The sequence below is a fragment of the Citricoccus sp. NPDC079358 genome (assembly GCF_040702545.1).
GTDB lineage: Bacteria > Actinomycetota > Actinomycetes > Actinomycetales > Micrococcaceae > Citricoccus.
Genome location: NZ_JBFBLI010000001.1, coordinates 1 through 57,671 on the forward strand (window position 1 = coordinate 1; position 57,671 = coordinate 57,671).

49 protein-coding genes and 1 tRNA gene (1 of these 50 running past the window's edge) are annotated in these 57,671 nt (G+C 70.6%); 26 read left to right on the forward strand and 24 right to left on the reverse strand.

All coding sequences use genetic code 11. From position 1 onward, the window contains the following. A partial coding sequence (gene ccsB / locus AB0333_RS00005; RefSeq protein ID WP_366216736.1) for a c-type cytochrome biogenesis protein CcsB occupies window positions 1-534 on the forward strand: 534 nt, incomplete at its 5' end. Window positions 535-706: 172 nt separating this feature from the next. Here the strand turns inward: ccsB and AB0333_RS00010 are convergent. Then, window positions 707-1,138, reverse strand: coding sequence for a PLD nuclease N-terminal domain-containing protein (locus AB0333_RS00010; RefSeq protein WP_366216737.1), 432 nt, complete (start codon window positions 1,136-1,138; stop codon window positions 707-709). Between the two features lie 88 nt (window positions 1,139-1,226). Between AB0333_RS00010 and AB0333_RS00015 the strand changes: the two genes are divergently transcribed. Further along, complete coding sequence (locus tag AB0333_RS00015; protein WP_366216738.1) at window positions 1,227-1,523, forward strand: DUF4229 domain-containing protein; 297 nt, start codon at window positions 1,227-1,229, stop codon at window positions 1,521-1,523. On the opposite strand, the gene AB0333_RS00020 is transcribed toward AB0333_RS00015, so the two are convergent. From AB0333_RS00020 to AB0333_RS00035, 4 genes are all read right to left on the reverse strand, one after another. Beyond that, the gene (locus tag AB0333_RS00020; protein ID WP_366216739.1) at window positions 1,520-2,389 is read right to left on the reverse strand and encodes a 1,4-dihydroxy-2-naphthoate polyprenyltransferase; all 870 of its coding nucleotides are present in this window, start codon (window positions 2,387-2,389) and stop codon (window positions 1,520-1,522) included. The genes AB0333_RS00015 and AB0333_RS00020 overlap by 4 nt on opposite strands. Before the next feature lie 83 nt (window positions 2,390-2,472). Continuing rightward, entirely contained in the window at window positions 2,473-3,804 is a 1,332-nt protein-coding gene (locus AB0333_RS00025; protein ID WP_366216740.1) for an AMP-binding protein, read from the reverse strand. Window positions 3,805-3,853: 49 nt separating this feature from the next. Continuing rightward, window positions 3,854-4,846 (reverse strand): 1,4-dihydroxy-2-naphthoyl-CoA synthase, encoded by a 993-nt coding sequence (locus AB0333_RS00030; protein ID WP_366216741.1) that lies wholly within the window; start codon window positions 4,844-4,846, stop codon window positions 3,854-3,856. 126 nt (window positions 4,847-4,972) lie between these two features. Then, window positions 4,973-6,691, reverse strand: a complete 1,719-nt coding sequence (locus AB0333_RS00035) for an MFS transporter (RefSeq protein WP_366216742.1) — start codon at window positions 6,689-6,691, stop codon at window positions 4,973-4,975. A 263-nt stretch (window positions 6,692-6,954) separates the two neighbouring features. Here AB0333_RS00035 and AB0333_RS00040 point away from each other — a divergent pair, with 263 nt between their 5' ends. After that, window positions 6,955-7,725, forward strand: a complete 771-nt coding sequence (locus AB0333_RS00040) for a tyrosine-protein phosphatase (protein ID WP_366216744.1) — start codon at window positions 6,955-6,957, stop codon at window positions 7,723-7,725. Window positions 7,726-7,828: 103 nt separating this feature from the next. On the opposite strand, the gene AB0333_RS00045 is transcribed toward AB0333_RS00040, so the two are convergent. The 3 genes from AB0333_RS00045 to AB0333_RS00055 form a co-directional block, all read right to left on the reverse strand. Then, window positions 7,829-10,153 carry a S9 family peptidase gene (locus tag AB0333_RS00045; protein WP_366216745.1) on the reverse strand — a complete coding sequence of 775 codons (2,325 nt, stop codon included), beginning with the start codon at window positions 10,151-10,153 and terminating at the stop codon, window positions 7,829-7,831. Between the two features lie 101 nt (window positions 10,154-10,254). Further along, window positions 10,255-10,998 carry a 3-hydroxyacyl-CoA dehydrogenase gene (locus tag AB0333_RS00050; protein ID WP_366216746.1) on the reverse strand — a complete coding sequence of 248 codons (744 nt, stop codon included), beginning with the start codon at window positions 10,996-10,998 and terminating at the stop codon, window positions 10,255-10,257. A 69-nt stretch (window positions 10,999-11,067) separates the two neighbouring features. Further along, window positions 11,068-12,570, reverse strand: coding sequence for an NCS2 family permease (locus tag AB0333_RS00055; protein ID WP_366216747.1), 1,503 nt, complete (start codon window positions 12,568-12,570; stop codon window positions 11,068-11,070). 285 nt (window positions 12,571-12,855) lie between these two features. Here AB0333_RS00055 and AB0333_RS00060 point away from each other — a divergent pair, with 285 nt between their 5' ends. The 6 genes from AB0333_RS00060 (at window position 12,856) to AB0333_RS00085 (ending at window position 19,179) form a co-directional block, all read left to right on the forward strand. After that, entirely contained in the window at window positions 12,856-13,668 is an 813-nt protein-coding gene (locus AB0333_RS00060) for an ABC transporter ATP-binding protein (protein WP_366216748.1), read from the forward strand. Further along, window positions 13,661-14,368, forward strand: coding sequence for an ABC transporter ATP-binding protein (locus tag AB0333_RS00065; protein WP_366217173.1), 708 nt, complete (start codon window positions 13,661-13,663; stop codon window positions 14,366-14,368). The genes AB0333_RS00060 and AB0333_RS00065 overlap by 8 nt, the downstream gene beginning before the upstream one ends. Then, complete coding sequence (locus tag AB0333_RS00070; protein ID WP_115931990.1) at window positions 14,368-15,249, forward strand: branched-chain amino acid ABC transporter permease; 882 nt, start codon at window positions 14,368-14,370, stop codon at window positions 15,247-15,249. Before AB0333_RS00065 ends, AB0333_RS00070 begins: the two co-directional genes overlap by 1 nt. Then, complete coding sequence (locus AB0333_RS00075) at window positions 15,249-16,451, forward strand: branched-chain amino acid ABC transporter permease (RefSeq protein WP_366216749.1); 1,203 nt, start codon at window positions 15,249-15,251, stop codon at window positions 16,449-16,451. The genes AB0333_RS00070 and AB0333_RS00075 overlap by 1 nt, the downstream gene beginning before the upstream one ends. Continuing rightward, window positions 16,448-17,713: an ABC transporter substrate-binding protein gene (locus AB0333_RS00080; RefSeq protein ID WP_366216750.1), complete on the forward strand. Its 1,266-nt coding sequence runs from the start codon at window positions 16,448-16,450 to the stop codon at window positions 17,711-17,713. Before AB0333_RS00075 ends, AB0333_RS00080 begins: the two co-directional genes overlap by 4 nt. Window positions 17,714-17,838: 125 nt before the next feature. Further along, entirely contained in the window at window positions 17,839-19,179 is a 1,341-nt protein-coding gene (locus AB0333_RS00085; protein ID WP_366216751.1) for an MFS transporter, read from the forward strand. Between the two features lie 13 nt (window positions 19,180-19,192). Here the strand turns inward: AB0333_RS00085 and AB0333_RS00090 are convergent, their stop codons facing one another. After that, complete coding sequence (locus tag AB0333_RS00090; protein WP_366216752.1) at window positions 19,193-20,185, reverse strand: phosphatase PAP2 family protein; 993 nt, start codon at window positions 20,183-20,185, stop codon at window positions 19,193-19,195. A gap of 163 nt (window positions 20,186-20,348) precedes the next feature. Between AB0333_RS00090 and AB0333_RS00095 the strand changes: the two genes are divergently transcribed. The 5 genes from AB0333_RS00095 (at window position 20,349) to AB0333_RS00115 (ending at window position 27,915) form a co-directional block, all read left to right on the forward strand. Continuing rightward, a complete protein-coding gene (locus AB0333_RS00095) occupies window positions 20,349-20,951 on the forward strand; it encodes a hypothetical protein (RefSeq protein ID WP_366216753.1) in 603 nt (200 codons plus the stop codon). Window positions 20,952-21,030: 79 nt separating this feature from the next. Beyond that, the gene (locus tag AB0333_RS00100) at window positions 21,031-22,074 is read left to right on the forward strand and encodes an o-succinylbenzoate synthase (protein WP_366217174.1); all 1,044 of its coding nucleotides are present in this window, start codon (window positions 21,031-21,033) and stop codon (window positions 22,072-22,074) included. 149 nt (window positions 22,075-22,223) lie between these two features. Beyond that, the gene (locus tag AB0333_RS00105; protein WP_366216754.1) at window positions 22,224-24,290 is read left to right on the forward strand and encodes a PhoX family phosphatase; all 2,067 of its coding nucleotides are present in this window, start codon (window positions 22,224-22,226) and stop codon (window positions 24,288-24,290) included. Window positions 24,291-24,490: 200 nt separating this feature from the next. After that, the gene (locus AB0333_RS00110) at window positions 24,491-26,446 is read left to right on the forward strand and encodes a thiamine pyrophosphate-binding protein (RefSeq protein WP_366216755.1); all 1,956 of its coding nucleotides are present in this window, start codon (window positions 24,491-24,493) and stop codon (window positions 26,444-26,446) included. Then, window positions 26,443-27,915 carry a deoxyribodipyrimidine photo-lyase gene (locus AB0333_RS00115; RefSeq protein WP_366216756.1) on the forward strand — a complete coding sequence of 491 codons (1,473 nt, stop codon included), beginning with the start codon at window positions 26,443-26,445 and terminating at the stop codon, window positions 27,913-27,915. The genes AB0333_RS00110 and AB0333_RS00115 overlap by 4 nt, the downstream gene beginning before the upstream one ends. Here the strand turns inward: AB0333_RS00115 and AB0333_RS00120 are convergent. After that, on the reverse strand, window positions 27,801-28,745 hold the full coding sequence (locus AB0333_RS00120) for an endonuclease/exonuclease/phosphatase family protein (protein ID WP_366216757.1): 945 nt from the start codon (window positions 28,743-28,745) through the stop codon (window positions 27,801-27,803). The genes AB0333_RS00115 and AB0333_RS00120 overlap by 115 nt on opposite strands. Window positions 28,746-28,760: 15 nt before the next feature. Then, window positions 28,761-30,197, reverse strand: coding sequence for an isochorismate synthase (locus AB0333_RS00125; protein ID WP_366216758.1), 1,437 nt, complete (start codon window positions 30,195-30,197; stop codon window positions 28,761-28,763). 75 nt (window positions 30,198-30,272) lie between these two features. Here AB0333_RS00125 and AB0333_RS00130 point away from each other — a divergent pair, with 75 nt between their 5' ends. After that, on the forward strand, window positions 30,273-31,667 hold the full coding sequence (locus AB0333_RS00130; protein WP_366216759.1) for a geranylgeranyl reductase family protein: 1,395 nt from the start codon (window positions 30,273-30,275) through the stop codon (window positions 31,665-31,667). Window positions 31,668-31,733: 66 nt separating this feature from the next. Beyond that, window positions 31,734-32,789 (forward strand): polyprenyl synthetase family protein, encoded by a 1,056-nt coding sequence (locus AB0333_RS00135; protein WP_366217175.1) that lies wholly within the window; start codon window positions 31,734-31,736, stop codon window positions 32,787-32,789. A gap of 85 nt (window positions 32,790-32,874) precedes the next feature. On the opposite strand, the gene AB0333_RS00140 is transcribed toward AB0333_RS00135, so the two are convergent. Genes AB0333_RS00140 through AB0333_RS00170 form a run of 7 tightly spaced genes read right to left on the reverse strand, consistent with a single transcriptional unit; the run spans window position 32,875 to window position 41,906 of the window. Next, window positions 32,875-33,360, reverse strand: coding sequence for an HIT domain-containing protein (locus AB0333_RS00140; protein WP_366216760.1), 486 nt, complete (start codon window positions 33,358-33,360; stop codon window positions 32,875-32,877). Continuing rightward, a complete protein-coding gene (locus tag AB0333_RS00145; protein WP_366216761.1) occupies window positions 33,357-33,899 on the reverse strand; it encodes a hypothetical protein in 543 nt (180 codons plus the stop codon). The genes AB0333_RS00140 and AB0333_RS00145 overlap by 4 nt, the downstream gene beginning before the upstream one ends. A gap of 23 nt (window positions 33,900-33,922) precedes the next feature. Then, window positions 33,923-34,864 carry an EamA family transporter RarD gene (gene rarD / locus AB0333_RS00150; protein ID WP_366216762.1) on the reverse strand — a complete coding sequence of 314 codons (942 nt, stop codon included), beginning with the start codon at window positions 34,862-34,864 and terminating at the stop codon, window positions 33,923-33,925. Further along, a complete protein-coding gene (eccCa, locus tag AB0333_RS00155; protein ID WP_366216763.1) occupies window positions 34,861-39,045 on the reverse strand; it encodes a type VII secretion protein EccCa in 4,185 nt (1,394 codons plus the stop codon). Before eccCa ends, rarD begins: the two co-directional genes overlap by 4 nt. After that, window positions 39,042-40,163, reverse strand: a complete 1,122-nt coding sequence (locus tag AB0333_RS00160) for a hypothetical protein (RefSeq protein WP_366216764.1) — start codon at window positions 40,161-40,163, stop codon at window positions 39,042-39,044. The genes eccCa and AB0333_RS00160 overlap by 4 nt, the downstream gene beginning before the upstream one ends. Further along, complete coding sequence (eccD, locus tag AB0333_RS00165; RefSeq protein ID WP_366216765.1) at window positions 40,163-41,515, reverse strand: type VII secretion integral membrane protein EccD; 1,353 nt, start codon at window positions 41,513-41,515, stop codon at window positions 40,163-40,165. The genes AB0333_RS00160 and eccD overlap by 1 nt, the downstream gene beginning before the upstream one ends. Before the next feature lies 1 nt (window position 41,516). After that, on the reverse strand, window positions 41,517-41,906 hold the full coding sequence (locus tag AB0333_RS00170) for a hypothetical protein (protein ID WP_366216766.1): 390 nt from the start codon (window positions 41,904-41,906) through the stop codon (window positions 41,517-41,519). A 281-nt stretch (window positions 41,907-42,187) separates the two neighbouring features. Here AB0333_RS00170 and AB0333_RS00175 point away from each other — a divergent pair, with 281 nt between their 5' ends. The 5 genes from AB0333_RS00175 to htpX all read left to right on the forward strand — a co-directional run bounded on the left by AB0333_RS00175 (window position 42,188) and on the right by htpX (window position 46,935). Beyond that, window positions 42,188-42,523: a hypothetical protein gene (locus AB0333_RS00175; protein WP_366216767.1), complete on the forward strand. Its 336-nt coding sequence runs from the start codon at window positions 42,188-42,190 to the stop codon at window positions 42,521-42,523. A 104-nt stretch (window positions 42,524-42,627) separates the two neighbouring features. After that, the gene (locus AB0333_RS00180; RefSeq protein WP_366216768.1) at window positions 42,628-42,933 is read left to right on the forward strand and encodes a hypothetical protein; all 306 of its coding nucleotides are present in this window, start codon (window positions 42,628-42,630) and stop codon (window positions 42,931-42,933) included. Window positions 42,934-43,230: 297 nt separating this feature from the next. Then, on the forward strand, window positions 43,231-44,622 hold the full coding sequence (locus AB0333_RS00185; RefSeq protein WP_366216769.1) for an FAD-dependent oxidoreductase: 1,392 nt from the start codon (window positions 43,231-43,233) through the stop codon (window positions 44,620-44,622). Then, complete coding sequence (locus AB0333_RS00190; RefSeq protein ID WP_366216770.1) at window positions 44,622-45,932, forward strand: MFS transporter; 1,311 nt, start codon at window positions 44,622-44,624, stop codon at window positions 45,930-45,932. Before AB0333_RS00185 ends, AB0333_RS00190 begins: the two co-directional genes overlap by 1 nt. 133 nt (window positions 45,933-46,065) lie before the next feature. Next, entirely contained in the window at window positions 46,066-46,935 is an 870-nt protein-coding gene (htpX, locus tag AB0333_RS00195) for a zinc metalloprotease HtpX (RefSeq protein ID WP_366216772.1), read from the forward strand. 59 nt (window positions 46,936-46,994) lie between these two features. Here htpX and AB0333_RS00200 read toward each other — a convergent pair whose 3' ends face one another. Both AB0333_RS00200 and AB0333_RS00205 read right to left on the reverse strand, forming a co-directional pair. Next, window positions 46,995-47,483 (reverse strand): hypothetical protein, encoded by a 489-nt coding sequence (locus AB0333_RS00200; protein ID WP_366216774.1) that lies wholly within the window; start codon window positions 47,481-47,483, stop codon window positions 46,995-46,997. A gap of 28 nt (window positions 47,484-47,511) precedes the next feature. Continuing rightward, window positions 47,512-48,000, reverse strand: a complete 489-nt coding sequence (locus AB0333_RS00205; RefSeq protein ID WP_366216775.1) for a YajQ family cyclic di-GMP-binding protein — start codon at window positions 47,998-48,000, stop codon at window positions 47,512-47,514. Window positions 48,001-48,240: 240 nt separating this feature from the next. Between AB0333_RS00205 and AB0333_RS00210 the strand changes: the two genes are divergently transcribed. Beyond that, window positions 48,241-48,322, forward strand: a tRNA-Tyr gene (locus AB0333_RS00210). Window positions 48,323-48,380: 58 nt separating this feature from the next. Here AB0333_RS00210 and AB0333_RS00215 read toward each other — a convergent pair. Next, window positions 48,381-49,256 (reverse strand): NADP-dependent oxidoreductase, encoded by an 876-nt coding sequence (locus AB0333_RS00215; protein ID WP_366216776.1) that lies wholly within the window; start codon window positions 49,254-49,256, stop codon window positions 48,381-48,383. 338 nt (window positions 49,257-49,594) lie between these two features. On the opposite strand from AB0333_RS00215, the gene AB0333_RS00220 reads away from it, so the two are divergent. Continuing rightward, entirely contained in the window at window positions 49,595-51,847 is a 2,253-nt protein-coding gene (locus AB0333_RS00220; RefSeq protein WP_366216777.1) for a tannase/feruloyl esterase family alpha/beta hydrolase, read from the forward strand. 53 nt (window positions 51,848-51,900) lie between these two features. On the opposite strand, the gene AB0333_RS00225 is transcribed toward AB0333_RS00220, so the two are convergent. After that, entirely contained in the window at window positions 51,901-52,290 is a 390-nt protein-coding gene (locus AB0333_RS00225) for a hypothetical protein (protein WP_366216778.1), read from the reverse strand. Between the two features lie 330 nt (window positions 52,291-52,620). Here AB0333_RS00225 and AB0333_RS00230 point away from each other — a divergent pair, with 330 nt between their 5' ends. Beyond that, on the forward strand, window positions 52,621-53,007 hold the full coding sequence (locus tag AB0333_RS00230) for a thioredoxin family protein (protein ID WP_366216779.1): 387 nt from the start codon (window positions 52,621-52,623) through the stop codon (window positions 53,005-53,007). Here the strand turns inward: AB0333_RS00230 and AB0333_RS00235 are convergent, their stop codons facing one another. Further along, window positions 53,008-54,057, reverse strand: a complete 1,050-nt coding sequence (locus AB0333_RS00235; RefSeq protein WP_366216780.1) for a 3-methyladenine DNA glycosylase — start codon at window positions 54,055-54,057, stop codon at window positions 53,008-53,010. A gap of 234 nt (window positions 54,058-54,291) precedes the next feature. Here AB0333_RS00235 and AB0333_RS00240 point away from each other — a divergent pair, with 234 nt between their 5' ends. Then, on the forward strand, window positions 54,292-55,785 hold the full coding sequence (locus tag AB0333_RS00240) for a cystathionine beta-synthase (protein WP_366217176.1): 1,494 nt from the start codon (window positions 54,292-54,294) through the stop codon (window positions 55,783-55,785). A gap of 11 nt (window positions 55,786-55,796) precedes the next feature. After that, entirely contained in the window at window positions 55,797-56,984 is a 1,188-nt protein-coding gene (locus AB0333_RS00245; protein ID WP_366216781.1) for a cystathionine gamma-synthase, read from the forward strand. A 33-nt stretch (window positions 56,985-57,017) separates the two neighbouring features. On the opposite strand, the gene AB0333_RS00250 is transcribed toward AB0333_RS00245, so the two are convergent. Next, window positions 57,018-57,671 carry the 3' portion of a sulfite exporter TauE/SafE family protein gene (locus AB0333_RS00250; protein WP_366216782.1) on the reverse strand. 129 nt of this gene lie beyond the right edge of the window, so only the last 654 of its 783 coding nucleotides appear in the window; the start codon falls outside the window, past its right edge; it ends in the stop codon at window positions 57,018-57,020.

Here is a 57,671-nt window from a genome sequence, read left to right on the forward strand (position 1 = left end):
TGCGCCGCGACCATCGGCTTCCCGACCCCGATCGCGCACCTGCAGCCGGCCCTGCAGTCCCCGTGGATCGTCATCCACGTCTCCATCGCCGTGCTGGCCTCCTCACTGTTCGGCCTGACGTGCGCGATGAGCGTGCTGCAGCTGCTCCAGCACCGCCGTGAGGCCCGTCTGAGGGCCGGGGGCGAGGGCAAGCCCGCCTTCTTGCGGCTGGTCCCGTCCGCCTTCAGCCTCGAGAACTGGTCCTACCGCATCAACGCGGTGGGCTTCGTGATGTGGACCTTTACCCTGATCGCCGGTGCCATCTGGGCCGAGCAGTCCTGGGGCCGGTACTGGGGCTGGGACACCAAGGAAGTGTGGACCTTCGTCATCTGGGTGGTCTACGCCGGCTACCTGCACGCCCGCGCCACCCGCGGCTGGACCGGCGAACGCGCCGCCTGGCTGTCCATCATCGGCTACGCCTGCATCGTCTTCAACTTCACCATCGTCAACACGTACTTCCCCGGCCTGCACTCCTACGCCGGCCTCCCGGAGTAAAGCGTCCCGGAGGCGCAGGGGTTAGTGGCGCGGAGAGGCTGAACCGTCGGAAGGCTCCGGCAGAGGTTGGCACTCGCCGTTGGTGAACGTCAAGCGGTCGCCGTTGGGGTCGAGCGAGTCCGGCGAATCGTCCCCGGTTCATTCCACGGTGCCGGGCACCCGAGGCAGGGCGTCAGGACGGGTCGGTGCTGTCGTCGGGCTTCGGGGTGTTGGAGCCGCCGGACTTGGGGGTGCCGTTGTCCTTCGGGTCCCGCTTCTCCCGGGCCTTCAGTTCGGCATCGCGGCGGTCCAGTTCGGCCTGGCGTGCGGCCTGCTTGCGCTGGATGTCGAGCTGACGCAGGAAGGCCGCGTCGTCGTCGGGGGACTGCGGGCGCTGGGGGCGCGCCGGGCCGCCGGTGGTGCCACCGCCGCTCGAGGTCCCACGACGCCGGCCCAGGAAGAGCCACAGCAGCGCACCCACCAGCGGGACCAGCACGATGATCAGGATCCACACGGCCTTCGGCATGGCCCGCACCTGGTGGCGCGGGGTCATCAGACACTCGATCAGCGAATAGATGATGAGGCCGGCGGCGACGATGCCGAGGGGGATGAGGAAGCGGGGCATGACTCCAGTCTACGGACCGGTGCCAGCACGGCTAAACCGGCGAACTGCGCGCCGAACACGCGCCGGCCGATCCCGGTAGACTGCCGTGGTGCGAGTTTTCAAGTATGCCGTGATCCGCCTGGCCGTCTTCTTCGTGGTCTGGGGCGCCTGCATGCTGCTCGGCCTCGGATGGATCTTCTCCACCATCGCGGCGGCCGTCATCGCGCTGGCCGCGGGCTACCTGTTCTTCAACGACCTGCGCACCGGCGCCGGCAGTGACGTGGCCAGTGCCTGGGAAGGCCGCGGGAAGCGGGAGCAGTTCAAGTCCGAGCAGGCCGACGCGGAGGCCGAGGACTCCTACACCGAAGGCCGGTACTTCGATCCGGGCAGTGACGAGAAGCCCTAGAGCACCAGCCCCACGGCGAACAGCACCGCGTAGACCAGGCCCAGGATGCCGGTCAGCTTGAGCACCGGGATGAGGTCCCGGCGCTCGGTGGAGCGGATCATGGTGATCGAGGGCCGCACGGCCACGGCGGCCGTGAGCGCCACGAGCCACAGCCACGGGTATTGGCCGGTGAAGAACAACGGCAACACGATCGCCACGGCCACCATCCCCACATAGGACCAGCGGGCGGGGGTGTCCCCGAGCCGGGCGGCCAGGGTCATCTTGCCGGTCTCGCGGTCGGTCGGGATGTCCCGGACGTTGTTGGCCATGAGCAGCGCGGTCGAGACCAGCCCGCAGCCCACGGCCCCGGCCCACGCCGGACCGGACACCGCCAGGGCCTGGGTGTAGGTGGTGCCGAGGACGGCCACGAGGCCGAAGAAGATGAAGACGAAGACCTCGCCGAGGCCCCGGTATCCGTAGGGCTTCTGGCCCCCCGTGTAGTACCAGGCGGCCACGATGGCCAGGACCCCGACGACGGCCAGCCACCAGGTGCCCGACCAGGCGATCAGGACCAGGCCGGCCACGGCGGCGACCCCGAAGCAGGAAAACGCGGCCAGCTTGACCGCACGCGCCGGGGCGGCCCCGGAACCCGTCAGCCGCAGCGGACCCACGCGGTCATCGTCCGTGCCGCGGATCCCATCCGAGTAGTCGTTGGAGTAGTTCACGCCGACCTGCAGGGCCAGGGCCACGAACAGGGCCAGCATCGCGCGGCCCAGGTGGAATCCGTCCAGGGCATGGGCCGCGGCGGAGCCGATGAGTACCGGGGCGATCGCCATCGGCAGGGTGCGCAACCGCGCGCCCTCGATCCACTGGGCGGCTGTGGCCATGGGGTGTGTACCTTCCTGAGGTGCCGAAGCGTGCTGTCACGAGGTCTTGAGAGGTCTTGAACTTTCGGGGCAGAAATCAGTACTCATTTCTGCCCTGAAAACGGTGGGGGACAGGTGGAGAAGCGGGAGAGCAGGGCCTGGCGGTCGGTCTTGCCGTTCGGCAGCAGCGGCAGGGACTCGAGGACCAGCCACTGCTTGGGCACCGCGGCCGGTCCCAGCTCGGCGCGGATCGTCTGGCGGGCGGCGGCCTGGTCGAACGGCGGGTGACTCCGGCCCAGCGCCACGGCGGCGCACACGCGCTGGCCCCATGCGTCGTCGGACAGTCCGGCAACGAAGGCGGCCTGTAGACCAGGGATCGCTTCGAGGACCTGCTGGACCCGTGCCGCCGAGACCTTCACGCCGCCGGTGTTGATGACGTCGTCCACGCGGCCGGTCACGGTGAGGTGCTGCCGGCCCGGCGATCCCTCCACGGTGCCGGTGTCCTCGGTGAGGAACCAGCGGGTACTGCCGTCCTGCCCGCTGCCTCCGCTGGGTCCGGACCCGAACTGGGCGGCCGTGCGGTCGGCGTCGTCGAAGTAGCCGGCGGCGACCATAGGCCCGGCCAGCCGCAGGCGGGGGACGCCCGGGTGCCCTTCGCCGCCCACGACCGTATCCGGGTCGGTGACGAGGTCCGCGGTCACGCCGTCCAGGGGAACGCCGTCGTACACGGAGCCGCCGCAGGTCTCGCTCATGCCGTACGTCAGGTGGATCCGCAGGCCGGCCTCGGCGGCGGCCTCACGCACCCGGTCCGGCAGGCGGGCCCCGCCGATGAGGATCGCATCGAAGGTGCGCAGGGCATCCACGGCGGCCCCGGCAAAACCGGCACCAGCGAATCCTGCACCAGCGAATCCTGCACCCGCGGATTCATCACCGGCGCGGCCCGAGGCGTCCGGGCCGGCGGCGGGCACCAGGAGGCGGGAGAGCATGGTGGGCACCAGGGAGAGGGCGCGGAAGCCGGTGCCGCGCTCCATCCGGTCCACGGCCTCCACGAAGGACTGCGGCGTGAAGGGGCCGGGGGCCACCGGGACGGGGGTGGTGCCGGCCGCGATGGAGCGGGAGAGCACGGCCAGCCCGGCCACGTAGTGCAGGCCTACGGCCAGCAGCCACTGGCCCTCGCCGCCGATCCGGCTGGCGGTCGCCGCGGCCGAGGCGGCCAGGGCCTCGCCCGTCAGCAGGGTCTGCTTGGGGGCCCCGGTGGAGCCGGAGGTCCGCACGACGGCGACCACGCCGGCCGCGCCGCCGGCCGCCGGGTCCGCGGCCTCGGGGCGGGCGAGGACCCGGCCGTCCTCGGTGAACTCGACCGGCGGGCCGGAACCCTCCAGGGCAGCGGCCAGCGCACGCTGGGCGCGGTCGAGATCGGCAGGGGTCACAGGCACGGATCGAGTCTAGCCAGTGGTGGGACCGGCCTTGCGCCCGTGGGCCCCATCAGAAGTGGTGCGGGAACGCCGACCAGTCGGGATCGCGCTTCTGCAGGAACGCGTCCCGGCCTTCCACGGCCTCGTCCGTCATGTAGCCCATCCGGGTGGCCTCGCCGGCGAAGACCTGCTGGCCGGCCATGCCGTCGTCGGCCATGTTGAAGGCGAACTTGAGCATCCGGATGGCCTGCGGGGACTGGCGGTTGATGTCCGCGGCGTACTCGAGGGCCACCTCCTCGAGGCGCTCGTGGTCCACGGCCTCGTTCACCGCGCCCATCTGCACCATCTGCTCGGCGGAGTACTCGCGGCCGAGGAAGAAGATGGCCCGGGCGTTCTTCTGGCCGGCGTGGCGTGCCAGCAGCTCGGAGCCGTAGCCGGCGTCGAAGGAGCCCACCGTGGCGTCGGTCTGCTTGAACTTCCCGTGCTGCCTCGAGGCGATGGTCAGGTCCGCCACCACGTGCAGGGAGTGCCCGCCGCCGGCCGCCCAGCCGTTGACGACGGCGATGACCGGCTTGGGCGTGGTCCGCATGAGCCGCTGGACCTCGAGGATGTGCAGGCGGCCGGCGCGGGCCGGGTCCACGGTCTCGGCGGTGTCCCCCTCGGCGTAGCGGTAACCGTCCCGGCCGCGGATGCGCTGGTCGCCGCCGGAGCAGAACGAGTGGCCGCCGTCCTTCGGGGAGGGGCCGTTGCCGGTGAGCAGGATGCAGCCGACATCCGTCGTCATGCGGGCGTGGTCCAGGGCCCGGTAGAGCTCGTCCACGGTGCCGGGACGGAACGCGTTGCGGACCTCCGGGCGGTCGAAGGCGATGCGGACGGTTGGCAGGTCCCGCACGATCGCCCCGGAGGCGTCCCGCTCGACCTGGCGGTGGTAGGTGAGGTCCTCGAAATCGAATCCGTTCACCACCCGCCAGTGCTGCGGGTCGAAGAGGTCTGACACCTTCTCCGGCAGGGCAGCTGCGGAGGTGGGGTCGGTCGGGGTCTGGGGGGTCTGCTGTCCGTTCACCCGGCCGAGTCTAGCCAGATCGATCCGGTGGGGACCCCACATGAGTCTGGACCTATTCACGCCACCGGGCTCTGCGGCGTGAATAGGTCCAGACTCAGGGAGAGGGCGGCTGGCAGGGCCGCTGAATCAACCGGCGGGGGTGCTGATGCGACGATCCTCGTCCGGGTCTGTAGCCTCGGCGGCACGGTGCCCCTCGTGCCTGGCCACGCCACCGGCGCCGGTGGCGGCGGCCTGACGGGCCTCGGCGGCCAGGGTGAGCATCTGGGCCTCATCCATGGTCCGCTGCTCGGGCTGGCGCCCCTCCTCGAGGGCCGTCTCGGCGGGGGAGCCGGGGACCACGGCGGAGCCGATGGATCCGGGGACCTCGGAGCCGCGCAGGGAGGCGCCGGCGGTCTCCCGCATGAACCAGGCGCAGACCAGGCCCACGGTGCAGGCGGCCATCATGTAGTACGCCGGGAACTGCACATCGCCCGTGACGCCGATGCCCCATTCGTTCACCAGGGCGGCGGTGCCGCCGAAGATCGAGGTGGCGATGTTGTAGGTGATCGCGAAGCCGGAGAACCGGGCTTGGGTCGGGAACATGGCCGGGAACGTCGCGGTGATCGTGGACAGCTGCGGGATGTACAGCAGGCCCAGCACGGCGAAGCCCAGGATCGCCAGCCCGAAGTTCATGCCCATGAGCATGAACATCGGGATGGCCAGCAGGATCAGACCGCCCAGCGAGAAGAACCAGGACGGCTTGCGCCCATGCTTGTCCGAGAGACCGCCGGCCCACGGCATCAGCGCCATCATGGCGACCTCGCCGATGAGGATGACCATCAGCCCGGCCGCGGCCGGCAGGCCGATCTGCTGCTCCAGATAAGTCGGCATGTAGGACAACAGCGTGTAGTTGACCACGTTCACCGAGATCACCAGGCCGGTCATCACCAGCATCGGCTTCCAGTGTTCGCGGAACAGCGCCGGCAACGACGGCGGCGCCGGAGTCTCGCTCGCCGGGGCGCCGTCCGCGGTGGTGGAGCCGGCCGACGCGGCCGACGCGGCCGGTGCGGTGGGGGCGCCGGCCGAGGCGCCGACGTCGGGCGAGCCGTTCATCTCCTCATAGACCGGGGTGTCGTCCAACTTGGAGCGCAGGTAGAAGCCGATCAGGCCCATGGGAGCGGCCAGCAGGAAGGGCAGCCGCCAGCCCCAGGAGGACATCTGCTCGGGGGAGAGGATGAGCTCCAGCAGCAGCATGATCGCCGTGCCCAGGGCGAAGCCGCCCAGGGTGCCGAACTCCAGGAACGAGCCGAGGAAGCCGCGGCGGCGGTCCGGGGCGTACTCGGACATGTAGGTGGCCGCCCCGCCGTACTCGCCACCGGTGGAGAACCCCTGGACCATGCGCAGCACGATCAGCAGGACCGGGGCTAGAACGCCGACCTGTTCGAAGGTCGGCAGCACGCCGATGAGGAACGTGGCACCGGACATCATCAGGATGGTCAGGGCGAGGATGCCCTTGCGCCCGATCCGGTCGCCCAGCGGACCCCAGACGAGGCCGCCGATCGGGCGGACCAGGAAGGAGATCGCAAAGGTCGCCAGGGTCAGCAGCATGCCGCCCTCGCCCGGGAAGAAGTTCTGCGTGATGTAGGCGGTGGCCACCGCGTAGACGCCGTAGTCGTACCACTCGGTCGCGTTGCCGAGGGCGGAGGCGGCCGTGGCCTTGCGGATGGCGGCGGCCGGGGTCTTCTTCCGCGGTGGACGGGTCGGCCGGGAGAAGCGGTTGCGCCGCCGGGACTGCCCGGACTGCGCGGATGTCTGGGGTGAGCCAGAGGGGAGAACTACCGAGGGATGGGACTCTGTTTCAGACACAGGTGATCTTCCTGGTGCGGTTCACCCCGCCAGGGGTGTTCCAGGGCCGATCGGGCGTGAGGCCCGGTCCTCCCGGCAGAAAGCGGGTGGACCAGGGGCGCCGGCGTCGAGTCCGGTGAGGACGGCCCCGGAATGCTGGCTCGGGGACCCACCTGGGATTGCAGGCAATCGACCGTAGCCGAGGCGGTGGGGGACAGGTCAAATCCGGGAGAGGTGCATCACGGTGAGACCCCGACGATGGCGGGAGTGGCACAGTGGGATGCATGAGTGAGGAATCCGCGGGCGCTGTGACCTGGGAGGGGGCGGTCAACGCCCGCCGCGTCCTGGGTGGGATCTACCGGATGGGACGGCAGGAGTGGCTGACGGAGCAGGGCTGGCAGCAATTGCGCCGGGACGGCGTCAGCACGGTGATCGACCTCCGCGGCACGTCCGAGCGCCGGCGCCGCCCCACCGACCCGGAGGTGTCCCGGCAGGCCCATGCCGGGATCGAGATCCTGCACCGCCCCGTGGAGGATCCGGCGCATGACGGCTATGAGGACTATCTGGCCCCTGCGCTGGCCGACGGCGCACCGTATCCCAACCATCCGCGGTACTACCCGGCCACGCTCCAGTACTTCCCGGACCGCGTGGCCGCCGTATTCACGGCCATCGCCGCCGCGCCCGGCTCGGTGGTGCTGCACTGCTCGGCCGGGCGGGACCGGACCGGCCTGGTGGTCACCCTGCTGCTGTTGCTCGCCGGCCGCCGGGACCTGGTCGGACCCCAGTACGACGCCGGCGCTCGCGGCATCAATGACTGGCACCGCATCAGCCCCGTGCCCCACCCCCACGAGCGGCATCTGGACGGGCCGGAGCTGGACGCATTCCTCTCCGGCCGGATCGAGGCCCTGGAGGAGTTCGCCGCCTCGCTGCCGGATGCCCAGGCGGTGGCCGATCTCCTCACCGCTCACGGCATGACGCCCGCCGAGGTCGAGGCGGTGCGTACCAAGCTTCGCGGGGGTGGCACGCTCCCGGTCCGCCAGCGGGATCGCGACTGACCCGGCATGTTGAGATGTTGAGTCTGGAGGGATTCACGAATCTGGCCCCTATGGCGTGAATCCCTCCAGACCCAACCCGGCGCGTGGTGCGGGGCCCGACAGCTCAGCCGAGCTCGGTGGCGCCCAGGGCCGTCAGCAGGAAGGCGTAGTCCCAGGCGCGGTCCTCCCAGGCCCGGTACCGGCCGGAGGCGCCGCCATGGCCTCCGTCCATCTCGGTCTTGAGCACGATCGGGGCACCGCCCTCGGCCAGTGGCGTGGCCTGGTCCGAGGTGACGGTGCGGCGTAACTGCTGCACCCACTTGGCCGGCTCCACGTACAGCACGCGGGTGTCATTCAGGGAGGTCACCGCCGCGATCGCCGGGTAGTCCACGGCCCGCACGTTCTCGTAGGGGGTGTACTCCTGCATGTACCGGTAGACCTCGGGATCGGCGATGGGGTTGCCCCACTCCTCCCACTCCAGGGCGGACAGCGGCAGGTCCGGGTCCAGGATCGAGGTCAGCGCGTCCACGAACGGCACCTGGGCCACACAGGCCCGGTACAGCTCGGGGGCCAGGTTCAGCACGCCGCCCATCAGCAGTCCGCCGGCGGAGCCGCCCATCGCCGCGATCCGGTCCGGGTTCACCCAGCCGGACTGCGCCACGAAGCGGGTGGCGTCCACGAAGTCGGTGAACGAGTTCTTCTTGTGCAGTTTCTTGCCGTGGTCATACCAGCTGCGGCCCAGCTCGCCGCCGCCGCGCACATGCGCCACCACGTAGACCACGCCCCGGTCCAGCAGGGACAGCCGTGCTGCCGTGAAGCCCGGATCCATGGACATCTCGTAGCTGCCGTAGCCGTACACCACGCACGGGTTCGATCCGTCCCACTCGGTGTCCCGGCGGCGGATCACGGTCAGCGGCACTGCCACCGGCCGGCCGTCGTTGTCCCCGGACTCCGCCGGCGCCCACCAGCGCTCCACGAGGTACTGCTCCGGGTCATAGCCGGGGACCTCGACCTGCCGGCGCAGGTGCAACCGACCCGAGTTCTCCCCGCCGTCCACCTCGTAGTCCAGGACCTGGGTGGGGGTGACCCAGGAGGAATACCCGAGCCGCAGGAACGGCGAGTCGAAGGGGGCGCCCGCGAGTTCGCAGGAGTACAGCTCCTCGCCGAAGTCCGGCTCCACCGGTGCCGCCTGCTGCGCGGTCCCGAGGCCGGCCAGCGGCATCACCAGGGTGCGCGGGGTCGTCTCGCGGCGCACGCCCAGGACCAGTTGCGTGGCGGTGACCGCGGTGCCGTCCACCTTCGTGGTGTCCGAATGCCCGACGACGGTGCGCCAGAACCGCGGGTCCGTCACCGTCTCCCGGGCGGCCAGGGACACCATGTTGTTCGGGGCGGGGGTGGGACCGTGCTCCTCGTCCTCGCTGGAGAAGTCCTTGTTGTGCGTGATCACGTAGTACCGGCCCGGCTGGTGGTCCTGGCCGTCATAGCCGGCCTCGGCGTCCAGGGTGACGGGGTCCACGTCGTGCAGCAGGCCGAGGTCCCGGGAGACCAGCATCCGCAGCTCGCCCAGCGGCTCGTCGGGGGAGTCGGGCAGGTCCAGGGCGAGTGTCTCGGCGATCTCCGAGTTGCCCACGGAGACCAGCAACTCGGTGCGGTCTGCGGAGAGCCCGAAACCGGACCACATGCCAGGATCGTCCTCCTGGAACAGCAGCTGGTCCTGCTCTACGGGGGCGCCGAGGGTGTGGGCGAGGATTCGGTAGGGGCGCCAGGAGTCGTCCGGGACGGTGTAGAAGACCCGGGTGCCGGTGGCATCGAAGACCAGCCCGTAGGACACGTTGGGGATCTCGTCCGCCAGGTCCGTACCCGTGCGCAGGTCCCGGATGCGCAGGGTGAAGCGCTCGTCCCCGGCATGGTCCACGGCGTAGGCCATCAGGTGCCCGTCCCGGGAGACGGCGATCCCGCCCAGGGAGAAGAAGGGCTGGCCCTCGGCCTCGGCGTTGCCGTCCAGGATGACCTGCTCGCCGGCCACGGGCACGCCGGGCTCGATCACCGGCGGGGTCCAGTCGGCCAGCCGGTCACCGGTGTCGGTGGCCTGGACGCGGCAGTGGGTGGCGTACTGCTGGCCCTCCTCGGTGCGCACGAAGTACCACCAGCCGTCCTTGCGGGAGGGCACGGACAGGTCGGTCTCCACGGTGTGGGCCTTGATCTCCCCGAAGATCGCCGAGCGCAATGGCTCCTGGTCCGCCGTCACGGACGCCGTGTATGCGTTCTCGGCCTCGAGGTGTGCGATGACCTCGTCGGACTCCTTGTCTCGCAGCCAGTCGAAGTCGTCGGTGAACGTGTGCCCGTGGTGTGTGCGGGCCACGGGCCGCGCCTCGGCCACCGGGGGCTGGGTGCCGCCGGCCGGCATCGTGGTATCCGTGCTGGTCTGCTGGGCGCTCGCGGAAGTCATACAGGCCATTCAACAGCACGGACCGCCGGTCCCGGCTGTGGGGGCGGGCGGTCCGCTCTCGGCTGAGGCGCCGTCGCGCTGTGGCGATCTGGCAGTGGGGTTTACTTCGGGGCCATGCGGATGGCGCCGTCCAGCCGGATGGTCTCCCCGTTGAGCATCCGGTTCTGCATGATGTGCAGGGCCAACTCCGCGTACTCCTCCGGTTGGCCGAGGCGGGACGGGAACGGGACCTGCTGGCCCAGCGATTCCTGCGCGGCCTCGGGCAGCCCCGCCATCATGGGGGTCCAGAAGATGCCCGGGGCGATCGTCATGACGCGGATGCCGTGGCGGGCCAGCTCGCGGGCGATCGGCAGGGTCATGGCGGCCACCCCGCCCTTGGAGGCCGAGTAGGCGGCCTGGCCGATCTGGCCGTCGAAGGCCGCCACGGACGCGGTGTTGATGATGATCCCGCGTTCGCCGTCCTCCCCGGGCTCGTTCTGCGCCATCGCCTCGGAGGCCAGGCGGATCACGTTGAACGTGCCGACGAGGTTGATCTGCACGGTCCGCGCGAAGGACTCCAGCTCGTGTGGCCCGGTCTTGCCGAGCACCTTCTCCGCGGTGGCGATACCGGCACAATTCACGACGCCGGCCAGCGGCCCGCCCTGCTGGTCCGCCACCTCGACGGCGTGGGCCACCTGCGCCGGGTCCGTCACGTCGGTCTCGACGAGGACGGCCCCTGAAGGGGGCGTGCCCTTCAGGTCGGCGGCCACCACTCGGGCGCCACGGGCCAGCAGGGCCCGGGCGGTGGCGGCGCCGAGGCCCGAGGCCCCGCCGGTGACGAGGAACGTGCGGTCGGTGAACTCCATGGTGCTCCTGGGTTTCGGTTAACGGATCTTAACGATTCAGACCGTACCGCAGGGCAACCATGGTGTGCGTCACACGCCCAGCAGGCCGCGGAAGACGCCCATGCCGAAGTAAACGACGAAGGCGGCCGCCACCACCCACAGCAGCGGGTGGACGTCCTTGGCCCGGCCCTGGGCCGTGCGGATGATGGCGTAGGCGATCATGCCGGCGCCGATGCCGTTGGCGATCGAGTAGGTGAACGGCATCAGGATGAAGGTGAGGAAGGCCGGCAGGGCGGCGCCCCAGTCCGCCCAGTCGATCTGGACCACCTGGGTGGCCATCATGAAGCCGACCACCACGAGGGCCGGGGCCACGGCCTCGAAGGGCACCAGGTAGATCAGCGGTGTCAAGAACATCGCCAGCAGGAACAGTACGCCGGTGACCACGGAGGCGAAGCCGGTGCGGGCGCCCTCGCCGATGCCGGTGCCGGACTCCACGAAGATCTGGTTGGCGGAGCCGGAGGCACCGCCGCCGGCGGACACGGCCAGGGCGTCCACCATGAGGACCCGGTTCAGGTGCGGGATGTCCCCGTCCTTCGTGACGTTGCCGGCCTCCCGGGCCAGGCCCACGGAGGTGCCCATGGCGTCGAAGAACACGGACAGCAGGATGGCGAAGACCAGCAACAGGGCCATCAGCGGGCCGACCTGGGTGAAGGCACCGAGGAGGTCGGCCTGGCCGACGAGGGAGAGGTCCGGCGCGGTCCATTCGGGGAAGGAGGGTGCCACCAGGGACCAGCCGGTGGGGTTGGCGTTGCCCGCCTCGTCCACGGATGGACCGATGTGGAAGACGGCCTCCAGGATGTTGGCCAGCACCGTGGCCACCACGATCCCGATGAGGATGGCGCCGCGGGTCTTGCGGACTACGAGCACGGCGGTCACCAGCAGCCCGACGACGAAGACCAGCACCGGCCAGCCCTCCAGTTCCCCTCCAGTCCCCAGCCCGACCGGGACGGTGGTCCCGGCGGCATCGGGCACCCGGCGGATGAAGCCCGAGTTGACCAGGCCGATCAGGGCGATGAACAGGCCGATGCCCACCACGATCGCGGTCTTCAGGGCGTCCGGGACGGCATTGAACACGGCCTGCCGGAAGCCGGTGGCCACGAGGAGAACCATGACCAGTCCGGCGATCACGACCAGGCCCATGACAGCGGGCCAGGTGATCCCGGTGGTGGTGGCCACCGTGATGGCCACGAGTGCGTTGACGCCCAGGCCGGCTGCCAAGGCGAAGGGGTGGCGGGCCCACACGCCCATGGCGATGGTGGAGATGCCGGCCACCAGCGCCGTCACCGCGGCCACCCGGGCGATGCCGAGGGTGTCCCCGTTGGCGTCGGGGCCGGAGAGGACCAGTGGGTTGAGCACGATGATGTAGCTCATCGCCAGGAACGTGGCGAGGCCGCCCCGGATCTCCTGGGCCACCGTCGAGCCGCGTCGGGAGATCAGGAAGAACCGGTCCAGGGCGTTCTTCGGTTCCGCGCTGTCCACGGAGTTCACGGTGTCCAGGGTGGCGGGGGCGGAGGGCGACTCTGGCGAAGGCATGGAGGACATGTTAGCGGCGACGGGCTGGTGCCGAGGCGGGCGGGGAGGCCCCGGGGCCGGTCTTGTGCGGGAGATCACAAGCGACGGGGTCACCGGCCGGACGTCACGAAAAGGCCACGGTCCCACTGATTGCCACCAATATTGTTGGCAATCCTGCCCGGATGCGCCTACGATCCAAGCCAGACGCGGTTGTGATCTGGATCACCCCCCTCCGGCTTGACTCGTCTGCACCACTCCCACGGGAGTGGTGCCCCTTCACCTCGCACCGGAAGAGTCAGTGGGCACATGGCAGCACGTTTGACGTTGGCGGAGGTCAACCTCCACTTCGGCGGAGTGACCGTCCTGAAGGATGTCGGCTTTGCTGTGGAACCGGGAACGGTCCTCGGCCTGGTCGGCCCCAATGGAGCGGGCAAGACCTCCCTGTTCAATTGCATCTCCGGCCACTACCGGCCGAGCTCCGGCTCCATCCGGATCGACGATGCCGAGATCAGCCAGACCCGGCCGGCGGGCATGTCCCGCCACGGCCTCGCCCGGACCTTCCAGCATCCGGCCCTGCAACTGGAGTCCACCGTCCTGGACAACGTGCTGTTGGGGGGTCACGCCCGCCTGCCGGGCGGGCCGGCGTCGTGGGCCCTGCGCTTGCCGCCGATGGTCCGCAGCGAACGCGCGCTGAGGGCCGAGGCATGGGGCCGGTTGGAGGACCTCGGCCTCGGCTGGGCGGCGCACCGCAGCGCGGACGAACTCTCCCATGGCCTGCACAAGGGCGTTGAACTCTGCCGGGCCCTGATGGCGCGGCCGCAGGTGCTGCTGCTGGACGAGCCCGCCGCCGGGTTGTCCCATGGCGAGGTCGACTCGTTCATCCAGACCGTCCACGACCTCAAGGCCGCCGGCGAGATCACGCTCGTGATCGTGGAACACCACATGGGGGTGATCTCCGCCCTGGCGGACCGGGTGGTCGTGCTGGACCACGGCAGCAAGCTCATGGAGGGCACCGCGGCGGAGGCCCAGTCCGATCCCCGGGTGATTGAGGCGTATCTGGGCAAGGACAGCACGGACAGTGCGGACAGTGCGGAGGGCATCGGCGATGACGTTGCTTGAGATCACGGACCTGACGGCGCACTACGGCCCCGTCCAAGTGCTTCACGGGGTGTCCCTGAGCGTCCCCGAGCAGGGCGCCGTGGGGATCCTCGGTGCCAATGGAGCGGGGAAGACCACCACCCTGCGCGCGATCAGCGGTGCCGTCAGGGCCGGCGGACAGATCCGTTTCGAAGGCCAGGACATCCGCGGCCGGAAGCCGAACGAGGTCGCCGCCCTCGGGATCGCCCACGTGCCGGAGGGGCGCGGAACCCTGGGCAACCTCACGGTCAAGGAGAATCTCCAGGTGGGGGCCTACCTGCGCAAGGACCGCAAGCGGATCCAGCAGGACATCGACCACCTGCTGGAGCTGTTCCCCAACCTGCAGGAGCGCTACACCGCGAACGCCTCGGCGCTGTCCGGAGGTGAGCAGCAGATGCTGGCCGTGGGCCGCGCCTACATGGCCAGGCCCAAGCTCCTGCTGCTGGACGAGGCCTCCCTCGGGCTGGCCCCCAGCACCGCGAAGACCGTCTATGACGCGATCCAGGTGCTGCGCGAGGAGACCGGCGTGGCCATGCTGCTCGTGGAGCAGAACGCCAACCTCGCCTTCACGATCGTGGACACGGCGACCGTCCTGGAGACGGGGCGCAGCGTCCTGAGCGGAACCTCGGCGGAGCTCAAGGGCCGTGACGAGATCCGCAAGGCATACCTGGGAGGCTCATGATGGGAACCTTGATCCAATTGGTGGTCGACGGCCTGGCCATGGGCTCCGTCTACGGGGCGATCGCGCTGGCGATCGTCCTGGTCAACCAGTCCACCGGCATGATCAACTTCGCCCAGGGCGGCATGGCCGTGCTCTCGGCCTACCTCGCCTTCACCTTCCTCGGACTGGGGTTGCCCCTGATCGTGGCGATCCTGCTCTCCGTGGCGGCCTCGTTCCTCATCGGCGCGTTGATCGAACGCTTCCTGATGCGACGCTTCATGGGCGGGGCGGAGGATACCCAGGTGGTGGTCACGGTCGGCCTGCTGACCCTGCTCACCGGCATCTGCGGGTGGCTCTGGTCCTACAACAACCTGCAGTTCCCCTCCCTGTTCCCGTCCTCGGCCTTCACCTTCCTGGGCGCCGCGATCAGCTGGCGGTCCTTCGGCACCTTCCTGGTGATCGCCGGGATCATGGTCCTGCTGCAGCTCCTGTTCCGCCAGACCAAGCTGGGCCTCGCCTTGCGAGCGGTGGCGGACAATCGGCAGTCCGCGTCCTTCGCGGGATTGCCGGTCGGGCGGCTGCTCATGGTCGGCTGGGGGCTGGCCGCCGCACTCGGCGCGGTCGCCGGCGCCCTCGTGGCACCGCGGCTCTCGCTGACCCCGGGCATGCTGGACACCACCCTCGTCTACGCGCTGGCCGCCGTCATCCTCGGCGGGATCACCAGCCCCGTCGGGGTGGTCGTCGCTGCCTGGCTGATCGGCGTCCTGGAGAACCTGGCCGCCGTCTACGTGCCGATCATCGGCCATGACCTGAAGATCGCGGTGCCGTTCATCCTGCTCTTCGTGGTCCTCCTGCTGCGGCCCCAGGGCCTGTTCGGACGCAAGACCGTGGTGCGAGTCTGATGGGCACACAGAAGACCGGACTGCTCCGGACCCCGTGGTTCCAGCTCACCCTTGCCCTGGTGGTCGTAGCGCTGCTCGTGGTGGCACCGTTGCTACTGCCGATCCCCGTCAACCAGACGCTGGCGCGAATCGGTGTCTTCGCCGTCGCCGTGCTCGGCCTGAACGTCATCATGGGCTACACGGGCCAGGTCTCCCTGGGCCAGATCTTCTTCCTGGGCCTCGGCGCCTACGTCACCGCCTACGGGGTGGAGAACGGCTGGAGCATCGCCCTGGTGTTCCTCGCCGCCGTCGTCATCCCCGGCGTGGTCGGACTGATCGTGGCCCTGGCGGCCGCACGGCTCGGGGGACTGGCGATCGCCATGGTGACGATCGCCCTGCCGATCATCGGCGTCCCCCTGGCCAAGCGGCTCAGCGATGTCACCGGCGGCTCCCAGGGCATCTCCGCCCGGTTCTCCTCCGCGCCGGACTGGACCGGCCTGGCCAACGACCAGTGGCAGTACTACCTCGTGCTGGCCATCGGCGGAATCACCTTCCTGCTGGTCTTCAACCTGGTCCGCGGCAAGTACGGCCGGGCCTTCCGGATCGTCAAGGAGAACGAGGCCGTGGCCGGGGCCATGGGCATCTCGCCCTACCGGTACAAGGTCCTCGCCTTCACCATCGCCTCCATGGTCGGCGGTGTCAGCGGGTTCCTCTACATGGTGGTCATCCAGTACACGTCTCCCGAGACCTTGGCCTTCCACCACTCGATCAGCCTGCTGGCCGCCATGGTGGTCGGCGGCGCCGGCAGCATCATCGGCTCGCTGGTCGGCGGCATCTACTACGTGCTGGTCCCCAACTTCACCAACGAGGTGGCCCCCACGCTCACCTCGCTGATCCAGGGCGCGATCCTGCTGCTGGTGCTGTTCGTCCTGCCCGGCGGCATCGCCAGCCTGCCCCGGGTGGTGCGCCGCTGGACCGGCCGCTCCTCACGCTCGGCACCGCCACCGGCCTCACCCCCCGGCTCCCCACCCCCAGTTTCCTCACCCCCCGACGGGTCACCGTCGTCATCCGACCCGCCACCCGGCATCACTCCCAGCACCACCCCTCCCAGTACCACTCCCAGCACCACCCCTCCCAGTACCACTCCCAGCACCACCCATCCCAGCACCACCCCCAGCACCACCCCTCCCAGCACTGCCTCAGCAAAGGAAGACTCGCCATGATCCTGAAGAAGAAGGTCCTCAGTGCCGTTGCCATGGGCGCCGTCGCCGCCATGGCCCTGTCCGGATGCGGCCGTTCCGACGGCGGCGGATCGGAGGGCGGCGGAGACGGCGGCGGTGCGGCAGCCAGCCCCGGCATCACCGACGAGGCCATCACCCTGGGCGTCACCACGCCGCTCAGCGGTGGCACAGCCGGCCCGGGCACCTGCACGGTGGCCGGCCTGGCGGCGTACTTCGGCGCCGCCAATGCCGAGGGCGGCGTCGAATTCGGCGACGGCACCACCCGCGAGGTCGTGATCGAGGCGTTCGATGACACCTATGATCCGCAGAAGGCCCTGTCCAACTTCCAGCAGAACCAGGGCGACGTCTTCGCCTTCACCTCCGGCCTCGGCACGCCCACCAACAGGGCCTACCGCGAGGCCGCCATCGATTCCGAGGTCCCCCAGGTGCTCGTCCAGACCGGTGACCCGATCTTCAGCGACCAGACCGAGAGCCCCTGGCAGTTGGGCTTCGTGCCGGTCTACCAGAACGAGGGCGAAGCCTTCGGTGAACTTCTGGCCGGTTCCGACGAGGACCTCACCGTCGCCATCCTGTCCCAGAACGACGACTACGGCGAGGGCTACGTCGAGGGCTTCAAGGAGGCCATCTCCGGTTCTGACAACATCGAGATCGTCTCGGAACTGACCTACGAGGCCACGGACACCTCGGTCGACGCCCAGCTCACCGAACTCGCCGGCACGGACGCGGACGTGTTCTTCAACGCCATGTCCATCACCCCGCTCGTCATCTCCTCGATCGAGAAGAGCCGCGAGCTGGGCTGGTCCCCGAGCTGGTTCCTGCCGTCCAACACCTCCAGCCCGGTCGCCATCCTCGAGCCGGCGGCCGCTGACGCCGAGGACGGCTTCTACTCGGTGTCCTTCGCCAAGGCCCCGCAGAGCCCGGCCTTCGCGGAGGACGAGGACGTGGTGTCCTTCCTGGACAACCTGGAGCAGTACGCCGCCGAGTACACCACCACGCCCGACTTCCCGCACTGCATGTGGAGCTACATGGTCGGTGCCACCCTGGAGGAGGCCTTCAAGAACATGACCGAGCCGACCCGTGAGAACTTCATGGAGGCCCTGCGCAGCATCGAGGACCTGCAGGCCCCGCTGATGCTCGAGGGCACCTCGGTCAACACCACCGAGGACGGCCAGCCGGCCGTGTCCACCGTGGTGGTCCAGAAGTACAACGGGCAGGGCTACGAGACCGCGGAGTCCTTCGACTAGGCCCGTCCCGCTCACCACCCGTCCCGCACAGACGCCCATCCCGTGTTCGGCCCGGCCGGTCCTGGCGACCGGCCGGGCCGGCGCGCTCCGGTAGCGTGGTTCTCCAGTCCAGCGAAAGGCGAGCCATGTCCGCAGCCGAGGGCCGGCGTCGCCGGTTCGGAGGTTTCCGCGGCGGACCGCTGGAACAGGCCTTCCAGATCTACGCACCCTCCGCCGTCTACGCGGTGGGCCTCGGCGCCATCATGCCGGCCATGGCCCCGGCCGCCACGGCGTTCGGCGCCTCACTGGCGCTGGCGGCCGCCTCGGTCACCTTGGTCAGCATCGGCTCCCTCGTCGCCAACGCGCCGGCCGCCTGGCTGGCCTCCCGCGCCGGCGAGCGCACCACCATCATCGTCTCCGCCTGGGTGGGATCCCTCGGCGCCCTGGTAACCCTGGCCGCCGTGGCCGGGTGGTTGCCGGTGGCGGATCACACCGGGCTCGGCCTGCTACTCGCCGGCCTGGTGATCGTGGGTATGGCCGGCGCCGGCTTCAACCTCGCCCGGCAGTCCTATCTCGCGGTGGCCGTCCCGGGCAGCCACCGGGCCCGGGCGATGTCCACCCTCGGCGGCACCATCCGCATCGGCATGTTCGCCGGGCCCTTCCTCGGGGCCGGGCTGCAGACGGTCGTGGGCCTGCAGGGCGCCTTCGTGGTGGCCACGGCGGCCATGGTGCTCGCCGCCGGCATGAGCTTCACCATCAAGGACCTGCCCGTACCGGGGACGACGCCGGCCGGCAGCTCCCAGCCCGGCTCCTCCACCGCGGTGCCCCCTTCTGCAGCCCCTTCTGCAGCCACTCCGGCAGCCGACGCCGGGCCGGGCCCTCGGCCCACCATGCGCTGGCTGGCCCGGCGGCACCGCCGGGTGCTGCTGACCGCCGGCATCGGGGTGCTGTGCCTGGCCGCGGCACGGGCCAGCCGCTCCGCCGTGATCCCGCTGTGGGCCACCGAACTGGGACTGAGCCCCGCGGCGGCCTCCGCGGTCTACGGGCTCACGGGTCTGGCCGACCTGGTCATGTTCTACCCCTCCGGGTTCCTCATGGACCGCCGGGGTCGCCGCGTGGTGGCCGTGTTCTGCATGGCCGGACTGGCCCTGGGCACGGCACTGGTGCCGTTGACCGGATCCCCCTGGTGGTTCTCAGCGGTGGCCGTGGTGGTGGGCCTGGGCAACGGCTTCGGTTCCGGGATCGTCATGACGCTCGGTGCCGACTACTCGCCGCCCGAGGGCCGGCCACAGTTCCTGGCACTGTGGCGGCAGCTGTCCGATGTCGGCATGCTCACCGGGCCGGCGGTGCTCTCCGCCGTCACCGGGCTGGCCGGACTGGCCTTCGGCATCTGGGCCGTGGCGGTGATCGCGGCAGCCGGTGCCGTCATCTTCGCCCGCTCACTGCCCAAGGGGCCCGGCTCGGTGGCGGAGCTGGTGGCCCGCTAGCCGCCGGCCGGCGCTAACCGCGTGGAGCGGCCGGTCGGCGTCGCCCGGACTGCCAGCGGAAGAAGCCGGAGAGCGCCGCGAAGACCAGCAGCCCCGGACCGGTGGCGAGCAGTACGCCGTAGAGGAAGTGCCAGCCGGAATACCAGTCAGGTTCGGCGGTCAGGGCTGCGGTGCCCCCGGCCGATTCGAAGCCCCACCAGGCGCCCAGCAGCATCGCTGCGCCGGCGACCCAGAGGGCCACATCCCAGAGGGGGTGCCCGCCGGGATGGGGATGCCGGGCCGTCCGGGTGCCGCGGATGTTCCAGTCGGCGCCGGTCCGCAGGATCACGTAGCCGGCCACCAGCCCCCAGAAGGCGGCCACCAGGTAGGCCGCGACCATGTCGGCGGGGCGGTGCCAGGTCTCGATGAAGGTCCCCGCCCCCACCGCGGTGGCGAACACGGCTCCCACGGCGGCGGTCAGCGGACGCCAGCGCGGGGCGACCATGAGGAACACGGCCACCACGGCGGCCGCGGCGAACGTGGTGTGGCCGGACGGCAGGGAATTGCCGGTGTAGTACGGCACCCCGTTGTCCAGGTCCGGGCGCACCAGCACCCAGTTCTTCAGCAGTTGGGTGGTCAGGTTCGCCGCGCCGAACGCCAGCGCCGCCACCAGGGACGCGAACCAGCGCCGCCGGTAGACCGTCAACACCAGGAACACCCCGACGCCGGCCACCCCCACGATCTGCGGCAGCCGGTTGAGCACGGTGAGGGTGGACCCCCGCAGCCCCTCGAGCCGGTGTGTGGCCGCTTCCAGGGCCATGAACTCGGCCAGCTGGCCGGTCTGCGTGGTCACGAAGACGCGATACGCCAGCAGCAGCAGGGCCGCGCTCACCGCCGCGGCCAGCACCCAGGCCCAGGTGCTGCGGGCCGGTCGAAGCAGCGCGGTGTCCCGGGTGTCAGGGGCGGCACGGGCTCGCCGGCCGGGGCCGGTACCGGCGCCCGCGGGGTCGGAGGCAGCAGGGGACATGCGTGCCATTGTGGTCCACACGGCTGGGAGGACTCCGAACATCCGGCCGTGGCGGTCATCACTCGCCGGGCCACCTCAGCGTCGAGTGTTCGTCGCCGAATGGTCATCCCGGGGTCAGCGGAACCTGGACCGCCGGTGTGGGTTCCGGCTTACTGTAGGGGCCATGGCACACCTTGCGGGTCCCACTCCCGAGCTGGCTGCGGTCCGCAATGCCCTGTCCGTCTTCGGGCCGATGAGCCGCCAGGAACCCCTCGACTGGGCCGGGGAGTCGCCCCTGGCCCCCGAGCTCACCCGGTTCTACCGGGAGATCGGGCCGGAGTGGATCGAGATCGACACCGCTGGCCTGCCCTTCCTGTTCTTCCCGCTGGACCGGCTCTGGGATGAACAGGCCGGCTACCGCTGGAACCCCCGCACCGGCGCACTGCTGGTGGACTGGAACGACGAGTGGACGGTGGTGGCCAAGCAAGGCCCCGATCCTTTCATCCTCGACGGACTGACCGGCACGATCCTCACCGCACCGGGCGAGGACGGCTGGGAGGACCGGCTCGAGGAGCCCGAGCCCACCTTCGGCTCCGTCGAGGAGATGACGCTGGCCCTCACCGCCACCGGCAACGCCTGGGCGCGCTGGGACGACCCGTTCGACGAGGACTGGAACCTGCGCCCGGAGACCACCGCCTCCGTGGTCGAGGCCCTGGAGGCCGTTCTCGGCGATCATGCCCGCGCCGCCTCCGTGGCGCGCAAGTTCGGCTACTTCGCCGCGGTGTAGAGCGATCTGCCAGCGTCCATAGACTGGCGGGGTGACTGAATTCCGCCACCTCCAGAACCACCTCGGCCCTCACGACGGGATCCCCCCGCTGCTGGACGGCACGCGGCTGCCGGAGCTGGACGAGCTCCTGGAGGGCGCCGTCGTCGTGGCCCAGCCGATGCACACCCGCTTCCGCGGCGTCACCGTGCGCGAGGCCATGCTGCTGCACGGACCGGCCGGCTGGGCCGAGTTCTCCCCGTTCGCTGAGTACGGTCCGGAGGAGTCCTCGCGCTGGCTGGCCGCCGCGATCGAGGCGGGCTGGCAGGGCTGGCCGGCGCCGGTGCGGGACCGGGTCCCGGTGAACGCCACGGTGCCCGCGGTGGCCGCGGCCGACGTCGGGCGGGTGCTGGATTCCTTCGGTGAGGTGCCCGCCGTCAAGGTGAAGGTCGCCGAAGCAGGCCGCACCGGTCCGGAGGGGGTGGCGGAGGACGTGGCCCGGGTGGCCGAGGTCCGCCGGCTGCGTCCGGGGGCGGCGCTGCGGATCGACGCCAATCAGGGCTGGGACCACGCCACGGCGCTCGCCGCCCTGCAGCGGCTCGCGGAGCACGGTCTCGAGTACGCCGAGCAGCCCGTGGCCGGGATCGAGGGGCTGGCCCGGCTACGCGAGGCCCTCCACGCCGCGGGGACGCCGGTGCGGATCGCCGCCGATGAATCCGTGCGCCAGGAGACCGATCCGCTCGCGGTGGCCCGGGCCGGCGCGGCGGATCTCGTCGTGGTCAAGGTCCAGCCCCTCGGCGGGGTGCGCCGCGCCCTGGGCATCGTCGGGGCGGCCGGACTGGACGCCGTGGTGTCCTCCGCCCTGGACACCTCCGTGGGGATCGCCGCCGGGGTGGCGCTTGCCGCGAGCCTGCCCGCGCTGCCCTACGCCTGTGGGCTGGGCACCGTGGCACTGTTCACCGAGGACGTGGTGGTCCCGGGGTGGCTTCCCGACGCCGGCCACTTGGCTTCCGGCGCTTCCGGCGCAGCTCGTGCCCGCCCCGTCCCAGACCCCGCGGCCCTGGCACGGCTGCGGGCGGACGAGGACCGGCAGCAGTGGTGGCGTCAGCGCCTGGCGCAGGCCCACGCGGTGTTGTCCGCGACCTGAGGGCGAATTGAGTGGCAACGGCGTGACCTAAATACACCTCACCCAGTGTTCACCGGGAGGTCACCGGGCGGTGACCGGACGGCGGATTGACGAGGCCAGTCTGTGAAGGCCTTGTGAACGTCACCGTCACCACCTGAAGAGGGAAACCCATGCTGAAACGCCACCTGCCCATGGCCGGGCACACCCGCGGAAACCGCCTCCCGATCACCTGTGAACTCAAGTGCGGCAGCGCCTGTTCCCACCCGGTTCCGAACACCTCGGACAATTCCCACTTCCGGGACATCGCCAATGCCGCGATCTCCCGCCGCGCCGCACTCGGGCTGGGTGGTGGCCTCGCCGCCGCCGTGGTCGTCGGCGCCACCGCCCTGCAGAAGGCCCCCGCGGCCCAGGCGGCGAACGGGTTCCACCCCACGGGCGGCGGCAAGCTGCCTTTCGAGGCCATCGCCCCGGTGGAGCGCACCGTGGACGCGATGACCGTCCCGTCCGGCTACGACTGGGCGGCGATCATCCGCTGGGGAGACCCGCTGTTCGATGACTCGCCGGAGTTCGACCTGGAGAACCAGACGGGCGCGTCGCAGGCGCAGCAGTTCGGCTACAACTCGGACTACCTGGACGTGTTCTCCGACGGCGGCAACGACCGCACCGGCTTCCTGGTGAACAGCCACGAGTACACCAATGAGAACGTCATGTTCTCCCCGGAGTACCGCAAGTCCAACCCGAAGGACGTCATCGAGGCCGCCATCGAGGCGCACGGCCTCTCGATCGTGGACCTCAAGCGCGGCGGCAAGGGCCAGAAGTGGGAGTACGTCCGGGGTGGCCGCCGCAACCGCCGCATCACCGGCTCCACCCAGTTCACCGTGGACGGCCCCGCCGCCGGCTCGGACCTGCTGAAGACGAAGGACGACACCACCGGCACCAAGGTGCTCGGCACCTTGAACAACTGCGCCGGGGGTACCACCCCGTGGGGCACCGTGCTGTCCGGGGAGGAGAACTTCGACCAGTACTTCGTCGGCACCGGAGCGGAGGCCGAGCGCCGCATCGGGATCACGCCGGGGCCGTCGTCCCGCCGCTGGGAGACCGTGGATCCGCGGTTCAACCTGAACAACGAGGGCTACGCCAACGAGGCCAACCGCTTCGGCTGGATCGTGGAGATCGATCCGGAGGACCCGAAGTCCACGCCGGTCAAGCACACCGCCCTGGGCCGCTTCAAGCACGAGGCCGGCACCGCGATCATCTCCCGGGACGGCCACGCCGTGGTCTACTCCGGTGACGACCAGGCCCATGACTACGTGTACAAGTTCGTCTCGAAGCAGAAGTACCGCAAGGGCGACAAGAAGCACAACATGACCCTGCTCTCCGAGGGCACCCTGTACGTGGCCCAGTACTCCGGCAACTCCCCGGCCTCCGAGATCGACGGCACCGGTGCGGTCCCCTCGGACGGCGACTTCGACGGCTGGGGCCGCTGGATCCCGCTGGTGAAGAACGACAAGTCCCTGGTCCCGGACATGACCGTGGACCAGGTGCTGGTCAATACCCGGCTCGCCGGGGACAAGGTCGGCGCCACCAAGATGGACCGCCCGGAGGACATGGAGACCAACCCCGTGACCGGCAAGGTCTACCTGGCCCTGACCAACAACTCCGGCCGTACCCGCGAGGGCGTGGACGAGGCCAACCCGGTGGCGAAAGCGGACGGCGGCAACCGCGATGGCCACGTCATCGAGATGATCGAACGCCGTGGCGACCACACCTCGGAACGCTTCAACTGGAACATCCTGCTGCTCGCCGGCGATCCGGCGGCCTCCGACTCGGTGTACTTCTCCGGGTTCCCGGCGGACCAGGTCTCCCCGATCTCCTGCCCGGACAACCTGGCCTTCGACTCCGAGGGCAACCTCTGGATCTCCACGGACGGCCAGCCCGGCAAGATCGGCTACTCGGACGCGCTGCACAAGGTCACCCTCGAGGGTCGCAACCGCGGCCGCGTGGAGCAGTTCCTGGCGGTCCCGGCGGATGCCGAGACCTGTGGGCCGGTGATCCACGATCAGGACAACTCCGTGTTCGTGGCCGTGCAGCACCCCGGCGAGGGCGGCGACTGGGGGGCTCACACCTCCTACTTCCCGGACTTCGTCCCGGAGGGCCCGCTGAAGGGGGACAAGGTCGCCGTCCCGCGCCCGGCCGTCGTCCAGGTCTTCTCGACCACGGGCAACAACGGCCGCTGACCGCGGCGCACAGAGTCACGCCACCCTCCGACGCCACCCTCCGACGCCATCCCCGACGCCACCCCCGATGCCACGCTCGCCGTGGTGCCGGGGGTGGCGTCATGATGCGATTCCGGGATGGACCAGCCGGACACGCGGCACCAACCAGACCAGCACCGGAGTTAACCTCCCACTCAGGCTTCCTCCGTAGGATGAGGACCATGGAGCGAATCCCGGATGACCAGCCCACCCTGAATCCGGCCCTGGACGCCCTGCAGGTGGCCCGGACCGTGACCGCAGCGCTGGTCGACGGCGGCCTGCGGGAGGCCGTGATCGCCCCCGGTTCCCGTTCCGCGCCCCTGGTCTACGCCCTCGCCGAGGCCGAACGGGCCGGCCGGGTCCGGCTCCACGTGCGCATCGACGAGCGCTCGGCCGCCTTCACGGCGCTGGGACTGGCCCTGGCCTCGGGGCGGCCGGTCGGCGTGGTGACCACGTCCGGGACGGCCGTGGGCAACCTGCTGCCGGCCCTCATGGAAGCAGATCACGCGGGGATCCAGCTGGTGGCGTTGACCGCCGACCGCCCGGAGGAGCTGCAGGGCACCGGTGCCAACCAGACCACGTGCCAGGAGGGGCTCTTCCCGCTGCACGTGCGTTTCTCCCAGTCCCTGAGCGGGGACACCGTCCTCGACGTGGACCCGGACGAGATCCCGGACTGGCTGGCCGCGGAGGCCGCCGAGGTCTCCGGGGCCGACGCCCACCCCCGGACGACCGCCCTGCGCCGGCACCAGGAGCACCTGGCCTCCGTGGTCTCCCGGGCGCTGCTCGCGGCCGGTGGCTTCGACACCGAGGACGTGGAGGGGTTCGCCGGGGTACCGGGGGTCGCCGTCCGCGAGTCCGCCCCCGGACCCATCCACCTGAACCTGCGGTTCCGGGAGCCGCTGGTCCCGGCCGAGGACGACGCCGGCCCGGAGGCGGGGGAGCTCACCAGCACGGCACCCAGCACGGCACTCAGCACGCCCGCCCATCGGCCCGCTGGCCCCGCCCGGGTGAACCCCATGGACCTGACCGAGCAACTGGACCTGGACGTCTCCGAGCTGCACGAGTCCCGCACCGTGGTGGTGGCCGGTCACGGCTCCGGACCGCTGCCCGCCGCCTTCGCGAACGCCCTCGGTCTGCCGCTGCTCGCCGAGCCGAGTTCGAACGCCCGCTTCGGCCACAACGCCGTCGGCGCCTACCCGTGGCTCCTTGGTTCCGCCGGCGGGCTGGGGGAGGACTCCCATCCGCTGGCCGCCCGGATCGAGCAGGTCATCCTCTTCGGCCGGCCGACCCTGACCCGGCAGGTCTCCGCTCTGCTGGCCCGGGCCGACCTGGCCACGGCGTTCCACCAGCCCGAGCCGGTGGCCTGGTTCGAACCCGGTGCCCGCCGCGAACGCCCGGTGGAGGACCTGGGGGAGCTGGCCGTCGTCGCCGGACGTGGCCCGGCCGGCTGGCTGACGGACTGGCAGCAGGCGGGCGTGCGCGCCCAGGCAGCCCTGGATGACGCTCTGGCCACCCGGCACGACGAGATCGGCCGGCCCGGTGCCCTGCGCACCAGCCAACTCGTGGCCAGCACCGTGCGTGGACCCCTCGTGCTGGGCTCGTCGTCCGTGATCCGGGACGTGGACCTGTCCTGGCGTCCGCCCACCGTGCCGCAGTCCATCATCTATGCCAACCGCGGGCTCGCCGGTATCGACGGCACGGTCTCCACCGCTTCCGGCATCGCCCTGGGTACCGGCCAGCGCACCGTGCTGCTGTGCGGGGACCTGACCCTGCTCCATGACGTGAGTGGCCTGCTGATCGGCCCGGGGGAGTCAGAACCCGACCTGGACATCGTGGTGGTCAATGACGCCGGCGGGGCGATCTTCGCCGGCCTGGAACACGGTCAGGTGGCCCAGCGCGAGGGCATGGCCGAGGTGGTGGAGCGCTTCTTCGGCACCCCGCAGGAGGTGGAGGTGCGCGCCCTGTGTGCCGCCTACGGCCTGGAGTGGGTCCCGGTGGACAGCGAGGACGACCTGCTGTCCACCCTCGGTGGCAGTCCGGGCGCCGGCCGCCGGGTGCTCGAGCTGCGTTCGGACCGTTCGGCCCGTCCCCGTGTCCGCGGCCAGGTGGAGGCCGCGGTCCGCGCGACGTTCCGGTGAGCCATCTGACGCTGCTCTGGTTCCGCGACGATCTGCGGGTGACCGACCACGAGGCCCTGACCGCCGCCCGCCGGGACGGCCCCGTCGTCGCCCTCTGGATCCGTGAGCAACGAGACGCCCACGGCCTCGGCCCCCGCCCCCTGGGTGGGGCGACGCGCTGGTGGGCCCACCGGTCACTCAGGGTCCTCGAGGGGGAGCTGGGGCGGCTCGGCATACCCCTGCTCCTCGCCGCCGGCCGTGCCGCGGAGGTGCTGCCGGCCGTGGCGGAAGGGCTCCAGGCGACGGCGGTGCGCTGGTCACGCCGGTATGCGCCGGCCTCGCGGGCACTGGACCGGGAACTCAAGGAACAGCTCTCCGCGCGGGGCCTGCAGGTGCACAGCCATCCGGGATTCCTGCTGGCCGAGCCCCAAAGGGTCCTGAACGGGTCCGGGGAGCACTACAAGGTGTTCACCCCGTTCTGGAAGGCGGCGGCGCAGATGCCGATCGGAGAGGTGCTGCCGGAGCCTGCGCCGCAGCTGGCACCGGATGGCCTGGAGGACAGGATTGCCGGGCTTCGACGGGACGGGGCCGTCATCGGGCTGGAGGAACTGGGGTTGTTGGACGGAACCGGCACGGGTTCCGGCGCCCACGCCGCGGAGGATGTCCCGCAGTGGTGGCGGGGCACCCTCGACCAGCACTGGGAACCGGGGTGCGTGGACGCGGCCCGGCGGCTGGAGGACGTGGGCACCGGCGTGGACGGTTACGCCCAGTCCAGGGACATCCCCGGCGATGAGCTGTCCACCTCGCGGATGTCCCCGCGGTTGCGCTTCGGGGAGGTCTCGCCCCGGCAGCTGGTGCAGGCTGCCCGGGAGGACGGGGACCTTGCGGAGGCGGATCGTGAAGCATGGCTGCGGCAGGTGTACTGGCGCGAGTTCAGTTGGAACTTCCGGTATCACGTGGAGGACCTCGAGCGGGAACCGATGCGCCCCCAGTTCCGGCATTTCCCCTCCGTCCCGGACGAGCAGTCACTGCGCGCGTGGCAGCGCGGGCTCACCGGGGTGCCCCTGGTGGACGCCGGCATGCGGCAGCTCTGGCAGAGCGGCTGGGTGCACAACCGCGTTCGTCTGGTGGTCGGCAGCTTCCTGACCAAGAACCTCCTCCAGCCGTGGTGGGACGGGGAACAGTGGTTCTGGGACACCCTGGTGGACGCCGATGAGGCGAACAACCCGGTCTCCTGGCAGTGGGTCGCCGGCTGCGGGGCGGATGCCGCCCCCTACTTCCGGGTGTTCAACCCGCAGACCCAGCGGGAGAGGTTCGATCCGGACGGGGTGTACGTCCGGCACTGGGTGCCGGCGGCGCTCGAACCGCTGAGCGGCTATCCGGAGCCGATCGTGGACCTCCAGGAGTCCCGACGGCACGCGCTGGACGCGTATGCCGCGATGAAGGAGGTTGAGCCCGGCAGGGCCAGCACGGCCTGGACGGGCTCGTGATCGGAGGCGGCAGCACCGTCGAACCGCGCCGCGTGGATCCCCGCCGCGGCCACCGTGAACCGCTCGTCCACCAGGATCCAGTCGATGCGGCGTCCACCGCGCCGCGGCGGCCGGTAATTCGAGAACGTGCCCCACTCCTCGGTCACCCGGTCCTCGGCGTCCATCCAGGCGTCCCGGAGCGGTGCTGCCCCGGACTGATCCGGACCAGTCAGGGACCGGTAGGGGCGGGATCTCGTCCCGGTGTTGGCATCGGCTGTCAGCACGGTGGGCTCGGCCCGGTCCTCAACCAGCCGCCGCAGCATCCGTGCCGAGGCCAGCCGGGACCGGGCCGAGAGGTGGTCCAGGTGCGTGTTGATCACGCGGAAGGCCGCGCCGGTCTCACGGTCGGTGAAATTCGCGGCGACGGCGATGCGCGGCACCAGGTTGCCCCAACTGCGGGAACCGGCCCGGTGCGGGGTCTCGGAGAGGGCCCACTGGTTCGAACCGGTCAGCTGCAAGCGCTGGCCGTCATAGAAGATCGGGGTGCCCTCGCCGCCGCCGTCGGCCCGGCGGCCCGTCCCCACGCGGCGGTAGTCCGGCCCAAGACCGGCCAGCACCCAGTCGGCCTGGTCGGGCAGGGCCTCCTGCACGCTCAGGACCGTGGGTCGCTCTGCCGCGAGCAGTCGGCGGATCAGGCCCTTCCGGCGAGACCAGAGATCGGGGCTCCGACCGGTCGGGTGCCACATCCGGCGGCGGATGTTGAACGTCATCACGTGCAGCTGCGGCGCCGGGACCGGGCCCACCAGAGGGCCGTCCGTCGCCGCCGGGGCCGGATCGTGGTGAGGGACCATCAGGACTCCGGCCGCCTAGGCCTGCACTCCCAGCGCCTGCAGCATGGGCCGCATCTTCGCGTGGGTTTCGGCCAGCTCGGCCTCAGGGTCCGAGGCCGCCACGATCCCGCAGCCGGCGTAGAGGCGCACCGTATGCGCATCCTGCACCACGGCGCCGCGCAACGCGATCCCGAACTCGCCGTTCCCATTCCCGTCCAGCCACCCCACGGGTCCGGCGAAGAGTCCGCGGTCCAGCCCGTGGTCCTCAGACTCCAGCCGGTGGATGAGCGAGGCGGCAGCCTCGCGCGGGGTGCCGCACACGGCCGCCGTGGGATGCAGCGCCTCGGTGAGTGCCAGCGCGCCGGGCCCCGTGCGCCGTGCGCCCTCCGCCCCCACGAGCCGTGCCGTGACGTCGGTTGCGAGATGCCACACGTTGGGTAGCTCGAGGACGAACGGTGAGTCCGGGGCCTCGAGGGAGGTGGTGAATGGCTCGAGGCGCTCCGTCAGGGAATCCACGGCCAGCCGATGTTCGTAGCGCTGCTTGGGGTCGTCGGTGAGCAGCTGACGGGCATAGTCGGTTCCGGCTGTTCCCACCGGTGCCCCATCCCGGTCCAGGGTCCCGGCCAGCACGCGAGCCCGGGCGATGTCCCCGTCCACCTTGACCAACATCTCCGGGGTCGAGCCGATCAACCCGTCCACGGCGTAGGTCCAGCAGTCCCGGTACCGCACGGCCAGTTCGCGCAGGACCTGCGAGACGTCCACGGGATCGGCGGAGCGGACCACCGCGTCGCGGGCCAGCACGATCTTCGTCAGGGTTCCGGCCTCGATCTGCTGCACCCCCCGGACGACGGCGGCCCGGTACCCGTCCTGGGAGAGCACCCCGTCGGTGAGCTCGAGACCGTCTGCCGCGGATCCCGCCCCGGTATCCGCGCCCGCGCCCGCGCCGGTGCGGTCCGGCCGCCGGCCGGCCGCCTCGGCGAGCAGTTCGCTCAGCCGCCGCTCGGCGTCGGCCCGGTCCGGCCGCCAGCCGGCGGCGGCTTTCTCGGCGTAGCAGGGGGAGTCGAGGTCCACCTGCCAGGTCAGCCAGGACCGTCCCTGGGCCGAACCGACGACGAACTCCGGGACCAGGAGGACCGAGTCGACGGGACTGTCGTCGGCGAAGGCGAACGCGGCGAAGGCGAGCGGCGATCGTCGCGGCAGGGCGTCGTCGGGAACGGTCGTCCGAGGGGTGTCCCCGGACTCGGCGGCCGTGGCGGCCATCCACCACCGGCGGGCCGCTTCGAAACGCCCGGGTCCAGTGGTCGTGAAGCGGGCGGCGGTACCCAGGCCGACCATGCCCTCACCGAAGCGGATCCAGGCACACTCCGAGCCGGTGGACAGGAGATCGGCCAGTCCGTTCCCGCCGGGCACAGGGGCGCTATACGTGCAGGACGCCAATCGGGGTGCGGGCGCCGTGAATCCAGGGTTGTTCATGACCTGTCAAGCCTACCGTCAGTGCCCTGGGCCAGTGCGCGCCGGTGTGCCCCGGTGCTCTGGGAGAATGGCAGGGTGGAACGCGCAACGACATCCGTCCAGACCCAAGTCCTCATCGCCGGCGGCGGCCCGGCCGGGGCCACGGCTGCCTGGCACCTGGCCAACGCCGGAATCGACGTCACGGTGCTCGAGAAGACGGCCTACCCGCGCGAGAAGGTGTGTGGGGACGGGCTCACCCCGCAGGCCGTGCGGGAGATGAACCTGATGGGGGTCCCGCATGCCGCCGAGGACGGGTGGCAGCACATCAAGGGGCTGCGGTTGGTGGCCGAGGGCCGCGCGGTGGAGGTTCCGTGGCCGACGACCGAGACCTGGCCGGACTACGCCCTGGTGCGCACTCGCCACGATTTCGACGAGGTCCTCGCCCAGCACGCCCGCGCGGCCGGCGCCACGATCCTCGAACGCCACTCCGTCACCACCGTGCTGCGCGCCGAGGACGGCACCGTCAACGGCCTGCGCGCCGAGCTGCTGGATGGCCGCGGCCGCAAGACCGGTGAGTTCCAGGACTTCCACGCCCCGATCGTCATCGCCGCGGACGGCAACTCCACCCGCACCGCCGTCTCCGCCGGCCTGGCCAAGCGGGACGACCGTCCGATGGGCGTGGCGGTCCGCGCCTACTACTCGATTCCGGAGGGCGCCCCGCGCCACGGCGACGACTGGATGGAGTCCTGGCTGCAGCTGCCCGACGCCGCGGGCAACCTGTTGCCCGGCTACGGCTGGCTGTTCCCCCTGGGGGACGGCACGGTGAACGTGGGCCTGGGCATCCTGGACACCTCCCCGCAGTTCGGCAAACTCGACTACCGCTCCATCCTCAAGGACTGGTCCGGGGCGCTGACCGCCACGTGGGGCCTGTCCGAGGAGACCCGCACCTCGAAGATCCTCGGTGCCGCCCTGCCCATGGGCTTCAACCGCACCCCGCAGCACGTGCCCGGCATGCTGCTCGTCGGGGACTCGGCCGGCATGGTCTCCCCGTTCAACGGTGAGGGGATCTCCTTCGCCATGGAGGCCGCCCGCATCGCGGCAGACCTGGCCGTCACAGCCCTGCAGCGCCCGACGGCGGCCGGTCGGGAGGCCGAGTTGGCCCGCTACCCGGTGCTCACCCAGGAGACCTGGGGCGGACACTTCGCGCTCGGCAGCCGGTTCGCGGAGCTGATCGGCCACCCCGCCGTGCTGAAGGCCGCCCTGGCCACGGGCATGCGGGTCAAGCCGCTGCTGCGCTCCGTGGTGCAGGTGATGGCCAACCTCGTGGACGAACGGGGTACCGCACCGGTGGACCGGGTGGTGCGGCTGCTGGAGTCCGTGGTCCCCACCGCCACGACGATGGGGTCGGCACCGGGGGCAGCGCCGGAGGTGGCGTCCGCCACCGGTATGCGCTCCGACCCGGATGCGCCGACCCCGGCCAACGTTGGTTAGGCTGGCCGGGTGACTTCACCCGAGCCCGTATCCCGCGCTGACGTCTCCACCGGCGTCTCCTCCGGCATCCCCGGTGACCCCGTCGGCGGGCTGGTCCTGCCCGCCGGTTTCGAGAACCTGGCGGAGCACGGCGATCTGCTCGACGTGGTCACCACCGCCCTCGAGCGCGTCGAACTCGAGCTGTCCGAGGCCGTCACCAACGCGGACCAGCTGGCGGACCACACCTCCCGGCACCTGCTGGAGGCCGGTGGCAAGCGGATCCGCCCCCTGCTGACCATCCTGTCCTCGCTGCTGGGGGAGCCCGGGGTCGGCACGGGGCAGGTCGGCGAGGTGGCCGCGGAGGTCCGCTCGGCCGCCGTCGTGATGGAGCTGACGCACCTGGCGACCCTGTACCACGACGACGTCATGGACGAGGCGCCCGTGCGCCGCGGCGCCCCGGCCGCCCACCAGGTGTGGGGCAACTCGGTGGCCATCCTGGCCGGTGACCTGATCTTCGCGCGCGCCTCCCTGCTGATGGCGACGCTCGGCCCGGAGGCCGTGGCCATCCAGGCGCGTACCTTCGAGCGGCTGGTCATGGGCCAGCTCTGGGAGACCGTGGGCCCGGAGGAGCACGACGACCCCCTGGAGCACTACCTGCGCGTGATCGGCGGCAAGACCGGGTCGCTGATCGCCTCCGCCGGACGCCTGGGCGCCCACTTCGGCGGCTGTGACGCGTCCACCGTGCAGATCCTCGAGGACTACGGGGAGAAGGTCGGCATGGCCTTCCAGCTGGCAGACGACGTCATCGATCTCACCAGCACCTCCCACACGTCCGGGAAGACCCCGGGCACCGACCTCAAGGAACGGGTGCCCACCCTGCCGGTGCTGCTGCTGCGCCAGGCCCCTGCGGCCGATGCGACGGCGGCCGCCGTCCTCGACCTGGTGGACGGGCCCCTGGACACCGAGGAGCAGCTGGCCGCAGCCGTGGCCGCCGTCTCCGCGCACCCGGTGATCGAGCAGGCCTGGGACATCACCCGCACGTGGTCCACGGACGCCGTCGAGGCCCTGGCCCCGCTGCCGGAGTCGCCGGTCAAGAGCGCCCTCGTGGCCTTCGCGGACTACGTGGTCCACCGCGACAACTGATCCATCCCACCTCCCCGCTCCGCTGCACGTTCAGCCGACTGAACGTGGCCGGGGTGGGGTCAGGTCAACGTGCCAGCGGGCCGGGTCAGGGCAGGCGGGTGGGGCCGGCGTCGAGCACGGCCGCCAGCTCGCGGGCCTTGGCCGCCCGCACTTCCGGGGCCACCGGGTGGCGCAGGTGCCGGTAGAGCTGGTCGTCGTGCCAGCGCGGGAACACGTGCAGGTGGTAGTGCCACACGTGCTGGTTCCCCGCGGGCTCGTTGTGCTGGCGGGTGGAGACACCGTCGGGGGACCACGCCTGCTTCTGGGCCAGTGCCACCTGGCGGGCCATCAGCCCGATCCGCTGCAGCACCCGGTCGGGGAGGTCGTACAACGTCTCGTAGTGCTCCGTGGGGGAGATCATGGCGTGGCCCTCGTGGTCGCCGAAACCGTCCACCGCGATGAAGACCATGACGTCCTCGTCCTGGTAGACGAGGTCGGTGAGCTCGCAGCGGTTCTCCGGATCGGAGACGTCACCGGCCACCAGGCCGCAGAACGGGCACACATAGCCCTCGGGGGCGTGGGATGCGGTCATGCGTTCTCGGAATCCTCAGGCTCCTCGAAGGTCCACTGCAGCAGGTCCATCGCGAACTCGCTGAACGTCCCGCCCTCGCACGTCCAGACGCCGTGTTCGGCGTCCGCGCCGGTGGAGCGGCGCCAGACCAGCGGGTCCGGCAGCTCGGCGTCCGCCACCGGCAGGCCCCAGACGGTGCTCTCCCCGGAGTCCTCGAGGAACATCAGGAAGCCGTCCCGGATCTCCAGCTCATCGGCATCGAAGAAGAAGTGATCGGTCTCCAGCAGGTCCGGGCAGTTGCCCAGGGCACGGTGGAACTCGTAGAGCGACAACGGAATCGGGATCCCACCGGCGTCGCCTCCGTTCTCGTCTCCGTTCTCGCTTCCGTTCTCGTCTCCGGCCTCCCGGATGGCCTCGGCGGCGGGGGAGGCGGCCAGCAGGGCATCCAGTTCCCCGGTGGAGAGCCCGTCCTCTTCCGCCCAGGGCGTTTCCAGATGGGTGGGGACGAGCTTCTGGAAGGTTGAGAGGAAAACGGCGGGAGTGGAGGAGTCTGCGGGCATGCCACCCAGTCTAGGGTCCCGTCCTACGGGCCGTGGCGCGGCCGGGGATTCCGCCGGGCCGCCCGCAACGAGTCCAGCATCAGCACCACCAGGGCACACCAGATGAGGATGAACCCGGCCCACCGGCCGGTGCTCATGGCCTCCTGGAACAGCAACAGCCCGATGAGGAATTGGATCAGCGGGTTGATGTACTGCAGCAGCCCGAGCAGGGTCAGGGGCAACCGGCTGGCGCCCGCCCCGAAGAGGATCAGCGGGATGGCCGTCACCACCCCGGACAGGGCCAGGATCCAGAAGTGTCCGGCACCGTGGGAGACCAGGGTCATCTGGTCCGAGGCCGCCAGCCACCACATCCCGGCCAGGCTCACCGGCATCAGCAGGATCGTCTCGGCACCCAGGGAGGCGACCGGGCTGACCGTGGTGGACAGCCGGCTCTTGACCACGCCGTAGCCGCCGAAGGTCAGGGCCAGCAGAATCGCCAGCCAGGGGAACGCCCCGTGGCCGAGCACCATGATCACCACGGCCGTGACGGACAGGCCGACGGCCACCCACTGGGCCCGCCGGAGCCGCTCCCCGAACAGGGCCACCCCGGCGAGCACGGAGACCAGCGGGTTGATGAAGTACCCCAGGGCCGCCTCGAGGGTCTGGCCGGAGAGCACGGCGTAGGTGTAGATCGCCCAGTTGCCGGTGATGAGCACGGACGCCAGGGCGGTGGAGCCCAGGCGACGCCGGTCGCCCAGCTGCCGGCCGACGTCGCGCCACCGCCGCAGGACGAAGAGCAGCACGGCGCAGGTGACGAGCGTGAACGCGATCCGGGCGAAGACCACCTCGAGGGCGGAGGCCGGCGCCGTGGCCGCCATGTACAGCGGCAGCCCGCCCCAGAACGTGTATGCGCCGGCACCGTAGGCGAGCCCGGCTGGGGTGACCGGGCGCGGGGTGTGGCCGGGCGCGGAAGCGGCGGCGGTCACTCCGGCAGGTCGCCGAAGAACGTCTGCACCGTCATCACCGGCTTGCCCGTCATCAGCAGCTGGCCGCGGCCGGGCGGCATCTTGCGGGCCTTGATGCCGTTGATGAGAGTGCCCTCGCGGCGGTCGCCGGACATGATCAGCGCCGAGGTCCCGTTGTCCCGCAAGGTCGAGAAGAACGTCTCATACATGCCGCGGGAGGCGCCCCGCACCCGGCGGGTCAGCACGAAGTTGATCCGCAGGTCCGCGGCCATCGGGATGAAGGGCACGAAGGCGCCGAGGGGGGACTGCCCGCCGCCCACCGTCAGCACGTCGTAGTCGTCGATCAGGGCCACGATCCGCGTCTGGCGCTGGACGGTGGTCTGGTCCTCGTCCGGGTCCTGGCGCTTGCGCAGCTCGTTGATCACGGCGCCCGCCAGATTCTTGGCGACCTCGGCGTTCGTGGCGTAACCGCCCAGGTAGTCGTCGGGCACGAGGTCACCGAGTCCGCGGCGGGGATCGATGACCACGAACATCAACTCGTTGTCCCGGTGGTTCGCGGTGAAACGGTTGACCACCTGGCGCAGGAGGTTGCTCTTGCCCGATTCCTCGTCCCCCATGATGATCAGGTTCCGGTCCTGGCGTTCCAGATCGAGGTACTCCACGCCGAGGTCCAGCTCGCGCAGGCCCAACGGGAACAGGCCCTTCTGCTCCGGGGAGGACACCGCGGACGCCTCCACCACCGCGGGCAGGACGCGGACCTTCATGGCGGCGCCGGTGGAGAAGCGGCCCACCTGCTCCACGAGGTCCTTCAGCCCGTCCGTGGCGGACTCCCGCTCAGCTTGGCCGTCGATCCGCGGCAGGGCCAGGTGACCCTGGAGCTTGAGCGGCATCAGGCCGCGGCCGGGTGCCTCCGGGTTCACGTTGGCCGCCAGCTTGCGGTCGATCTGGGAGTCGCCGGCCTCGGACAGCGCCAACTCGATGCGATGGGTGAAGTAGGACTGGTGGGTGGCCCGGATCTCGTTGTTGCGGTTCACCGCGGAGATGATGTGGATGCCGTAGCCCCCGCCGCGGGTCATGATCTGGACCACCTTGGGCAGCAGGTCCTCGAATTCCTCCTGGAACTGGCCGTGGCCGTCCACCACCAGGAAGATGTCCGCGCTGGGCAGCTCGGGCAGCTTTCCCTCGGCATGCATCCGCCGCATGGTCGGCAGGGAGTCGATGGCGTGCTTCTCGAAGACCCGCTCGCGGTGCGAGAGCATCCCGAGGACCTCGTCCACCGTGCGTGAGACGACCTCTCCGTTGGTGCGGACGGCCACCCCGCCCACATGCGGCAGGTCCTGCAGCGGCAGCAGGCCGGAGCCCAGCAGGTCGACACAGTAGATGCCGACCTGCTGCGGCGAATGGGTCAGGGCCAGGGACGCCACGATGGTCCGCAGGGCGGTGGACTTGCCGGACTGGGGACCGCCGTGGACGATCATGTTGCCCGAGCCGGAGGTGAAGTCGATCTCCCAGAGCCCCTGCCACTGGCGGGCCGGATCGTCCAACAGGCCGATGGGCACCGTGAGGTTGCCCCCGGCCGGCAGGCGCAGGCCCTGTTCCGTGTTCTTCGGCTCGCCGACCACCTGGTCCAGGGTGGACTCCACCGGCAGCGGGGGCAGCCAGATCGGCTGCACGGACGGCGGGTAGGTCCGCAGCGTGTCCATCATGGTGGACATCACGGTGGGACCGGTGGAGCGGCGTGCCGGGGAGTCCTTCTTCGGGGCCGGGGCCCCCGGCTCGCCCCCCTCGCCCGGTCCGCCGGCGGCCGGCGGCTCAGCGAGGACCAGGGCGTAGTCCGTGGCCTTCAGCACCGGCGGGATCTCGTCCTCCAGGTCCACCTCCTCTTCCTCATCGAAGACCTCGTCCGCCAGGGGGCCGGAGACGTAGCCGGACTTGAAACGGGAGTACACGGTGGTGTCCACCTTGAGGTACCCGTAGCCGGGCAGCGGCGGCAGGTGGAAGGCATCGGGGGTGTCCAGCACGGTGCGGGACTCGGACTCGGACAGCGTGCGCAGGCCGATGCGGTAGGACAGGTAGGTCTCGAGGCCGCGCAGTTTGCCGGACTCCACCCGCTGGGAGCTCAGCAGCAGATGGACGCCGATCGAGCGGCCGATGCGGCCGATGGACAGGAACAGGTCGATGAAGTCCGGGCGGGCGGTCAGCAGCTCGCCGAACTCGTCGATGATGATGACCAGGTGCGGCAGCGGGGGCAGCGGTTCTCCGCCCGGCGTCCCCTGCTGTCCCCGTCCCTGGGCCAGTTGTTCGTCCCGGTGGATCTGATAGTCGGTGATGTTGGCGATGTTGCCGGCGGCCTTCAGGACCTCCTGCCGGCGCAGGATCTCGCCGTTGAGCGAGGCGTAGACGCGCTCAACCAGGGTCAGGTCGTCGGAGAGGTTCGTGATGATGCCCGTGACATGCGGTGCGCCCTCGAAGGGGGCGAAGGTCGCGCCGCCCTTGAAATCGACCAGCACCATCGCCAGCGAATCCGGTGAGTGGGTGGCGAGCAGGCCGAAGACCAGGGACCGGAGCATCTCGGACTTGCCGGAGCCGGTGGCGCCCACGCACAGACCGTGCGGTCCCATGCCGAGCTGGGCGGCCTCCTTGAGGTCCAGCAGCACCGGTTTGCCCTTGTCATCCGGTCCCAGCGGCACCCGCAGGAAGTCGGCCTGGGAGCGGGGTCGCCAATTGCGCTCGACGTCGGCCCGGTCCAGTGCCGGGGACAGGTGCAGCATCTCCAGGAACGAGGAGGAGGATGCCGCCTCGGCACCGGTGTGCTCCAGGGAGTCCAGCGCCAGCCGCAACGGTGCCAGCTCGGACACGAGCCCCTCGGCGGTGCTGGCGTCCAGGGGGTCCAGCTCGCCCTCGGTCCGGATCGGGTTCCCCTGGTCCTTGGTCCGGTCCTCGAGCAGGAAGAGGGGACGGGCAGCCATCCCCTGCGCGGTCGTCGTATCTGCGGTCCCCCTGGTCATGGTGGCCTCGGACCGGCTGAGGCCCCGGCCGGAGGACTGGGCGGAGGACTGACCGGCATGGCGATCCGTGAGGGTGATCCGGTAGTTCACCTCGGAGGGCTCGTGCAGCCGGTCCGCGCACAGGTGGAGGGCGGTGATGGCCCGCGCCGGCAGACCGAAGTGGGAGTCCCCGAAGGCGAGGTCACCGGCGGTCTGCCCGTAGCGGTCCACGATCACGATCAGACGGGGCAGCAGGGACGGGCCCTTAGTCATCTCGTCCCCGTACTTGTTGTACTCGCCGGCCACCTTGGACCGGTACCGCAGGTCCTCCTCCAGCAGCTCCAGCAGCGAGTCGTAGTCCGGGGCAATCAGCTTGACCGGTCCGGTGAAGTGCCGGTGCGTCGTGTCGTCCAAGTGGGGGAGCAGCTCCAGCCAGTCCCAGTCGGCGCGGTGGGCCTCGGGCGTGATCAGGGCGATGCGCACGTCCTCGGGCGACTGCAGTGCAGCGGCGCCGGCCACCAGCGAACGCACGAGCTGCAGCTCCAGGTCGCGGGGGCCGACGAGGGACACGTTGCCCGCGGAGTCCAGCGGCAGGTTCACCGGCATGTCCGGGGCGGTCTCGAAGCGGGCCTTGAGGCTCTCGGCCTCACGGAGCAGGAACTCGTCCTGCAGCGAGGTGGCGGTCTCGATCAGGGAGATGTCGATGTCCCGGGTGGGGCGCCGGCCTGAACCGACGCGGATGCGCAGGAAGTCCTCGTGGTAGCGGCGCCGTTCCCACACGCGTGCCGGGTCCCGGACGATGTCGAACAGGGCGGCGGCGGGCGGGGAGGAAGCCCGGGCTGCCAGCTGCGCCTGCTGCTCGTCATCCCGCAGCCTCACCCGGGTCCGCTCGAGGTAGCGGGCGTAGGTGTCCCGCATGCTCTTGCGCTGGCGTCCGGCCTTGCCGCGCTGCGAGAACATCATGACGACGCCCACGATCAGCGACAGCGCCATGGCGATGGCCCCGACGGCCGCGAACGGGCTCTGCCGGAAGGTCATCATGACCATCATGGAGCCGCCGGCGGCGACCATGGGCAGCAGGCGGAGGAAACCGCCGGCCCCCTCGCCCGCCGACTGGGACGGGTCGATGGGTTGGGGGCCCTCGATGCGGAAGGGCCGGTAGAGCCGGGCGGGCGCCGAGGTGCGGGCGGGACGGTGGATGACCTTCTGCGTCACCAGGCGACCCCCTGCCGGCCCCGCGTGGAGGCGCCCGTGGACTGGCCCGGGGCGGTGCCCGTGGTACCCGCGGCGTTCGCGGCGGACAGGACCTGGGCGGCGAGCTCTGCGGCGGCCAGCCGGTTCTCCGGCAGCAGCAGTGGCAGGCTGATCCCCACCCCTGCGGCGACGTGGCGATCGTGCCGCACGGCCACAGCGCCGACTCCGATCCGGGTCAGCGCGGCCGCCTGGGCGAGCGGGTCCAGCACCGCGTCCCGGTCCGTGCCGACGACGGCGGCCACCACGGGGACGGCCGAGAGGAAGGGGTCGGTGAGCCAGTGGCGCAGGTAGCCGGCGGCCTCGTCCACGCCGGATGCCGTGGCGGGCACGACGAAGATGGCGGCATGGGCGCGGGTCAGTATCGCGGCCGTGTCCGGGTGCTCGGTACCGGTGGGGCAGTCGATGACGGTGACCGGGAAGTAGCGTGACAGTCCGGACAGCAACGTGGTCGCGGCGCTCTGCCCCAGGGGCCCGCCGGCCACCCGGGGGCCGGTGTAGTAGAGGTCGTTCGCCCCGAGGGACATCCGCGAGGTGACGGCCTCGAAGGTGGTCGAGTCCAGGGCGGCCAGTTCGGCGGCCAACCGGTCCGCGCCGTGCGACGGCCGGTGGCCCAACCGCAGGCCGAGGGAGCCGAGGGCCGGGTCCAGGTCCAGTGCGGACACCGGCTCGGGACGCAGGGCGGCGAAGGTCGAGGCGGTCAGGGCCGCCACCGTGGTCTTGCCGGCGCCGCCGCGCAGGGACACCACCGCGATGCGCCGGCCGGTGGTGACGGGGGACTGGACCACCTTGGCCGAGGCGGCCAGCCGGTCGCCGGTGCGGTCATGGCCCCACAGCCCGCCGACGGCGCGCCAGCCGCGAGCCCACAGGGACAGGGCCGGCCGGCGCGAGTAGTCGCGCTGGACCCGGGACGCCACGGACTCGAAGCCGGTGCCCGGGTCGTCCTGGGCCCGCGCCAGGCCCCGGCGCAGGTCGGAGCGGCTGGACCACAGCGGATCTGAGCCGTCCGTGGGGCCCGCGCCGGGCCGTGGCCGGGTCGGTGCGGGGCCGGCGTCGTGCCAGGGATCCAGGGGAGCGGACATCAGAAGGTCTCCAACAGGGTGGCGTAGATCCCGTAGTAGCCGATCAGCAGCGGGATGGGGGCGAGCAGGGCGATGGCCTCGAGCGTGTCCCCGGCCTTGCGCATCCGGGCCTGCGAATGGTCGGGCAGGTCGACGGACAGCCCGGCTCCGACCACGAGGGCCAGGACCAGCAACAGGGCCAGGAACACCCCTTCATAGTCGGGCTGGAACCCGATGGCCAGGCGAACCAGGGAGAGGGCACCGAGGCCGGTGGCCAGGTACAGCGGGATGCGCTGGGCGGCCAGCGGGAAGGAACGGGTGCGCAGCCCGAGGGCCAGGACCAGACTGGCGAGGAGGGGCAGGGAGAAGGGGTAGGCCACAGTGTCGCCGCCGACCAGCCACAGGGACAGTGCGGCCGAGGCCGCGCAGATGACGGCGCTGGCGATGAGGCCGCCGTGGGCGGATTCGATGGCCCGGTCCACGTCCCGTCGTAGCACCGTCGAGCCGTTGGCGTGCCGGTCGTCCATGCCGGCCAGGCCGGAGACGCCGAGGGCGATCTTGGGCAGCATGCCCAGCACCAGCAGGGCGGCGATGCCGGGGATGGCGGCCGCACCGACCACCGGATCGGCGGTGCGGTCCCCGATGGCCCACTCGGCCAGCGGGGGCGAGACGGCCCAGACCGCCACGAGCACGCCGGTCACCGCGGCCGCGATGAACATGGACAGCGGTCGGTTGACGACGAATCCGAGGACCCCCAGCACGACGGCGGCTAGGGTACCGACGGCGATGAGTCCCCACGGGGCGGGGAGCCCCAGCCCGGTCAGGCCGGAGAGGGCGAACAGGGCTCCGGCGCCCGCGAGGGTGGCGGCGACGGCCTGTTGGCGGCCCGGCGAGGAGACCACGGCGGCGCCGATGAGTGCCACCGCGGCCAGAGCGAGGTTGATCCAGTCCTGCAGCTCCGGGGTGTAGGTCGCCAGCAGGGACGTGATCGCGAACCACGCGCCCAGGGCGGCGAGCAACCCGCAGCAGATGTACTTGTAGACCGGCGACCACCGCCCGGGCACGGCCTCCGTGGCGTCCGAGACGGAGTCGTTGAGGTCGTAGACGATGGGAGCCGGCGGGGCCTCGGTGCGGGAGACGAGGCGGAGGCGCTCGCCGTCCAGGACAGCGGACTCGCTGAGGGTCTGACTCGGGGGGATCTCGTCACCGTCCGGCCGGACCAGCAGTTTGGTGCCCAGGGAGTCCTCCGGCTGATCGTTCAGCACGTCCAGGATCTGGGGCAGGAGGGTTCCGAGCGGTGTGTCCGAGGGCAGCAGGAGGTCCGCATTGCGCCGCTGGCCCACCAGGGTGACTCGCGTATAGGGGGTGGGCACGTCAGGATCTCCCAGGGGTCGGCGGCAGGGGGGTGGGGGCAGTGAGGGCCGCGAGCACCGTGGTGTCGGCGGGGGACACCACGGCAGAAGCGGGCGCCGGGCGGTTCTCCACACCCTGCGACGCTGGCGGTGGTTGGACGTGCGCGTTGCGCTGCTGTTGTTGCTGGTCCCGTTCCTCGCGTTCAGCCAGCCAGTTGCCGATGATGTTCACGATGAAGGAGATCCCCACGCAGAAGGCACAGGCCAGGGCGGCGAGGATCACGCCGTAGACGAAGAAGTTGGTCCGGTCCTTCCACCGCCGCTCGGTGGGGTTCAGCCCGAACAGGAACGAGGCGCTCAACCGCTCGCGCCGCACCTCGACCGACTCGATGAGCTGAGAGTCGAAATCCATGGCCACAGCCGGTGCCCCCTCCTCCCGGTCTGCACCGGGCTCGTCCTGGCCCGGCACACCCCCGGCGCCGTGACCTCCCTCATCATTCCAGCATTCCTTCGAGGGCGGAAACGAGACCGGCGGTCCGTGCATGGGGAGTTCTCCCCATCGGATCCGGTTGACCGGACCACACCGGGGCAGAAAGATGGAGTCATCGGGCCGGCGGGTTGCGGAACGCAGCGCACGTCAGGCACGCAGACAGCGGACCACCGGTCCGAGACGGAACCACCTAGGGGATTGACATGGCTACAGGAAGCGAACGACTTGAACTGCAGGAAGGCCTTGACGCCTTCGACAAGGCGGCCAAGGACTCCGGCGATTCGGGCGAGCTCCTGATCGTGGAGTTGCAGAACCTCGAGGATGCCACCGTGTCCCTGGAGAGCAGCTTCCAGGGAGCCGGCGCCCAGGCCTTCCGCAACTTCATCAACCGGGTGAACGAGTGCCAGGGACAGGTGATCGAGGCACTGTCCCTGATCAACGTGGGCCAGGGCGAGCTCTACAAGGCCTACAGCGTCCAGGAGCAGACCGAGCTGGATGACGCCCGCGCCAAGGAACAGGGCGCCGAGCTGTCCTGGTGACGCCTCAGCGTCAGCGTCGCAGTACCAGCCGCAGTACCAGTCGCAGTACCAACCGACACACCCCGCACTTCTCCGGGACACCCGGAACCCGAAAGGAATAGACCATGGTTATCAAGTACGACGCCGGCGAAGCCCAGGCCTACGAATACCAGGTGGGCCAGATCGCCGATCGCATCGAGGGCATCATCGGTGACCGCGAGACGCAGAAGGCCTACATGGACGAGAACTTCCAGTCCAGTTCCAACTCCGAGGACTACCAGGTGGTGGAGCAGAAGTGGCTGGACGCCTGCGAGCAGGTCAAGCTGCTCGTCAAGGACGCCCGCACCCTGATGGAGATGAACGACATCACCGCCGCCGACGCGGCCAAGGCCGCCGGTACCGCCATCGGTGCGGCCACGTACGGGGGCTGACCGCAGCGTCGGGTCACACCCACCTCGTCTCGGCCACGTCACGGCCCTGCCGCCGCAGGCGGCGCGCGGGACCGGTCCAGGGGGACCGGTCCCTTGGCGTTACGCGTGAAGTGTCCGTCTGGCAACGCGTGGCACGCGAGGAACCTCCGACGTGCATTGCATCACGGTGGTCGTGTGTATTTCGGTGATCCCGGTAGAATGGACCGGCGGTGGCCCCTGAGGGCCGCCGCCCCGTGCCATCGCGATTGCCCTCTCGATGCCACCTCGATCTCTGCACCCTGCTGATTGGACGACCCTGTGACCGCTGCCGCTGCCCGCCCCCTGCGCCTCGCCATCATCGGTGCCGGACCGGCCGGCGTGTATACGGCAGACCTGCTGACCAAGGCCGAGCGGGACTTCGAGGTCAGCATCGACCTCTTCGACCGCTACCCCGCCCCCTATGGCCTCATCCGCTATGGCGTGGCCCCGGACCACCCGAGGATCAAGGGCATCGTCAAGGCCCTCCACAAGGTCATGGACCGGGGGGACATCCGTTTCCTCGGCGGCGTGGAATTCGGCACGGACCTCACCCTGGAGGACCTGCGCGAACACTATGACGCCATCGTCTTCTCCACCGGAGCCGTCCGGGACGCCGAACTGTCCGTCCCCGGCGTGGAGCTCGAGGGTTCCTTCGGCGGCGCCGACTTCGTCTCCTGGTATGACGGCCATCCGGACGTGCCGCGCCAGTGGCCGCTGACCGCGAAGCAGGTCGCGGTGATCGGCAACGGCAACGTGGCCCTGGATGTGGCACGTATGCTCTCCAAGCACGCCGACGACCTGCTGGTCACCGAGATCCCGGAGAACGTCTACGAGGGGCTCAAGGCCTCCCCGGTCACGGACGTGCACGTCTTCGGCCGCCGCGGGCCCGCCCAGGTGAAGTTCACGCCGCTCGAGCTGCGCGAGCTGGCGCACTCCAAGGACGTGGACATTGTGCTGTACCCGGAGGACTTCGAGTTCGACGAGGCCTCGGAGCAGTTGGCGGCCTCGAACAACCAGGTGAAGACCATGGTCGGCACCCTGACCAACTGGCTCGTCGAGGACCAGGACTCCGGCGCCTCGCGCCGCCTGCACCTGCACTTCCTGCAGCAGCCGGTGGAGATCCTCGCCGGCGAGGGCGACGACGCCGGCCAGGTCGCCGGCCTGCGGATGGAGCGCATGGAGCTGGACGGCACCGGCAACGTCAAGGGCACGGGCGAGTACATCGACTACCCGGTCCAGGCCGTGTACCGGGCCATCGGCTACCACGGTTCCCCCGTGCCCGGGCTCGGCTATGACGAGCGCAAGGGTGTCATCCCCAACGACGCCGGCCGCATCCTGGACGAGAACGGCACCCCGGTGCCCGGCCTGTATGCCTCCGGCTGGATCAAGCGCGGCCCGGTGGGCCTGATCGGCCACACCAAGGGTGATGCCCTGGAGACCATCGGCTGCATGCTTGAGGACCAGCCCGACCTGTGGTCCGCGGCGAACCCGGACGAGCAGGCGGTCATCGACCTGCTGGAATCGCGCGGCATCGAATACACCACCTGGGAGGGCTGGCTGAAGCTGGACGAGCACGAGCTCGGCCTCGGCGCCGCCGCCACCGGTTCCGTGCAGCGCGAGCGCATCAAGGTGGTTCCCCGCGAGGACATGACCCGCATCAGCCGCGGCTGATGGCGCGGCTGCTCGCAGACCTCACCCCCCTGCGGGTCAGCCCCGCCTACCGGCGACTCTGGATCGGCAACTCGCTCTCGGCCGTCGGCACGCAACTGACCCTCGTCGCGGTCAGCCTCGAGGTCTTCCACCTCACCGGCTCCTCGCTGGCCGTCGGGATGTTGGGCGCGTTCGCCCTGGTGCCGCTGGTGGTGGCCGGGCTCTACGGTGGGGCGGTGGCCGACCACGTGGACCGGCGCAAGCTCGCCCTGGCCTCCTCCGCCGTGCTGTGGCTGACCGCCGTCCTGATCGCGGCCCAGGCCTGGCTGGGGCTGGAGAGCGTCGGGGTGCTCTACGTCCTGGTGGCAATCCATTCCGGGGCCTCCGGCATCAACCAGCCCACCCGAGGGGCCATCATCCCCGCCCTCGTGGGCCTCAAGCTGCTGCCGGCCGCCAATGCCCTGAACATGATGACGTTCTCGGTGGCCATGATGGTCGGGCCGCTGTTCGCCGGTGTCCTGGTGGCCCAGGTGGGCTACGCCTGGACGTACTCCGTGGACGTGGTGACCTTCCTGGCCGCCCTCTATGCGGTCTGGCGCTTGCCCTCCCTGCCGCCGCAGCGGCTGGACGGTGCCGGGTCTGCTGGCTCGGCCGGGGCCCGGCGCCGGGTCGGCTGGGGCTCCGTGGTGGAGGGGTTCCGATTCCTGGGTTCCCGCCCGAACCTGAGGATGACCTTCATCGCTGACATCGTCGCGATGGCCACCGCCTTCCCTCGGGCGCTGCTGCCCGCCATCGGCGCGGTGGTGCTGGGCGGCGGCGAGGCCGCCGTCGGGATCCTGCTGGCGGCCATGGCCCTCGGCGCGTTCCTCACGGGACTGTTCTCCGGGCCCCTGACACGCATCGTCCGGCACGGGGCGGCGGTGTACTGGGCCATCGTAGCCTGGGGGCTGTCCGTGGCCGGCTTCGGCGTGGTGGTCTCTCTGGCGGCGCGCGCCGGGGCCTCCGGCGGGGAGTCCCAGCACTACCTGTGGGCAGCCGCGGCCTTCCTGGCCCTGGCCGGCTGCGCCGATTCCATCTCATCGGTCTTCCGCAACACCATCCTGCAGTCGGCCACCCCGGACCATCTGCGGGGGCGGCTCCAGGGCGTCTTCATCGTGGTGGTGGCCGGCGGGCCCCGGGTAGGGGAGATGCTGACCGGTGGCGCCGCCGAGCTGCTGACCGAACCGGTGACGCTCATGGCCGGCGGGGTGCTCTGCGTGCTCGGGGTCAGCGCCCTGATGCGCTGGCAGCCCGGCTTCCTGAAGTACGACTCCCGCCACCCCGTTCCCTGAGCATCCCGTTCCCTGAGCATCCCGTCTCCTGGGCGTCCCGCCCGGAATGTGCGAGCGGTGACGTACGTTGTACCCAGAGACGTCTCATTGACCGTCCCTGAGTTTCCCGCGCCCCTGGAAGGATCGCCCCCGGATGCACCGGCATTACAACGGACTGAAGACCACCCTGCTGTTCGCCGGATTGTTCGCCGTGCTGCTGGCCATCGGCGGGGTCATCGCAGCCGGGACCGGCCGGGCCGTGTGGATCGGGGTCTTCGCCGTCGTCGGGGTGGCGACCACGGCCTACAGCTACTGGAACAGTGACAAGATCGCGATCCGCTCCATGCGCGCCTATCCGGTCACCGAGCAGGAGCAGCCGGAGATGTACCGGATCGTCCGCGAGCTCTCGGAGGCGGCCCAGCAGCCGATGCCGCGGCTCTACGTGGCTCCGACGGCCTCGCCCAACGCCTTCGCCACGGGCCGCAATCCGCAGAATTCCGCCGTGTGCTGCACCGAGGGCATCCTGCAGATGCTCAATGCGCGTGAACTGCGCGGGGTGCTGGGACACGAGCTGATGCACGTCTACAACCGGGACATCCTGACGTCCTCCATGGCGGCCGCCGTGGCCGGCGTCATCACCTCGGTGGCCCAGTTCATGCTGTTCTTCGGAGCCGGACGGGACAACCGCGGGGCGAACCCCCTGGCCATGATCGCGCTGGCACTGCTGGCCCCGCTCGCGGCCTCGCTCATCCAGATGTCCATCTCCCGGACCCGGGAGTACGACGCGGACGAGGATGGTGCCCGGCTCACCGGAGACCCGCTCGCCCTGGCCTCGGCCCTCTACAAACTGCAGAACGGGATCCAGGCCGCGCCGCTGCCGTCCGAACAGCGGCTGCAGAACACCGCGCACCTGATGATCGCCAACCCGTTCCGGAACGTGAAGAAGATGTTCTCCACGCACCCGCCGATGACCGAGCGCGTCAAGCGCCTCGAGGGTATGGCCCGGGAGTTGGGCCAGGCCTGATCGCCGGGCCCGGCTGACTGCTGGGCGCGGCTGGTCGCTCGGCCGGCCGCTGGTCCGCGTCAGGACGTGGGCAGCAGCCCGCCCGCACGCTCCCAGGCGCGAGCCAGGTGGTCCTTCACCGGGGCGGACAGCACCTCTTCGGCCGTCTTCTCTGCCTGCCGGATCGAACCGCCGGCCGCTTGCCGTGCCTCCTCGGCGATGGCCCGCTGCTGGCGGTGCCAATCGCGGTCCTCGAACCGCGGTTCGGGCGCGATCGCGGCCAACTGGGCCGCGATCCGGTTCTGGTTTCGTTCCACGGCCCGCAACCGTTCTGGTTCCAGGACGTGGTCGATGAAGCCTCCATGCACGACGAGACCGATGCCCCCGTCGAGGCCGTGGCGCAGGGCCACGGCCAGGACCGTCTCCGCGGGAATGCCCGCGAGGCCGGGGTCCTGCGCCACCCAGGCCTGCCGTGCCAGTGGTCGGCCACGGCGGGCGTCCACGAGCACGTCGCCGAGGGATGCCTGCAGGGTGCTGACGAAGCCGTCGGGGGTGATCAGGTAGAGCATGGTGTCCTCGGTCGGTTGAACGGGCTTCTCAGCGGAAGTTGATGAACTGCAGGTCCGCGTCCTCGAAGTCCTTGAGCATGGCCATGGTGGCCTGCAGGTCGTCGCGGGACTTGGAGGAGACGCGGAGCTCGTCGCCCTGGATGGCGGCCTTGACGGACTTCGGGCCCTCATCGCGGATCAGCTTGGAGATCTTCTTGGCGGTGGGCTGGTCGATGCCCTCCTTGATGGTCGCCTCCATGCGGTACTCCTTGCCCGAGGCGTAGGGCTCGTCGGCCTCCAGGGATTTCAGGGAGATGCCGCGCTTGACCAGCTTGGACTGGAAGACGTCCAGGACAGCCTTGACGCGCTCTTCCGAGGCGGCCTTCATCAGGATGGACTCGCCGCTGAAATCGACCTCCGCACCCACGCCCTTGAAGTCATAGCGCTGGGCTATCTCCTTCTGCGCCTGGTTCAGGGCATTGCTGATCTCCTGCTTGTCGACCTTGCTGACCACATCAAACGTCGAATCGCTGGCCATGGCTCCTCTTCACTGTTGTGTCCGCCTCGATGAGAGGGCGGTGGACTCGGTTGGGACGTTCCTCGCGGACAGCCTACCGGGGCCCCCGGTGCCGTGGCATACCGTGCCGGTGCCCTGGCGGGAGAGGGGCGCGACGGCGGCGCGAAAGCTCCGATTCGAAATCCTGGCTCAGCTCCGGTAAAGTGAGGTGTCGCCGACCGAACGGACTGGTTCAGACCAGATTCGCACGGGAGGGGCCCCGGCAGATTACCCGAGCGGCCAAAGGGGGCTGACTGTAAATCAGCTGGCATTGCCTTCACTGGTTCGAATCCAGTATCTGCCACACGGCGGAAAACCGCGGGAGTCACCAGACTCCCGCGGTTTTCTCGTTTCCGGAATCTTCAGAAGCTCAGCACCAGGCGTCCACGGACGCCGCCGGCCTCCAGCCGTCGGTGCGCCTCCGCGGCCTGTTCCTTCGGCAAGGAGGCGGCCACCCGCAGGCTCACCAGGCCGTCCTCCGCCTGTTGCCTGAGCGCGTCCAGCTTCTGCTGTTCCCGGGCGTAGTCCGCGACCAGGATCGGCTGGAACTTGACGCCACGTTCGCCCGGCTCGTCGTAGCCCCGGATGGTGATGACGGTGCCATCATCCCGGACAGCGGGGGCAACCGCAGCGTGCAGCATCGCTCCGTCGACGGCGCCGTCCACGCCATCGGGGAATCGCTCACGGACTCGGTCGGCGAATCCTTCGCCGCGGGGAAGCACGACGTCTGCCCCGAGGCCGGCGACCAGCTCCTGGTCCTTCGCGGCGGCATCGGCGACGACGGTCAGCCCGTCAGCCTTCGCCAACTGGACCGCGTATCCGCCCATGGCGCCTGCCGCCCCGGTGACGGCGATGACGCTGCCGGATGGCAGGCCGAGGGTGTCCAAGGCCAACCGTGCGGTGAGCCCGTTCATGGGCAGGGTGCTGGCCTGCGTGTGGCTGGTGTCTCGTGGAGCGGCGGCCACGGACTCGGCGGGTACGACCACCTGTTCCGCGTAGGCGCCGTGGGTGCCGCGCGGCACGACGATCGCCATGACGGCGTCACCCACGCGGAGCGGGGTCTCGGTGCCGGGTCCGATCTCCTCCAGGATCCCGGCGACGTCCATTCCGGGGATCAGGGGCCGAGGCTGCCGGGACAGGTCCCGTTGTCCGGATCGGAGCAGGGTGTCCGTCGGATTGACGGCGGCCGCATGGACGCGGATCCGTACCTCTCCCTCCGCAACGGCAGGTTGGGGCAAGTCAACGACGTGCAGGGCGTCCGGTGTTCCTGGTTCATGGATTCCAATGGCTCGCATAACCCGCGCAACCGGATCTCCCCGGGGATTATTCCGATGGCTCGGCACCGGAAGGATCATTGACGGAACCGACCATTGTCTTTGACAACAGGATGTCCATAGGATGTGTCCACCACTCGCACTGTGGCCTACATCACATCTTGCAGAGGTGTGGCCAGCGGGTGATATCCCTTCGTGAAAGGACATCACCATGGAACGCCCCGATAGTCATGCCTCCGGCCAACCCGTCTTCGACGGGGCCGTCCCCGAGCGCCGGCTGAGCCGGCGGGTGAGGTGCTGAGATGAGCCGCGTTACCCTCCGCCGAGCCGTCGTCGCCGGTGCCGCCGCCGTCGGGCTCCTCTTGAGTTCGTCGGGCGTGGCCCTGGCCAGCACGTCCGCCCCCGCCACCTCCGCCACGCCGGCTGCAACCGTGGGCAGCGGCTCGTCCGCAGACATCCTGGACTGTGCGGCGCTGTCCGGATTCGAGTTCGACTCCACCACCATCACCGGTGCCGAGGTGGTACCCGCGGGCACCCTCAGCAACCGCGGTGAGGAGATCGGTGAGCACTGCCTCGTCACGGGGCAGATGAACGAGCGGACCAGCCCCGTTGATGGCGAGGAGTACGCGATCGGCTTCGAGATGCGTCTGCCGAAGGACTGGGGTGGACAGTATCTCTACCAGGCCAATGGCGGGATGGACGGCTCCGTCAGCACCGCGGTGGGTGGCGTGGGCGGCGGCGAGAGTGGCCTCCAGATGGGCATGGCGGTCATCAGTTCCGACGCCGGCCACACCGGCAGCCAGAACCCTACCTTCGGTCTCGACCCACAGGCACGGCTGGACTATGGCTACCAGGCCGTAGGCACCCTGACGCCGATGGCGAAGGCCCTCGTGGAGGCGGCCTACGGCAGTGCCCCGGAGTACTCCTACCTGACGGGCGGGTCCAACGGCGGCCGGCACACCATGGTGGGCGCCTCCCGCTACACCGACGAGTACGACGGCTTCCTCGCGCTGGCGCCCGGCTTCAACCTCCCGCAGGCGGCGGTGGCCCAGCTGTGGGGCGCGCAGCAGTGGAACACCGTGGCCACCAGCGATGATCTGAACTCGGCGCTGACCCCGCCGGAGCGGGTGCTGCTGGCTGAAGCCGTCCTGGCCCAGTGCGACGGGCTCGATGGCCTGGCCGACGGTCTGGTGCAGGACCAGGATGGTTGCGGCGAGGTCTTCTCCGTGGCGGACCACGTTCCCACGTGCGAGGCCGACCGGGACGGGACCTGCCTGAGCGCCGAGCAGAAGGCCGTGGTGACGACCGTGTTCGCCGGTGCGACCACGAGTGACGGCACCGCCCTCTACAGTTCCTTCCCTTACGATCCGGGTCTGGTCGATCCGGGCTGGGGTTTCTGGAAGTTCAACGCACCCATCGCCCTGGACTCCGTGGCCGTGGGTTACGTCTTCTCCACGCTGCCCTACGCTCCGGCGTTGAACTCCCTGCGGGACTTCGTCCTGAACTTGGACATCGACGAGGCCAACGCGTCGATCTACGCGACCGAGGGGATCTACACCGAGAGCGCCATGGAGTTCATGACTCCGCCGGACCTGGAGTTCACCGACCTGAAGGCCTCGGGCGGCAAGATGATGGTCATTCACGGTGCCTCGGATGGAGTGTTCTCCGCGGACGACACCTCCGCGTGGTACCGGGAGCTCAACGAGACCCATGGTGGTGACGCCTCCGACTTCGTCCAGTACTACGAGGTGCCGGGCATGGGCCATGTGTCCGGCGGCCCGGCCACGGACCAGCACGATGCGCTCGCGTCCCTGGTCAGCTGGGTGGAGGACGGCGAGCGTCCGGAGAGGCTGGAGGCCTGGGTCAACCCGGCCAACGACCAGGTTCCGGAGGATTGGTCGAGCGAGCGCTCCCGCCCGCTGTGCATCTACCCCGCCGTGGCCACCTACACCGGTGGAGACACCGAGTCCGCCGCCAGCTTCGAGTGCCTGGCGGACACCGGCCCCGAGGCGCCGCAGTTCTCGGACAACCCGCCAGGTTCGGCGTACTACGCCCCGGTGCAGTGGATGGCCCGGACCGGGCTGTCCCTGGGCTATACCGACGGGACGTTCCGTAAAAGCCAGGCCGTCACGCGGGCGGAGACCACGTCCTTCCTCTACCGGTACATAGAGCCCGAGTTCGAGGCACCCGAGGAGTACCCGTTCTCCGACGTCTCTGAGGACTCGGCCCACTTCGCCGCGATCGCCTGGGCTGAGTCCGAGGAGATCACCCGCGGGTACGCGGACGGCACCTTCCGTCCGTCCTCCTCGGTGACCCGCGGGGAGTTCGCCACGTTGCTATACCGGTTCGAGGGACCGGATCACGACGCTCCGGACACCTCACCGTTCGAGGACCTGCCCGTGGGCGGCTCGAACTACGAGGCCATCACCTGGCTCGCCTCGGAGGGCATCTCCCTGGGGGACACGGACGGCAACTACAACCAGACCGCGACCGTGAGCCGTGGGCACATCTCCGCGTTCCTGCAACGCTATGACGCCTTCGTCAACGGCGACTGATTAGTCTCCGTCGTCTCCGTCGTTCCTCACGTTCCTGCCCGTGGCCGTACCACTCACGCGGCCACGGGCAGGGGCATCAGGTCCCAGACGGTGCAGTAGGCGTGGTCGGGCGAGCCCATGACGGACTCGTAGTAGGCCCAGGCCCAGGCCGGGGCCCCGTTCGAATCGGGCGGGGCGGCCGGGCAGCCGCCGGGATCCAACCAGCGGCCATCCACGCAGATGAAGTCGAGGTAGTCCGCCACAGAGCCGTCCCGGGGCGGCTGGAGGGAGTCCTTGAGGTCCGCCGCGAGGGCCACCCCGTAGAGCTCCGTGGCGTCCGTGTCCAGCACCAGTCCGCAGTCCCGTTCGAACGCCTGCACCCACTCCATGGACTCGCGGAGGGCCTGCTCCGGCTCCTCTCGGTCCACCACCACCATGACGGTCGTGCGCCGGCCGGGGGCCATGCGCCCCGGCCCGGACGGACCGTGTTTGGGCTGAGGCGCCGGTCTCGGGCGGGGTGGGGAAGACTGCTGCGGGAAAGGGTGCTGCTGGGAACGGCGCGGTGGCTGCGGGGCGTCGTGTGGCATCGGGTGCTCCTCGGCTGATCGGTCCACGGGGCCGGTCTTCTGCTGACCGGATGATCCGACGCTAGGGAGCAGAGGCGACCCCGCATCAGAGGCCCAGGGGCCAACCGTGGGTGACGCGCGAGGACGACGGACGCTGTGGAGGAGGCTCCGCCGTCGCCTGTGGATCCGGCTCCCGCGGTGCGGCCGGCGGAGGTTAGGGTGGAAGGCATGGCAACCACCGAGATCACCGAAGCCGGATTCGAACAGACCATCACCGAGAACGACATCGTCTTCGTCGACTTCTGGGCCGGCTGGTGCGGACCCTGCAAGCAGTTCGCCCCGGTCTACGAGCAAGTGTCGGGTGAGCACCCGGACATCGTGTTCGGCAAGGTCGACACCGAGGCCGAACGAGGCCTCGCCGCCGCCGCGAACATCACCTCGATCCCGACCCTCATGGCGTTCCGGGACAAGGTCCTGGTCTACGCCCAGCCCGGCGCCGTCAACGCCACCCAGCTGCAGGAGCTCGTCACGGCCGTCCAGGGGCTGGACATGGACGAGGTCCGGGAGAAGGTCGCCCAAAACCAGAATCCTGACCAGAACACCGACCAGAACTGACTACCGCCGCCGGTGGTCCGCCGGCGCCAGCCGCGGGCCGAACCGGCTGAACCGGACGCCGGACAGTCCGATGAGCCGGACCACGCGCTGCCGGTGGCCGGCCCAGGACTCGAGCAGTCGCAGCATCCCGGCATCGTCCGTGCGTCGGCCGGTCAGCGCCTCGCCCACGTGATGGGCCAGGTGATAGTCGCCCACGGCCACTGTGTCCGGGGCCCCGTGGGTCCGCTGTACGGTCTCCGCAGCCGTCCAGGCGCCGATCCCCGGCACGGCGGTCAAGGTTTCGGCGACGACCCCGACCGGTCTGCCGGCCAGCCGTTCCAGGGCACTCGCCCGCTCGGCCACGCGCAGCATCGCCCTCGACTGTGCGGGCTGAACCCAGCCGGCGTGCCAGGCCCAACTGGGGATGCGCCGGACGGCGTGGGCGGTCGGCGGCAACAACATGCCCGGTGGCGCCGGAGCCGGGGCCGCGTCCCCGAAGCCGCGCACCAGCCAGCGCCACCCGGACCGGGCCTGGTCATGCGTGACCTTCTGCTCCAGGACCACGGTCAGCAGCTGGTCCACCATCCGGCCCGTGGCCGGCAGGCGGAGCCCGGGGTTCGCCCGTCGGGCCTGGACCACCGCAGGTGGAAGGCCGGCCGGGCCGACAGCCCCGACAGCCCCGGCCGCCGCTGAGGCCGCCCCTGAGACCGCCCCTGAGACCGTCGCTGAGGCTGCCGCTGCATGCGGGAGGAGACGTGCGTCGAACGCCGACCAGTCGTCGTCGAGCCCCAGCAGCCGGTGCGCGTCCGTCACCGCGGCCTCGGCTCCGGGGCCCCACGCGAGCACCGGGACCGGGCCGGGGGCCAGCGCCGAGGGCGCCGGCCGGACGAGCATCGTCACCGGATCCCCCGAGACCGGCACCCGGAAGCAGAGCCAGACCCCCTCCGGGCGGGACTGCACGGTGGGATCGGCACGCCCGCGTTGCAGGACGCACAGGGTCAGGCGCACGTCCACGGGAACACCGGCCTCCAGGACCATGGAGGCGTCCGGGGTGGGCAGGGAACCTAACACCCTGCCATTGTCCCGCGTCCGGCACGGTTCTGCTGACTGGCCCCACTGTGGTGCCCCACTGTGGTGCCCCGCTGTGGTGCCCGGCTAAGGAGCCCTGCTGGTTGCCCCGGTGGAGGAGTCATGCGGATTCATGCTCTTGTCGCCCGAGGTGGGCCCGGCGGTACCGTTGAGCCCATGAACGCGCAGCCCGAGAACGCCGGCACTCCAGAGACCCAGCCCGGCCACCCGCACGGCATGACCTACGCCGAGAATGTCCTCGGCCTCATCGGCAACACCCCGCTGGTGAAGCTGAACCGCGTCACCGAGGGGCTCAAGGCCACCATCCTGGTCAAACCCGAATACCTGAATCCCGGCGGCTCGGTGAAGGACCGCATCGCGCTGAAGATGATCGAGAACGCCGAGGCCGAGGGCAAACTCGCCGCCGGCGGCACCGTGGTGGAACCGACCTCCGGGAACACCGGCGTCGGCCTGGCCATGGTCGCCCAGCTCAAGGGCTACCGATCCGTGTTCGTCACCCCGGACAAGGTCGGCGAGGAGAAGCGGGATGTCCTCAGGGCCTATGGCGCCGAGGTGGTGGTCACCAAGACCTCCGTGCCCCCCGAGTCCGAGGAGTCCTACTACGGGGTGGCCAACCGCCTCGAGCGGGACATCCCGGGGGCCTACCAGCCCAACCAGTTCTTCAACCCCTCCGCCCCGGAGTCCCACTACGAGACCACCGGCCCGGAGATCTGGCGGGACACCGCCGGACGGCTCACCCATGTGGTCATCGGTGCGGGCACCGGCGGCACCATCACGGGCACGGGCCGCTACCTCAAAGAGGTCTCCGCGGACCGTGCCTCCGGTCCCGTCACGGTCATCGCCGCCGACCCGGACGGCTCCATTTACTCCGGTGGCACCGGCCGGCCGTACTCCGTGGAGGGCGTGGGGGAGGACATGTGGCCCGGCAACTATGACAAGTCCGTGCCGGACGAGGTCCTCGCCGTGGACGACGCCGCCTCCTTCGAGATGACCCGCCGCCTCGCCGCCGAGGAGGGCCTGCTCGTCGGCGGCTCCTCCGGCATGGCCGTCGTCGCCGGCCTCCGGGCCGCGCAGGACCTGGGCGAAGACGACGTGATGGTCATCATCCTGCCCGACTCCGGCCGTGGCTACCTCGGCAAGATCTTCAACGCGGACTGGATGGACGAGATGGGCTTCGCGGCCTCCACGCCGGAGTCGGTGTTGCCGGCGGACCTGCGGCCCTCGCACGACGCCGGCCCCTCGGACCCCGCGGCGTCCTCACCCTCCGCGGTGTCTTCGGCTCCGGCGGCGTGGAACGCGACGGTTGCCGACCTCCTGCAGGAGAAGTCCGCGTGGCTGCCCGGCGCCCTGCCGTCCGTGGTCACCGCCCCGAAGGACGCCACCCTGGCCGAGGCCATCTCCACCATGAACCGCTACGGCGTGGACGCCCTGCCCGTGGTCGGCGCACCCCGGGACGACCTGCGTGTCGGCGAGATCCTGGGCGCCGTGGACGTGGCCACACTCACCGACCTGCTGGCCACCGGGCGCGCGACGGCTGCGGACTCCGTGGTCGACCACGTCGGTGCCCAGCTGCCGAAGGTCAACGTCAGCGCCCCGCTCTCCGCAGCGCGTGAGGCACTGCGCTCGGCCCCCGCCGTGATGGCCACCCACCACGGTGTGGTCACCGGCATCGTCACCCTGCACGACCTGCTGGCCCGCGTGGCCCGCTGAAAGGACTGGACATGACCAACGAGACCCCCCGCTACGAGGGCTTCAACACCCGCGCCATCCACGCCGGCCAGGCCCACGAGACGGTCTACGGCGCGGTGGTGCCACCCGTGCACCTCTCCACCACCTATGCGCCCGAGGCCGTGGGGCAGCTGCGTCACGGCTACGACTACGGCCGCGGCACCAACCCCACCCGCGATTCCCTCCAGGAGCAGCTGGCCGCCCTCGAGGGGGGCGTGGACGGCCGAGCCCGCGCCTTCACGTTCGGCTCCGGCCTGGCCGCCGAGAACGCCCTGATCCACGCCGTGGCCGGCCCCGGCGCCCACATCGTCATGGGCAACGACGTCTACGGCGGAACCTACCGCCTGATCAACAAGATCCTCGGCCCCTGGGGCGTCGCCCACACCGTGGTGGACATGGCTGACGTCTCCGCGGTGGAGCAGGCCCTGGCGGCCACCGACGCCTCCGCGACCCGCATCCTCTGGCTGGAGACGCCCTCCAACCCGATGATGAAGGTCTCGGACATCGCGGCCTTGGCGGGGGCGGCGCACGCCGCCGGCGCCTTGCTGGTGGTGGACAATACCTTCGCGACGCCGTACCTGCAGCTTCCGCTGGAACTGGGCGCCGACGTCGTGGTCCATTCCACGACCAAGTACATCGGCGGGCACTCCGATGTGATCGGCGGCGCCGTGGTGGTCAACGACCCGGAGCTCGCCGAGAAGGTGAAGTTCCAGCAGTTCGCCGCCGGCGCGGTCAACGGGCCGCTGGACGCCTACCTGACCACCCGGGGGCTCAAGACGCTCGGGGTGCGCATGGACCGTCACAACGCGAACGCCGCCACGATCGCCCAGCACCTGCAGGGCGTCGCCGGCGTGGAGCGGGTGCTCTACCCGGGCCTGCCCGACCACCCGGGCCACGAGCTCGCCTCCCGTCAGATGCGCGGCTACGGCGGCATGGTCTCGGTGCAGTTCACCGGGGGAGCGGCGGCCGCGAAGCAGGTCGCGGAGACCACCCGGCTGTTCCAGCTGGCGGAGTCCCTGGGCGGGATCGAATCGCTGATGAACTACCCGGCCGAGATGACGCACGCCTCCGTGGCCGGCACCGAGCTCGCGGTGCCGGACAACCTGGTGCGCCTGTCCGTGGGCATCGAGGACGTGGCCGACCTGATCGATGACCTGGACCGCGCGATCGGCAGTCTCTAGGCAACTCGCGGCCTCTGGCATCCCCTGGCAGTGTCAGGCGGCATCCAGCAGGAGCCGGAGGGCGACGACGTAGCCGAAGAGGACCACAAGGACGCGGAAGACCGGTCCGGGCAGTCGCCGCCCGATGAGGGCGCCGAGCCAGCCGCCGACCACGGAGCCGATCGCCAGGAGGCCGACGGCGGCCCAGTCGACGGGGGCGATCCAGACGAAGATCAGGGCGGCCACCACGTTGGCGGACAGCACGGCCACGTTCTTCAGGGCGTTGACGGTCTGGAGCCGTTCCTCCAGGCCCAGGGCGAGGCAGGCCACCAGCATGACGCCCTGGCCCGCCCCGAAGTAGCCGCCGTAGACGCCGATGACCGCTGACACCCAGGCCAGGGGCGCCGGGAGGCGGTGACGGGGGCCGCGGGGTGCGTCCCCCCGGCGGAGCGCCCGCCGCCGCAGTGACCCTGAGATGACGGGCTGGGCGCCGACCAGGGTGGCGGCGAGCAGGATCAGCCACGGTGCCAGCCGCGAGAAGGCGTCGGGCGGCAGGGACAGGAGGAGCAAGGCCCCGGCCACCGCTCCGACGGCGGTGGTGGCGGCGACGCCGATGACGAGGCCGCGCCGGCCCACTAGTTCGTGGCGGTACCCCCACGTGCCGGTGATGTTCCCCGGCACGAGCCCGATGGTGTTGGAGACATTCGC

Coding starts and splice junctions, on each gene's coding strand:
- AB0333_RS00010 (WP_366216737.1), bottom strand. CDS start 1,138: ATGCCCCGCTTCCTCATCCCCCTCGGCATCGTCGCCGCCGGCCTCATC.
- AB0333_RS00020 (WP_366216739.1), bottom strand. CDS start 2,389: ATGGCCACAGCCGCCCAGTGGATCGAGGGCGCGCGGTTGCGCACCCTG.
- AB0333_RS00040 (WP_366216744.1), top strand. CDS start 6,955: ATGAGTGAGGAATCCGCGGGCGCTGTGACCTGGGAGGGGGCGGTCAAC.
- AB0333_RS00045 (WP_366216745.1), bottom strand. CDS start 10,153: ATGACTTCCGCGAGCGCCCAGCAGACCAGCACGGATACCACGATGCCG.
- AB0333_RS00050 (WP_366216746.1), bottom strand. CDS start 10,998: ATGGAGTTCACCGACCGCACGTTCCTCGTCACCGGCGGGGCCTCGGGC.
- AB0333_RS00055 (WP_366216747.1), bottom strand. CDS start 12,570: ATGCCTTCGCCAGAGTCGCCCTCCGCCCCCGCCACCCTGGACACCGTG.
- AB0333_RS00060 (WP_366216748.1), top strand. CDS start 12,856: ATGGCAGCACGTTTGACGTTGGCGGAGGTCAACCTCCACTTCGGCGGA.
- AB0333_RS00070 (WP_115931990.1), top strand. CDS start 14,368: ATGGGAACCTTGATCCAATTGGTGGTCGACGGCCTGGCCATGGGCTCC.
- AB0333_RS00075 (WP_366216749.1), top strand. CDS start 15,249: ATGGGCACACAGAAGACCGGACTGCTCCGGACCCCGTGGTTCCAGCTC.
- AB0333_RS00080 (WP_366216750.1), top strand. CDS start 16,448: ATGATCCTGAAGAAGAAGGTCCTCAGTGCCGTTGCCATGGGCGCCGTC.
- AB0333_RS00085 (WP_366216751.1), top strand. CDS start 17,839: ATGTCCGCAGCCGAGGGCCGGCGTCGCCGGTTCGGAGGTTTCCGCGGC.
- AB0333_RS00090 (WP_366216752.1), bottom strand. CDS start 20,185: ATGTCCCCTGCTGCCTCCGACCCCGCGGGCGCCGGTACCGGCCCCGGC.
- AB0333_RS00095 (WP_366216753.1), top strand. CDS start 20,349: ATGGCACACCTTGCGGGTCCCACTCCCGAGCTGGCTGCGGTCCGCAAT.
- AB0333_RS00105 (WP_366216754.1), top strand. CDS start 22,224: ATGCTGAAACGCCACCTGCCCATGGCCGGGCACACCCGCGGAAACCGC.
- AB0333_RS00110 (WP_366216755.1), top strand. CDS start 24,491: ATGGAGCGAATCCCGGATGACCAGCCCACCCTGAATCCGGCCCTGGAC.
- AB0333_RS00120 (WP_366216757.1), bottom strand. CDS start 28,745: ATGGTCCCTCACCACGATCCGGCCCCGGCGGCGACGGACGGCCCTCTG.
- AB0333_RS00125 (WP_366216758.1), bottom strand. CDS start 30,197: ATGAACAACCCTGGATTCACGGCGCCCGCACCCCGATTGGCGTCCTGC.
- AB0333_RS00140 (WP_366216760.1), bottom strand. CDS start 33,360: ATGACCGCATCCCACGCCCCCGAGGGCTATGTGTGCCCGTTCTGCGGC.
- AB0333_RS00145 (WP_366216761.1), bottom strand. CDS start 33,899: ATGCCCGCAGACTCCTCCACTCCCGCCGTTTTCCTCTCAACCTTCCAG.
- AB0333_RS00160 (WP_366216764.1), bottom strand. CDS start 40,163: ATGTCCGCTCCCCTGGATCCCTGGCACGACGCCGGCCCCGCACCGACC.
- AB0333_RS00170 (WP_366216766.1), bottom strand. CDS start 41,906: ATGGATTTCGACTCTCAGCTCATCGAGTCGGTCGAGGTGCGGCGCGAG.
- AB0333_RS00175 (WP_366216767.1), top strand. CDS start 42,188: ATGGCTACAGGAAGCGAACGACTTGAACTGCAGGAAGGCCTTGACGCC.
- AB0333_RS00180 (WP_366216768.1), top strand. CDS start 42,628: ATGGTTATCAAGTACGACGCCGGCGAAGCCCAGGCCTACGAATACCAG.
- AB0333_RS00190 (WP_366216770.1), top strand. CDS start 44,622: ATGGCGCGGCTGCTCGCAGACCTCACCCCCCTGCGGGTCAGCCCCGCC.
- htpX (WP_366216772.1), top strand. CDS start 46,066: ATGCACCGGCATTACAACGGACTGAAGACCACCCTGCTGTTCGCCGGA.
- AB0333_RS00200 (WP_366216774.1), bottom strand. CDS start 47,483: ATGCTCTACCTGATCACCCCCGACGGCTTCGTCAGCACCCTGCAGGCA.
- AB0333_RS00205 (WP_366216775.1), bottom strand. CDS start 48,000: ATGGCCAGCGATTCGACGTTTGATGTGGTCAGCAAGGTCGACAAGCAG.
- AB0333_RS00220 (WP_366216777.1), top strand. CDS start 49,595: ATGAGCCGCGTTACCCTCCGCCGAGCCGTCGTCGCCGGTGCCGCCGCC.
- AB0333_RS00225 (WP_366216778.1), bottom strand. CDS start 52,290: ATGGCCCCCGGCCGGCGCACGACCGTCATGGTGGTGGTGGACCGAGAG.
- AB0333_RS00230 (WP_366216779.1), top strand. CDS start 52,621: ATGGCAACCACCGAGATCACCGAAGCCGGATTCGAACAGACCATCACC.
- AB0333_RS00240 (WP_366217176.1), top strand. CDS start 54,292: ATGACCTACGCCGAGAATGTCCTCGGCCTCATCGGCAACACCCCGCTG.
- AB0333_RS00245 (WP_366216781.1), top strand. CDS start 55,797: ATGACCAACGAGACCCCCCGCTACGAGGGCTTCAACACCCGCGCCATC.